This is a genomic window from Methylobacterium sp. J-072, from assembly GCF_022829425.1.
GTDB lineage: Bacteria > Pseudomonadota > Alphaproteobacteria > Rhizobiales > Beijerinckiaceae > Methylobacterium.
This window is the reverse complement of the sequence record NZ_JAKSYK010000174.1, coordinates 1-55602: the sequence shown is the minus strand read 5'-3', so window position 1 is coordinate 55602 and position 55602 is coordinate 1. Positions and strand designations below refer to the sequence as shown.

At 70.7% G+C, this 55602-nt stretch carries 53 protein-coding genes and 1 other RNA gene (1 of these 54 only partly in view); 17 read left to right on the top strand and 37 right to left on the bottom strand.

Annotated features, from left to right (window positions below):
* The 6 genes in view from ftsA to murB are tightly spaced (at most 52 nt apart) and all read right to left on the bottom strand, a layout consistent with a single transcriptional unit that may run on beyond the window.
* On the bottom strand, positions 1-761 hold the 5' portion of the coding sequence (gene ftsA, locus MKK67_RS20175; RefSeq protein WP_243968722.1) for a cell division protein FtsA. It extends 562 nt beyond the left edge of the window; 761 of the gene's 1323 nt are visible here — the first part of the coding sequence; it begins with the start codon at positions 759-761; its stop codon lies off the left edge, out of view.
* A gap of 52 nt (positions 762-813) precedes the next feature.
* Positions 814-1770 carry a cell division protein FtsQ/DivIB gene (locus MKK67_RS20170; protein ID WP_243968720.1) on the bottom strand — a complete coding sequence of 319 codons (957 nt, stop codon included), beginning with the start codon at positions 1768-1770 and terminating at the stop codon, positions 814-816.
* The gene (locus MKK67_RS20165; RefSeq protein WP_243968718.1) at positions 1737-2660 is read right to left on the bottom strand and encodes a D-alanine--D-alanine ligase; all 924 of its coding nucleotides are present in this window, start codon (positions 2658-2660) and stop codon (positions 1737-1739) included. The genes MKK67_RS20170 and MKK67_RS20165 overlap by 34 nt, the downstream gene beginning before the upstream one ends.
* A gap of 35 nt (positions 2661-2695) precedes the next feature.
* On the bottom strand, positions 2696-3052 hold the full coding sequence (locus tag MKK67_RS20160) for a type II toxin-antitoxin system PemK/MazF family toxin (RefSeq protein WP_243968716.1): 357 nt from the start codon (positions 3050-3052) through the stop codon (positions 2696-2698).
* A complete protein-coding gene (locus MKK67_RS20155) occupies positions 3039-3272 on the bottom strand; it encodes an AbrB/MazE/SpoVT family DNA-binding domain-containing protein (protein WP_243968714.1) in 234 nt (77 codons plus the stop codon). The genes MKK67_RS20160 and MKK67_RS20155 overlap by 14 nt, the downstream gene beginning before the upstream one ends.
* Before the next feature lie 30 nt (positions 3273-3302).
* Positions 3303-4235 (bottom strand): UDP-N-acetylmuramate dehydrogenase, encoded by a 933-nt coding sequence (gene murB, locus MKK67_RS20150; protein WP_243968712.1) that lies wholly within the window; start codon positions 4233-4235, stop codon positions 3303-3305.
* A 50-nt stretch (positions 4236-4285) separates the two neighbouring features.
* Between murB and MKK67_RS20145 the strand changes: the two genes are divergently transcribed.
* Together MKK67_RS20145 and MKK67_RS20140 are read left to right on the top strand one after the other, a co-directional pair.
* Positions 4286-4555, top strand: a complete 270-nt coding sequence (locus tag MKK67_RS20145; protein WP_279601731.1) for a type II toxin-antitoxin system RelE/ParE family toxin — start codon at positions 4286-4288, stop codon at positions 4553-4555.
* A 10-nt stretch (positions 4556-4565) separates the two neighbouring features.
* A complete protein-coding gene (locus MKK67_RS20140; protein ID WP_243968707.1) occupies positions 4566-4949 on the top strand; it encodes a helix-turn-helix domain-containing protein in 384 nt (127 codons plus the stop codon).
* A 16-nt stretch (positions 4950-4965) separates the two neighbouring features.
* Here MKK67_RS20140 and murC read toward each other — a convergent pair whose 3' ends face one another.
* The 3 genes from murC to MKK67_RS20125 form a co-directional block, all read right to left on the bottom strand.
* On the bottom strand, positions 4966-6372 hold the full coding sequence (gene murC, locus MKK67_RS20135) for a UDP-N-acetylmuramate--L-alanine ligase (RefSeq protein WP_243968705.1): 1407 nt from the start codon (positions 6370-6372) through the stop codon (positions 4966-4968).
* A 132-nt stretch (positions 6373-6504) separates the two neighbouring features.
* Complete coding sequence (gene murG / locus MKK67_RS20130; protein WP_243968703.1) at positions 6505-7614, bottom strand: undecaprenyldiphospho-muramoylpentapeptide beta-N-acetylglucosaminyltransferase; 1110 nt, start codon at positions 7612-7614, stop codon at positions 6505-6507.
* Positions 7611-8777: an FtsW/RodA/SpoVE family cell cycle protein gene (locus tag MKK67_RS20125; RefSeq protein ID WP_147854205.1), complete on the bottom strand. Its 1167-nt coding sequence runs from the start codon at positions 8775-8777 to the stop codon at positions 7611-7613. Before MKK67_RS20125 ends, murG begins: the two co-directional genes overlap by 4 nt.
* Positions 8778-9063: 286 nt before the next feature.
* Here MKK67_RS20125 and MKK67_RS20120 point away from each other — a divergent pair, with 286 nt between their 5' ends.
* Positions 9064-10539, top strand: a complete 1476-nt coding sequence (locus MKK67_RS20120; protein WP_243968701.1) for a PAS domain-containing methyl-accepting chemotaxis protein — start codon at positions 9064-9066, stop codon at positions 10537-10539.
* 148 nt (positions 10540-10687) lie between these two features.
* Here MKK67_RS20120 and murD read toward each other — a convergent pair whose 3' ends face one another.
* The 10 genes from murD to arsH all read right to left on the bottom strand — a co-directional run bounded on the left by murD (position 10688) and on the right by arsH (position 22042).
* Entirely contained in the window at positions 10688-12052 is a 1365-nt protein-coding gene (gene murD / locus MKK67_RS20115; RefSeq protein ID WP_243968699.1) for a UDP-N-acetylmuramoyl-L-alanine--D-glutamate ligase, read from the bottom strand.
* A 203-nt stretch (positions 12053-12255) separates the two neighbouring features.
* A complete protein-coding gene (mraY, locus tag MKK67_RS20110; protein WP_243968696.1) occupies positions 12256-13341 on the bottom strand; it encodes a phospho-N-acetylmuramoyl-pentapeptide-transferase in 1086 nt (361 codons plus the stop codon).
* A gap of 89 nt (positions 13342-13430) precedes the next feature.
* A complete protein-coding gene (locus tag MKK67_RS20105) occupies positions 13431-14882 on the bottom strand; it encodes a UDP-N-acetylmuramoylalanyl-D-glutamyl-2,6-diaminopimelate--D-alanyl-D-alanine ligase (RefSeq protein ID WP_243968975.1) in 1452 nt (483 codons plus the stop codon).
* Between the two features lie 32 nt (positions 14883-14914).
* Complete coding sequence (locus tag MKK67_RS20100) at positions 14915-16375, bottom strand: UDP-N-acetylmuramoyl-L-alanyl-D-glutamate--2,6-diaminopimelate ligase (RefSeq protein WP_313899030.1); 1461 nt, start codon at positions 16373-16375, stop codon at positions 14915-14917.
* Positions 16372-18312: a peptidoglycan D,D-transpeptidase FtsI family protein gene (locus tag MKK67_RS20095; protein ID WP_243968693.1), complete on the bottom strand. Its 1941-nt coding sequence runs from the start codon at positions 18310-18312 to the stop codon at positions 16372-16374. Before MKK67_RS20095 ends, MKK67_RS20100 begins: the two co-directional genes overlap by 4 nt.
* A 6-nt stretch (positions 18313-18318) precedes the next feature.
* On the bottom strand, positions 18319-18732 hold the full coding sequence (locus tag MKK67_RS20090; RefSeq protein WP_092041622.1) for a hypothetical protein: 414 nt from the start codon (positions 18730-18732) through the stop codon (positions 18319-18321).
* Positions 18729-19796, bottom strand: a complete 1068-nt coding sequence (rsmH, locus tag MKK67_RS20085; RefSeq protein ID WP_243968691.1) for a 16S rRNA (cytosine(1402)-N(4))-methyltransferase RsmH — start codon at positions 19794-19796, stop codon at positions 18729-18731. Before rsmH ends, MKK67_RS20090 begins: the two co-directional genes overlap by 4 nt.
* Before the next feature lie 405 nt (positions 19797-20201).
* An RNA gene (gene rnpB / locus MKK67_RS20080) (RNase P RNA component class A) lies at positions 20202-20600 on the bottom strand.
* A gap of 111 nt (positions 20601-20711) precedes the next feature.
* Positions 20712-21152 carry a VOC family protein gene (locus MKK67_RS20075; RefSeq protein ID WP_243968689.1) on the bottom strand — a complete coding sequence of 147 codons (441 nt, stop codon included), beginning with the start codon at positions 21150-21152 and terminating at the stop codon, positions 20712-20714.
* 143 nt (positions 21153-21295) lie between these two features.
* Positions 21296-22042 (bottom strand): arsenical resistance protein ArsH, encoded by a 747-nt coding sequence (arsH, locus tag MKK67_RS20070; protein WP_243968687.1) that lies wholly within the window; start codon positions 22040-22042, stop codon positions 21296-21298.
* 50 nt (positions 22043-22092) lie between these two features.
* Here arsH and MKK67_RS20065 point away from each other — a divergent pair, with 50 nt between their 5' ends.
* The 7 genes from MKK67_RS20065 (at position 22093) to MKK67_RS20035 (ending at position 30100) form a co-directional block, all read left to right on the top strand.
* Complete coding sequence (locus tag MKK67_RS20065; RefSeq protein WP_243968685.1) at positions 22093-22452, top strand: ArsR/SmtB family transcription factor; 360 nt, start codon at positions 22093-22095, stop codon at positions 22450-22452.
* Positions 22445-22885, top strand: coding sequence for an arsenate reductase (glutaredoxin) (gene arsC, locus MKK67_RS20060; protein ID WP_243968682.1), 441 nt, complete (start codon positions 22445-22447; stop codon positions 22883-22885). The genes MKK67_RS20065 and arsC overlap by 8 nt, the downstream gene beginning before the upstream one ends.
* 56 nt (positions 22886-22941) lie before the next feature.
* A complete protein-coding gene (locus MKK67_RS20055; RefSeq protein ID WP_243968680.1) occupies positions 22942-24156 on the top strand; it encodes an MFS transporter in 1215 nt (404 codons plus the stop codon).
* A 41-nt stretch (positions 24157-24197) separates the two neighbouring features.
* Entirely contained in the window at positions 24198-24473 is a 276-nt protein-coding gene (locus MKK67_RS20050; protein ID WP_243968678.1) for an AbrB/MazE/SpoVT family DNA-binding domain-containing protein, read from the top strand.
* Complete coding sequence (locus tag MKK67_RS20045) at positions 24470-24868, top strand: type II toxin-antitoxin system VapC family toxin (RefSeq protein WP_243968676.1); 399 nt, start codon at positions 24470-24472, stop codon at positions 24866-24868. The genes MKK67_RS20050 and MKK67_RS20045 overlap by 4 nt, the downstream gene beginning before the upstream one ends.
* A gap of 88 nt (positions 24869-24956) precedes the next feature.
* Positions 24957-27578: an aminopeptidase N gene (pepN, locus tag MKK67_RS20040; protein WP_243968674.1), complete on the top strand. Its 2622-nt coding sequence runs from the start codon at positions 24957-24959 to the stop codon at positions 27576-27578.
* A gap of 179 nt (positions 27579-27757) precedes the next feature.
* Complete coding sequence (locus MKK67_RS20035) at positions 27758-30100, top strand: PAS domain-containing sensor histidine kinase (RefSeq protein WP_243968672.1); 2343 nt, start codon at positions 27758-27760, stop codon at positions 30098-30100.
* A gap of 141 nt (positions 30101-30241) precedes the next feature.
* On the opposite strand, the gene MKK67_RS20030 is transcribed toward MKK67_RS20035, so the two are convergent.
* Positions 30242-30631, bottom strand: a complete 390-nt coding sequence (locus MKK67_RS20030) for a type II toxin-antitoxin system VapC family toxin (RefSeq protein WP_243968670.1) — start codon at positions 30629-30631, stop codon at positions 30242-30244.
* Positions 30628-30870, bottom strand: coding sequence for an AbrB/MazE/SpoVT family DNA-binding domain-containing protein (locus MKK67_RS20025; RefSeq protein ID WP_243968668.1), 243 nt, complete (start codon positions 30868-30870; stop codon positions 30628-30630). Before MKK67_RS20025 ends, MKK67_RS20030 begins: the two co-directional genes overlap by 4 nt.
* A gap of 208 nt (positions 30871-31078) precedes the next feature.
* Here MKK67_RS20025 and MKK67_RS20020 point away from each other — a divergent pair, with 208 nt between their 5' ends.
* Complete coding sequence (locus MKK67_RS20020) at positions 31079-31363, top strand: hypothetical protein (RefSeq protein ID WP_243968665.1); 285 nt, start codon at positions 31079-31081, stop codon at positions 31361-31363.
* Positions 31364-31554: 191 nt separating this feature from the next.
* On the opposite strand, the gene MKK67_RS20015 is transcribed toward MKK67_RS20020, so the two are convergent.
* The 4 genes from MKK67_RS20015 to MKK67_RS20000 form a co-directional block, all read right to left on the bottom strand.
* On the bottom strand, positions 31555-32694 hold the full coding sequence (locus tag MKK67_RS20015) for a GNAT family N-acetyltransferase (RefSeq protein WP_243968663.1): 1140 nt from the start codon (positions 32692-32694) through the stop codon (positions 31555-31557).
* The gene (locus tag MKK67_RS20010) at positions 32691-34046 is read right to left on the bottom strand and encodes a lipopolysaccharide biosynthesis protein (protein WP_243968661.1); all 1356 of its coding nucleotides are present in this window, start codon (positions 34044-34046) and stop codon (positions 32691-32693) included. The genes MKK67_RS20015 and MKK67_RS20010 overlap by 4 nt, the downstream gene beginning before the upstream one ends.
* A gap of 158 nt (positions 34047-34204) precedes the next feature.
* Complete coding sequence (locus MKK67_RS20005; protein ID WP_243968659.1) at positions 34205-35080, bottom strand: SGNH/GDSL hydrolase family protein; 876 nt, start codon at positions 35078-35080, stop codon at positions 34205-34207.
* Positions 35041-36138 carry an OpgC family protein gene (locus MKK67_RS20000; protein WP_243968656.1) on the bottom strand — a complete coding sequence of 366 codons (1098 nt, stop codon included), beginning with the start codon at positions 36136-36138 and terminating at the stop codon, positions 35041-35043. The genes MKK67_RS20005 and MKK67_RS20000 overlap by 40 nt, the downstream gene beginning before the upstream one ends.
* 160 nt (positions 36139-36298) lie before the next feature.
* Here MKK67_RS20000 and MKK67_RS19995 point away from each other — a divergent pair, with 160 nt between their 5' ends.
* Positions 36299-36565: a hypothetical protein gene (locus MKK67_RS19995; protein ID WP_243968654.1), complete on the top strand. Its 267-nt coding sequence runs from the start codon at positions 36299-36301 to the stop codon at positions 36563-36565.
* 300 nt (positions 36566-36865) lie between these two features.
* On the opposite strand, the gene MKK67_RS19990 is transcribed toward MKK67_RS19995, so the two are convergent.
* The 6 genes from MKK67_RS19990 to rfbC all read right to left on the bottom strand — a co-directional run bounded on the left by MKK67_RS19990 (position 36866) and on the right by rfbC (position 41408).
* Complete coding sequence (locus MKK67_RS19990; protein ID WP_243968652.1) at positions 36866-37039, bottom strand: hypothetical protein; 174 nt, start codon at positions 37037-37039, stop codon at positions 36866-36868.
* A 220-nt stretch (positions 37040-37259) separates the two neighbouring features.
* Positions 37260-37511 (bottom strand): hypothetical protein, encoded by a 252-nt coding sequence (locus MKK67_RS19985; protein WP_243968650.1) that lies wholly within the window; start codon positions 37509-37511, stop codon positions 37260-37262.
* A 382-nt stretch (positions 37512-37893) separates the two neighbouring features.
* Positions 37894-38784, bottom strand: a complete 891-nt coding sequence (gene rfbA / locus MKK67_RS19980) for a glucose-1-phosphate thymidylyltransferase RfbA (protein ID WP_092041578.1) — start codon at positions 38782-38784, stop codon at positions 37894-37896.
* The gene (gene rfbD / locus MKK67_RS19975) at positions 38781-39686 is read right to left on the bottom strand and encodes a dTDP-4-dehydrorhamnose reductase (RefSeq protein ID WP_243968648.1); all 906 of its coding nucleotides are present in this window, start codon (positions 39684-39686) and stop codon (positions 38781-38783) included. The genes rfbA and rfbD overlap by 4 nt, the downstream gene beginning before the upstream one ends.
* On the bottom strand, positions 39686-40735 hold the full coding sequence (rfbB, locus tag MKK67_RS19970) for a dTDP-glucose 4,6-dehydratase (RefSeq protein ID WP_243968646.1): 1050 nt from the start codon (positions 40733-40735) through the stop codon (positions 39686-39688). Before rfbB ends, rfbD begins: the two co-directional genes overlap by 1 nt.
* 121 nt (positions 40736-40856) lie before the next feature.
* Entirely contained in the window at positions 40857-41408 is a 552-nt protein-coding gene (gene rfbC, locus MKK67_RS19965) for a dTDP-4-dehydrorhamnose 3,5-epimerase (protein ID WP_243968644.1), read from the bottom strand.
* Positions 41409-41598: 190 nt separating this feature from the next.
* Between rfbC and MKK67_RS19960 the strand changes: the two genes are divergently transcribed.
* Positions 41599-42504, top strand: coding sequence for a DUF6925 family protein (locus MKK67_RS19960; RefSeq protein ID WP_243968643.1), 906 nt, complete (start codon positions 41599-41601; stop codon positions 42502-42504).
* Positions 42505-42661: 157 nt separating this feature from the next.
* Here MKK67_RS19960 and MKK67_RS19955 read toward each other — a convergent pair whose 3' ends face one another.
* The 5 genes from MKK67_RS19955 to queE all read right to left on the bottom strand — a co-directional run bounded on the left by MKK67_RS19955 (position 42662) and on the right by queE (position 50564).
* Complete coding sequence (locus MKK67_RS19955; protein ID WP_243968641.1) at positions 42662-46210, bottom strand: tubulin-like doman-containing protein; 3549 nt, start codon at positions 46208-46210, stop codon at positions 42662-42664.
* Positions 46211-46214: 4 nt separating this feature from the next.
* The gene (locus MKK67_RS19950; protein WP_243968639.1) at positions 46215-46703 is read right to left on the bottom strand and encodes a hypothetical protein; all 489 of its coding nucleotides are present in this window, start codon (positions 46701-46703) and stop codon (positions 46215-46217) included.
* The gene (locus MKK67_RS19945; RefSeq protein ID WP_243968637.1) at positions 46700-48262 is read right to left on the bottom strand and encodes a hypothetical protein; all 1563 of its coding nucleotides are present in this window, start codon (positions 48260-48262) and stop codon (positions 46700-46702) included. The genes MKK67_RS19950 and MKK67_RS19945 overlap by 4 nt, the downstream gene beginning before the upstream one ends.
* Positions 48226-49590, bottom strand: coding sequence for a hypothetical protein (locus tag MKK67_RS19940; RefSeq protein WP_243968635.1), 1365 nt, complete (start codon positions 49588-49590; stop codon positions 48226-48228). Before MKK67_RS19940 ends, MKK67_RS19945 begins: the two co-directional genes overlap by 37 nt.
* 341 nt (positions 49591-49931) lie before the next feature.
* Positions 49932-50564, bottom strand: a complete 633-nt coding sequence (gene queE, locus MKK67_RS19935) for a 7-carboxy-7-deazaguanine synthase (protein ID WP_243968633.1) — start codon at positions 50562-50564, stop codon at positions 49932-49934.
* Between the two features lie 255 nt (positions 50565-50819).
* Between queE and MKK67_RS19930 the strand changes: the two genes are divergently transcribed.
* The 4 genes from MKK67_RS19930 to nth all read left to right on the top strand — a co-directional run bounded on the left by MKK67_RS19930 (position 50820) and on the right by nth (position 55065).
* Positions 50820-52313 (top strand): D-alanyl-D-alanine carboxypeptidase family protein, encoded by a 1494-nt coding sequence (locus MKK67_RS19930; protein ID WP_243968630.1) that lies wholly within the window; start codon positions 50820-50822, stop codon positions 52311-52313.
* Between the two features lie 255 nt (positions 52314-52568).
* Positions 52569-53666 carry a CobW family GTP-binding protein gene (locus MKK67_RS19925; RefSeq protein ID WP_243968628.1) on the top strand — a complete coding sequence of 366 codons (1098 nt, stop codon included), beginning with the start codon at positions 52569-52571 and terminating at the stop codon, positions 53664-53666.
* Between the two features lie 103 nt (positions 53667-53769).
* On the top strand, positions 53770-54303 hold the full coding sequence (locus MKK67_RS19920; RefSeq protein ID WP_243968626.1) for a hypothetical protein: 534 nt from the start codon (positions 53770-53772) through the stop codon (positions 54301-54303).
* Positions 54304-54360: 57 nt separating this feature from the next.
* Complete coding sequence (nth, locus tag MKK67_RS19915) at positions 54361-55065, top strand: endonuclease III domain-containing protein (protein WP_243968624.1); 705 nt, start codon at positions 54361-54363, stop codon at positions 55063-55065.
* Between the two features lie 6 nt (positions 55066-55071).
* Here nth and MKK67_RS19910 read toward each other — a convergent pair whose 3' ends face one another.
* A complete protein-coding gene (locus MKK67_RS19910; protein WP_147857130.1) occupies positions 55072-55389 on the bottom strand; it encodes an HPr family phosphocarrier protein in 318 nt (105 codons plus the stop codon).
* Positions 55390-55602 lie beyond the last annotated feature (213 nt).

Sequence of the window (55602 nt, the reverse complement as noted above, 5' to 3'; positions counted from 1 at the left end):
ACCGCGTCCACGTGGACGAGGTGGCCGCCCGAGAACACCCCGACGCTGGTCGTGCCGCCGCCCATGTCGACGACGCACACGCCCATCTCGGCCTCGTCGTCGACCAGGGCCGAGAGCCCGGCGGCGTAGGGCGTGGCGATCACCGCCTCGACCCCGAGGTGGCAATGCTCCACCGCCAGCATGACGTTGCGGGCGGCGGCGAGCTCGCTGGTGACGACGTGCAGATCGACCCCGAGGGCCTCGCCGATCATCCCCGACGGATCGATGACCGCGCCCTGGCCGTCCAGCGCGTAGCCGGTGGGGAGCGCGTGCAGCACGGCCCGGCCGGGGCTGACGCCGTGGGCACTCGCCGTCTCCAGCACCCGCTCGACATCGCTGCCGGTGACGGTGCCGGAGCGGACGTTCACCCGGGCTTGGAAATGCTGCGAGGCGAGCCGGCCGCCGGACATGTTGACGATGACCGACTGGACCTCGACCTTCGCCATCCGCTCGGCAGCGTGCACCGCCTGGCGGATCGCGCCCTCGGCGGCGGCGAGATCGACGATCGCCCCGCCTTTCAGCCCCAGGGAGCGCTGGTGGCCGATGCCGATGATGCGGGCGAGGTGCGTCCGGCCGCGCAGGGTCGAGAGCGCCTCGGCGGGCTGCAGCTCGGCGATGAGGCAGACGACCTTGCTGGTACCGATGTCGAGCACCGAGAGGGTGGTCGAGCGTCGGGCCGAGAGCGGCTTCAGTCGCGGCGTGAGGCCGTGTTGGCTGTGCATTGACACTACCGGACGCAGAAGGCGGGACGGGCGGAGATCGCGGTGAAGGGCATCAGCTGGCCGCGCCCTTCTTCTTCGCCTTCTGGGCTTCCGCGCGGGCGGCGGCGGCCTCCTCGGTCAGGCGCACCACCAGGCGGTCGGGCATGCGCAGGTCCACCGCGATGATGTCCTTCTCGAGCAGGCCGGCCTCGCGCTCGAACCGGACGAGGCGCGCGAGCGCCGCGGCGGGGTCGATCTCGGGCAGCCGCACGTCGACACCGTCGAGCTTGAGCGTCCAGCGGCGGCCGGAGACGTAGGTCCCGGCCTTGATCCGCTCGGAGAGCGGCCCGGCGGCGGCGATCAGGGCGAGATATTCCGGAAGCTTGTTGTTGGCGTCGTCGCCGACGACCAGGGGCAGGCTGGCGTAGCGGTCGTCCCGCATGGCGTCGATCACGGTGCCGTCGGCGGCGATCACGTTGATCTCGCCGTTCTTCTGCCAGAGGGCGGCGGGCTCGCGCTCGACCTGGGTGATCGCGATCTCGTTGGGGTAGATCTTGCGGACCGAGGCCTGGGCGATCAGCGGCACGGCGAGCAGCTTCTCGCGCACCGCGACGACGTCCAGGAACGGAACGGACGAGCGCCAGTCGATCCCGGCGGCAGCCAACACCTCACGCTCGTACATCCGCGAGATGCCCGAGATGGTCACGCGCTCGACGCCGAAGCCGAGGACCCGCGCGGCGATGTCGAGGGGCCGGCCCTGCTCGGTCACGAAGGCCTCGTAGCGTCCGCTCGCCACGAAGCCGGCGAGCGCCACGGCGGCGAGGGACACGGCGACGCCGACAGTGCCGACGCCTCGCGGCAGGCGCCCGGTCAGCTGCTGGCCCTTGCGGGACCGGCGCACCGAGAGGGAGCGGGCGGGAGCGCGTCCGGTGAGCCGATCCAGCGCGGCGCCGAGGAGGCGCGCAGGAAGGCTGCGACCGGCAGCGTCACCGCCGCTCAGCGATTCAGAGAAGCGTCCTCCACCATCCATCGGACGAGCTCACCGAAACCCAGGCCCGCATGGGCCGCCATCTCAGGCACAAGGCTCGTCTGGGTCATGCCGGGTTGCGTGTTGACCTCCAGAACCACGAGCAGACCGGTTCCACCCGGTGTGTCGTCGTAGCGAAGGTCGGCACGGCTGACGCCCCGGCAGCCCAGTGCTTGATGCGCCGTTAACGACAGTTCTTGGACACGCTGGTAAACATTTGGTTTAAGTTCGGCCGGCAGCACGTGCACCGAGCCCCCCGGGGCGTACTTCGCGTCGTAGTCGTACCACTCCCCCGTGGAGGCCTTCACCTCGATCACCCCGAGGGCCTTGTCGCCCATCACCCCGCAGGTGAGCTCGCGACCGGCTATGTAAGGTTCTGCAAGGACTTGCTCGCCGAACTTCCACTCTTCCGAGGCCAGGATCTGAGGCGGGTGCGACCGGCCGTCGCGCACGATGATGACCCCAACCGAGGAGCCTTCGGCGATCGGCTTGACCACGTAGGGCGGCGGCAGCGGGTGGTTTTTTGCGGCCTCGAAGCGGTTAACGATCCGGCCCGCCGGCACGTCGACCCCCGCGGCGTGCATCACGGTCTTCGCCCGCTCCTTGTTCATGGCGAGCGCCGAGGCGAGCACGCCCGAATGGGTGTAGGGGATCTTCAGGATCTCCAAGAGGCCCTGGATCGTGCCGTCCTCGCCGTCCGGGCCGTGCAGGGCGTTGAAGGCCACGTCCGGCCGCAGCTCCGTGAGCACGGAGGCGATATCCGGGCCGACATCGACCCGGGTCACCCGGTACCCCTCCCCTTCGAGCGCCGCGGCGCAGGCCGCGCCGGAACTGAGCGAGACCTCGCGCTCGGCGGAGGTGCCGCCCAGGAGGACGGCGACGTGCTTGGACATGGTGGGCTCCGGGGAAAGCTGGGTCGAGGATCGGGTCACGCGTGGCCGACCATGCCATGGATCGCGGCATAGACCGCCGCCGCCGCGTCGGGATGCAAGGCGCCGAGGCGGCGGAGGATCCGGTTGGGTTCGATGCAGGCGATCTTCAGCGGACGGACCACGGAGGCGACGCCGAGACCGGCCGCTCCAAGCTCAGCGATCGGAATGTCGCCGGCCATGCCGGCGTTTCGGGCGCTCGTGATCATCGCGATCCACACATAGCCGGCCTCTGCGACCGCAGTGCCGGAGACGACGAGGGCGGGACGCCGCTTCTCGGCCAGCCGGTCCGAATAGGGGAACGGCACGACCACGACGGAGGCGGCTGGGAAATCGGAGACGTCAGAGGTCGGCATAGTCTTCGTCGTCGATGGGGCCGCCCCATTCCGTGAACGCCACGAACGGATCCTCCCCTTCCGGCGGAGCCTTGTCGATCTGGATGCCGTCCGGCGTGATCCGGTAGCGCAGTCGATCGCCCGGGCCGATGGCGAGACGCTCGCGCACCTCGGCGGGCAGCACGGTCTGGCTCTTCACGGAAATTTTCGAATAGGCGGTGCGCGCGATTTTTTCCGGCATCGCATAGGCCCCTCCGGCGCGACTTACAGCTTACCGGCTTACCATCGTCGGATCCACGCCGATCCGCCGGATCTCCCAGCGCAGCGCGACCCCGCTGGTCTCCCGAACTCGGCGCCGGACCTCCTCGCCCAGCCCCTCGATGTCGGCGGCGGTGGCGCCGCCGGTGTTGATCAGGAAGTTGCAGTGCATCGGCGAGACCTGGGCGCCGCCCCGGGTCAGGCCCCGGCAGCCAGCGGCGTCGATCAACTGCCAGGCCTTGCCCCCCTCCGGGTTGGCGAAAGTCGAGCCGCCGGTGCGCTCGCGGATCGGCTGCGCGGCCTCGCGGGCGGCGGTGACGCGCTCCATCTCGGCCTCGATCGCGGCGCGGTCGCCGGGCTTTCCGCGGAACAGGGCGCGCGTGAAGATCACGTCCTCGGGCGCATCGGAATGGCGGTAGGAAAAGCCCATCGCGGCGTGGCTGAAGCGGCGCAGCGCGCCGGTCCGGTCGATGCCGTGGGCCTCGACCAGCACATCCGTGGTCTCGCCACCGTGGGCGCCGGCGTTCATCCGCAGGGCGCCGCCGATGGAGCCCGGGATACCCCGATAGAAGGCGAGCCCGTCGAGCCCGGCCTCGGCCGCTGCCTTCGCGAGGCGCATATCCGGCACGGCGGTGCCGACCTGCAGGGTGTCGCCATCGATCGCGATGCCGCCGAACGCCTTGCCGCCGAGGCGGATCACCACGCCCGGCACCCCGCCGTCGCGGACGATCAGGTTCGAGCCGAGGCCGATCACCGTCACCGGCACGTCGGGCTCCAGGACGGCGAGCAGGAGCGCGAGATCCTCCTCGTCGGCCGGGGTGAACAGAACTTCGGCCGGGCCGCCGACCCGGAACCAGGTGAGGTCGGCCAGCGGCTGGTCGGCGAGCAGGCGCCCGCGCAGGGCCGGCGCGGCGGCGCGGATTCGGTCGTGGAGCGATGCGGTCATGCTAAGCTTTGGACCGGATCAACCGGCTCGCTTGAGGGAATCAGGGCGGGATGGGCAGGGATACTGGCAGAAGCCTGGTCTTTACCCGTGCGGCAGCCCGCAGCCTGACTCGGATGCCGAAGGCGACCGAAGACCTGATCCGTCAGAAGCTCCGTCTCTACGCGCAGGATCCTGCGAGCCTCGCCAATAATGTGAAGGCTCTCAAGGGCGCGGGCGACCGGTACCGATTGCGGGTGGGAGATTGGCGCGCGGTCTTCACGATCGAGGCGGATCGGATCATTGTCCACGCCGTCGGCCCGCGCGGCTCGATCTACGGCTAGGATGCTGCCCGTGACCATCGTCAGAACCCGGACGCCCGCCGGCGAGGCCATCGTGATCCTGCCGGAGGCGGAGTTCGAGCGGCTGCGCGAACTGGCGGAGGACACGCTCGACACCCGCGTCATCGATGAGTCGCAGAGCCGCCTGAACGCCGGCGACGAAGAACTCCTCGACGAGTCCGATCTCGATGCGTTGCGCGCGGCCCCGAGCCCCCTGGCGTTCTGGCGCGCCCGGCGGGGGATGACGGTCGCCGCGCTGGCACGCGACGGCGCGGTGCCCGAGGTGCAACTCACCGATCTGGAGACGGGCGCGGGCACGGCCGATCCTGCCGTCTACGAACGGCTCGCACGGGTGCTCGACGTCGCCGTCGAAGACCTCGTGCCGGAATCAGTCTGAGCGACGCCCATCCCCCTCATTTCCCCCGCGCGGCGAGTTCGCCCGGGAGCGCATAGGCCCACTGGGTGATCGTGCCGGCGCCCAGGCACACGACGTAGTCGCTGGGCTTGGCGAGTTCGGCGATGATCCCGGCCAGCTCCTCCGGCCGGTCGAGGGGGCGGGCGTCGCGGTGGCCGCGGGAGCGCAGGCCGGAGACCAGGGCGTCGCGGTCGATCCCTTCGATCGGCGCCTCGCCGGCCGTGTAGACCGGGGCGACGATCACCGTGTCGGCGTCGTTGAAGCAGGTGCAGAAATCGTCGAACAGCGAGGCCAGCCGGGTGTAGCGGTGTGGCTGCACCACCGCGATGACGTTGCCGTCGGTCGAAGCGCGGGCGGCCTTGAGCACCGCCTTGATCTCCACCGGATGGTGTCCGTAATCGTCGAAGATGGCGGCGCCGTTCCACTCGCCGGTGCGGGTGAAGCGGCGCTTGACCCCGCCGAACCCGGCGAGCGCCCGCCGGATCGCGTCGTGCGAGACGCCGAGCTCGTTCGCCACAGCCAAAGCCGCGGTGGCGTTGAGCGCGTTGTGCTTGCCGGGCATCGGCAGGACCAGGTCTTCCATCTCCATGCGGAAGCCCGGGCGCCGGTCGCGGATCATCACGCGGAAGCGGCTCTGGCCGCCCTTCAGGTCCACGTCGAGCAGGCGCACGTCGGCCTGGGGGTTCTCGCCGTAGGTGATGATCCGTCGGTCCTCGATATGCCCGACCATGTCCTGCACCACCGGGTGGTCGGTGCACATCACCGCGAAGCCGTAGAACGGGATGTTGTCGATGAAGCGCCGGAACGCGTCCTTCACCGCCTCGAACGAGCCGAAATGGTCGAGATGCTCGGGGTCGATGTTGGTGACGATGGCGACGTCGGCCGGCAGCTTGAGGAAGGTGCCGTCGGATTCGTCGGCCTCCACCACCATCCAGTCGCCCTCGCCCATGCGGGCGTTGGTGCCGTAGGCGTTGATGATGCCGCCGTTGATCACGGTCGGGTCGAGGCTGCCGGCATCGAGCAGGGTCGCGACGAGCGAGGTCGTCGTGGTCTTGCCGTGGGTGCCCGCGATGGCGACGCAGGACTTGAAGCGCATCAGCTCGGCCAGCATCTCGGCGCGGCGGACCACCGGCAGGCGACGCTCGCGGGCGGCTTGAAGCTCCGGGTTGTCCCGGCGGATCGCGGTCGAGACCACCACCAGGGCGGCCGCGTCGACGTTCTCGGCCTGGTGGCCGACGAAGGTGCGGATCCCTTTCTCGGCCAGCCGGCGGACATTGGCGTTGTCCGAGGCGTCGGAGCCCTGGACCGTGTAGCCGAGGTTGCTCATCACCTCGGCGATGCCGGACATGCCGATGCCGCCGATGCCGATGAAGTGGATGGGGCCGAGCTTGTCGGGCAGCTTCATCTGTTTCGTGCCTTCCGTAACGTCATGGTTTCAAAAGGTCCGCGACCTTTTGCGGGGACAGGGCAGCGCCCTGCCGTCGGGGCTTCGCCGCGACACCCCGCCAAAGGGCTGAGCCCTTTGGAAACCCCAGTGCTAGAAGCGGCTGGCCGTCTGGATGACGACCTCGGCCAGCCGCTCGGCGGCATCGTGAATGCCGGCGCTTCTGGCCGCATCGGCCGCCGCGGTCAATTTTGCCGGCGTCTCGAAGCACGCCACCAGCTCGGCCGCGAGGCGATCCGGCGTGAACGCGGTCTGCTTCAGGGCCAGCGCCGCGCCGATCGCCTCGAGGGTCGCGGCGTTGGCAGCCTGGTCCTGATCGAGGGAGCCGGGCAGCGGCACCAGGATCGAGGGCCGGCCGATCGCGGCGAGTTCCGAGACCGTCGAAGCGCCCGAACGCGAGACCACGAGGTGGCTCGCGGCCATGCGGGCCGGCAGGTCCTTGAAGAACGGCGCCGCCTCGAGCCCGGCGAGCCCGAGGGCGAGGTAGCGGTTCTGCACCGCGGTCAGGTCCTCGGGCCGGACCTGCTGGACGAGGTGCAGGCGGGCGCGCAAAGGAGCGGGCAGGCGCTCGATCGCCTCGGGCACGACCTCACCCATGACCCGGGCGCCCTGGCTGCCGCCGAACACAAGGAGGTGCAGGGCGTCGCCGTCGCCAAGCGTCGGATACGGGATCTTGGCCGCCTCGATCACGGCCGGGCGGAGCGGGTTGCCGGTATGGATGCGCGGCGCGCGCGCTTTGTCGGGCACGCCCCGGACCTCCTTGAAGCCGGTGGCGATGGTGCGCGCGCCGCGCGCCAGGAAGGCGTTGGCTCGGCCCATCACGGCGTTCTGCTCGTGCAGCACCGTCGGCACCCGCAGGATCTGGCCGGCGAGCACCGGCGGCACGGTCGGGTACCCGCCGAAGCCGACGATCGCGGCCGGGTTGATCCGCCGGATCTCCTTGGCGGCGACGCCGAAGCCGCGTCCGAGCGTCAGCACGGCGCTCGCCCGTTTCAGCGGCGAGCGGCCCGAGGGCGTCGCCGAGGCGATCGTGATCACCTCGGAGGCCGGGAACTCGCTCGCAATCGCGTCGACCCTTGCGTCGGTGGCGAGCGCGACCCGGATCCCCCGGGCGCGCAGCGCATGGGCGAGGCTCTCGGCCGGGAACAGGTGGCCGCCGGTGCCGCCCGCGCAGAGCAGGATCGTGGGGGTGAAGACCGTCACCGCATCACCCCGGCGACGGTCGCCGACGCGGTGCCGGGCGGCTTCTGACTGAGCAGGACGGTGCGCGGGCGCTTGCGGGTCAAGGCGACCAGGAAGCCGGTGCCCAGCGCCAGCGAGATCATCGACGAGCCGCCGAAGGAGACGAACGGCAGGGTCATGCCCTTGGCCGGCATCAGCTGGGTGTTCACCGCCATGTTGATGCAGGCCTGGAGCCCGAACAGGGTGGTGAGGCCGGTGATCGCGAGGCGCGAGAAGGTGTCGTCGGTGCGCCGCGCCAGCTTGAGGCCGCGCAGCACGATGAAGGCGAACAGGCCTACGAGGCAGAGGCAGACGATCACGCCGAACTCCTCGCCGGTGACGGAGAAGATGAAGTCGGTATGTGCGTCCGGAAGGTGCCGCTTGGCCACCCCCTCGCCCGGGCCGGTGCCGAACCAGCCGCCCGAGCGGAACGATTCCCGCGACCAGAAATCCTGGAAGCCGCCGCCGGAATCGCGATCGAGGAACTTGTTGAAGCGCTCGCGGACGTGGTGGAAGAACAGGTAGGCCGCGAACACGCCGCCGAGGCCCAGCACGCCGAGCAGCGCCACCCAGATCAGGTGCAGGCCGGCGACGAAGAACAGCGCGCACCACACCATGGTGATCAGCATGGTCTGGCCGAAATCCGGCTGCAGCAGCAGCGGCACGATGGTGACCGGCAGGAGCAGCATCGCCAGGAATCCGCCCGGCATGTCGCGGCGCTGCGCGCCCTCCGAGAACGCCCAGGCGGCGACCACCACGAAGGCCGGTTTGACGAATTCCGACGGCTGCAGGCCGATCGGCCCGAACTGGATCCAGCGATGCGCGCCCTTGATCTCCGGGCCGAACTTGCCGGCCAGCAGGCAGAGCGCGACGCCGCAGATCCAGGTGACCAGCGCCAGCCGCCGGACCCCGCGCAGGGACAGGAACGAGACCGCGCAGATCAGCAGGATGGTCGGCGCCAGGTACAGGGCCTGCCGGTTGAGGAAGTAGAAGGTCGGCAGGCCGATGCGCTCGGCGACCGGCGGGCCGCCGCCCATCAGGAAGACCAGGCCGGCCACCATCAGCGCGAACAGCGCCGCGAGCAGCCCGCGGTCCACCGTCCACCACCAGTCGGTCAGCGGTGTGCGTTCCGCGCGAGAGATCATGCCGGGCACCGAACTCCAGGCCGCGCGGAGTCCGGTCCGCGTGGGTCGGGCCGGATCCTGTGGCGGAATGGTAAACGGAGCCTTATGGCCGGCCGAGGCCCGCGATCCGGCGGCCCCGGCACGCGGCAAGAACTACCGTATTCGCCAAAGCTGTACTTTGGCTGAGGTCATCGAATGTTAATTCCCGCAGTGCAACCCTGAGATGCATTCCCTCCAGGATCGGTAAGCGGCCCGTCGAACGTCCCGCTTTGCCAGGCCCGATCCGCACAGCAGAAGCCGACCCGCCATGTTCGCTGCTCTGAAGGTCCGTGAAGCGCAGGCCAAGCTGGCTGCCCTCGACCGCGTCCAGGGGATGATCGAGTTCGATCTCGATGGGCGTATCCTGTCGGCGAACGGCAATTTCCTCGATGCGGTCGGCTACACCCTGCCGGAGGTGGTCGGACAGCATCACAGCCTGTTCGTCGAGCCGAGCTACCGGGACTCGCCGGACTACCAGGCCTTCTGGGAGCGCCTGCGCGCCGGCGCGTTCGAGTCGGGCCAGTTCCGGCGGGTCGGCCGCGGCGGCCGCCCGATCTGGATCCAGGCCTCCTACAACCCGATGCTCGATGCCCGGGGGCGGCCCTACAAGGTGGTGAAGTTCGCCACCGACATCACCCGGCAGCGCACCGAGGAGGCCGACCGCGCCGGCCAGATCGCGGCGATCCACAAGGTGCAGGCGGTGATCGCCTTCGACCTCGACGGCATGGTGATCGAGGCCAACGACAATTTCCTCGCCGTGATGGGCTACGGCCGCGACGCGGTGGTCGGGCAGCACCACAGCCTGTTCGTCGAGCCCGGCTACCGGGACAGCGAGGCCTACCGGGCGTTCTGGGCCGCGCTCCGGAACGGCACCTATCAGGCCGCCCAGTTCCGCCGCCTCGGCAAGGACGGGCGCGAGGTCTGGATCCAGGCGTCCTACAACCCGATCCTCGACGCCGCCGGCCGGCCCTACAAGGTGGTGAAGTTCGCCACCGACATCACCGAGCAGGTCCGCCTGCTGGCCGACCTTCGGACGCTGATCGACAGCAATTTCGGCGCGATCGAACACGCGGTCCTGCATTCCACTGACGCCGCCCGCCTCGCCGGGACGGCCGCGGATTCGACCTCCGGCAACGTCCAGACCGTGGCGGCGGCCGCCGAGGAACTCGCCGCCTCCGTCGCCGAGATGTCCCAGAGCATCGTCCGCTCCCAGGGCGCTACCGATACCGCCTATGCCTGCGTGCAGGAGGCGGACGGCCACACCAAGCGGCTCGCCGACAGCGCCGCCGCGATGTCCAGCATCGTCGGCCTGATCCAGAGCATCGCCGGGCAGATCAACCTGCTGGCGCTCAACGCCACCATCGAGGCCGCGCGTGCCGGCGCGGCCGGCCGCGGCTTCGCGGTGGTGGCCAGCGAGGTGAAGGCGCTCGCCGACCAGGCGGCCCGCGCCACCGGGCAGATCAACAGCGAGATCGCCAGCGTTCAGCAGGTCTCGCAGGAGGTCGTGGTGGCTTTGGGCTCGATCGGGACCTCGGTCACGGTGATGCGCGAGACCGTGGTCTCCACCGCGGCGGCGATCGAGGAGCAGAGCGCGGTGACCCGCGACCTCGCCGAAAGCATGCAGAGCGCCGCCGGCGCGGTCTCGGCGATCACCGGCAATATCGGGGCGATTGCCCAGGCCGTCGCCGATGTCTCGCAGGCGGTCGCCACCACCCGGGACGCCGCCAAGGTTCTCGCGCGCTGACGGGCTGGTACTGGGATCCCAAAGGGCTCAGCCCTTTGGCGGGGTTCGGGGGCAGAGCCCCTGATGCATCGGGCGAAGCCCGACACCAGGGCTCTGCCCTGGACCCGCAAAAGGTCTCGACCTTTTGAAACCCGGACGATCGACGCCCTCAGGGCAGCGCCTGCACCAGCTCCCGGAACCGGTCGCCGCGAATCTCGAAATTGCGGAACTGGTCGTAGGAGGCGCAGGCCGGCGAGAGCAGCACCACCGGCTCCGGGGCACCCGAGGCGGCGGCGTTCTCGGCGGCCTTGGGGACCGCGATTTCCAGGGTCTCGCACCGGGTATAGGGTACGACGCCTTCGAGCGTCGCCGCGAAGGCGTCCGAGGCTGCACCGATCAGGTAGGCATGGGCGACCCGCTGGAAATACGGCACCAGCGGGAAGATCCCGCCTTCCTTGGCCTTGCCGCCGAGGATCCAGTGGATGTCCCGGAAAGCCGTGAGCGCCTTCTCGGTGGAATCCGCGTTGGTCGCCTTGGAATCGTTGACGAACAGCACGGCGCCGCGGCGCCCGACCTCCTCCATCCGGTGCGGCAGGCCCGGAAAGGACGAGAGGCCGGCCTGGATCGCCTCGCCAGTCAGGCCGAGCGCCCGGGCGACCGCCACCGCCACGGCGGCGTTCTGCCAATTGTGGGCACCGCGCAGCGAGCCGATGCCGTTAACGTCGGCCAAGGCCGTGCCGTCGGGATCGCGGACGATGCCGTCGCGCACCGTCAGGGCGTCGGTGCAGAGCACCTCGCCGGTCGGCACGTGGACGCGCACGAGGTCGCCCGTGCGCCGGTCGGCGATGGCCCGGCTCGGGCCGTCGTCGATGCCGACCACCGCGAGGCCCGATCCGGAGATCAGGCGCTCCTTGATGGCGGCGTATTGCTCCATCGTGCCGTGGCGGTCGAGATGGTCCGGCGTGATGTTCATCAGCACGCCGACCGTGGGGTCGAGGCTGGGGGTCAGGTCGATCTGGAACGACGACATCTCGATCACGTGGACGCGGCCGGCATCCGGCGGCTCCAGCGACAGGATCGCGGTGCCGATATTGCCGCCCATCTGCACGTCGCGCCCGGCCTGGGCCAGCACGTGGGCGATCAGCGCCGTGGTGGTCGACTTGCCGTTGGTGCCGGTGATCGCCACGAACGGCGCCTCGGGGGCCCGCGCCCGGCGCTCCCGGCAGAACAGCTCGATATCGCCGATGATCTCGATCCCGGCCTCGCGGGCCAGCCGGACGGTCCAGTGCGGCTCCGGATGGGTCAGGGGTACGCCGGGGCTGAGCACCAGGGCGATGACGCCGGACCAGTCGGCTTCGCGCAGATCCTGCGTGCCGATCCCCGCATCCTGTGCACGTGCGACGCTCTCGGCGTTGTCGTCCCAGGCAAAGACCTCGGCGCCCCCGGCCTTCAGCGCATTGGCCGTGGCCAGCCCCGAGCCGCCGAGCCCGAACAGGGCGACCTTTTGGCCCGCGAAGACGGTGACGGGTGTCATGCGAAACTCAATTCAACGTGGGAACGCCGCCAATCCCACTCAATCCCCTCATCCTGAGGTGCTGCGCAGCAGCCTCGAAGGAGCCCTCCAGGGATCGCGCGGCCGGCTGGAGGGCTCCTTCGAGGCATCCGCTGCGCGGCTGCGCCTCAGGATGAGGGCCTGAGTGGGATCAACCATCTCGGCCGGGAGGTTAGCACAGTTTCTCAGCGCAGCTTCAGGGTCGCCAGGCCCGCGAGCGCCAGGATCACCGCGATGATCCAGAACCGGATCACGACCTGCGGCTCCTTCCAGCCCTTCTGCTCGAAATGGTGGTGGATCGGCGCCATCCGGAAGACGCGCTTGCCGGTGAGCTTGAACGAGGCGACCTGGATGATCACCGACATCATCTCCAGCACGAACAAGCCGCCGACGATCGCCAGGACGATCTCGTGCTTGGTCGCCACCGCGATGGTGCCGAGCAGGCCGCCCAGCGCCAGGGAGCCGGTGTCGCCCATGAAGATCTGCGCCGGCGGCGCGTTGAACCACAGGAAGCCGAGGCCCGCCCCGATCACCGCGCCGCAGACCACGGCGAGTTCGCCGCTGTCGCGGACGTAGTTCACCTGGAGGTAGCTCGCGGTGAACGAGTTGCCGACGAGATACGCGATGATCCCGAAGGTGCCGCAGGCGATCATCACCGGCACGATCGCCAGGCCGTCGAGGCCGTCGGTCATGTTCACGGAATTGCCGGCGCCGACGATCACGAAGGCCCCGAACAGGGCGTAGAACCAGCCGAGGTTCAGCAGCGCGTCCTTGAAGACCGGGAAGGCGAGCTGGTTCTGGAGCGCGGCGGGCGAGTAGACCGAGATGATCGTGCAGGCCGCGATGGCGATCATCGCTTCCAGCGACAGCCGGAACTTGCCGGAAAAGCCCTTGTGCGACTGCTTCGTCACCTTGAGGTAGTCGTCGTAGAAGCCGATCGCCCCGAAGCCGAGGGTGACGGTCAGGGTCACCCAGACGTAGTGATTGCGCGGGTTGGCCCAGAGCAGGATCGCCACGACGGCGCCCGCCAGGATCATCAGCCCGCCCATGGTCGGCGTGCCGCGCTTGGTCAGCAGATGGGTCTGCGGCCCGTCCTCGCGGATCGGCTGGCCCTTGCCCTGGCGCAGGCGCAGCAGGGAGATGATCCACGGCCCGAACCAGAACACGAACAGGCCCGCCGTGAACAGCGCGCCGCCAGTGCGGAAGGTGATGTAGCGGAAGACGTTGAGCGGCGAGAACGTGCCGCTCAGTTCCGAGAGAAGATACAGCATCCGGGCGCTCGGCCCCTTTGTTCAGGCGCGGGTTTCAGGGGGCGGCACCGATCGTCGCGAACGCTCGGGCGTGCCGATCATGAGGCGGATCACGGGGCGGCGGCCGTTCCGCGCCGCGCCGGGTCGATCGCGTAGCGGGCTTTCAGCACATCGACAATCCGCCCCATGCGGCTGCCGTTCGATCCCTTGACCATCACGGCGTCGCCGGACCGGAGGTTGCGGGTCAGCGGCTCGATCAGGTCGGCGGCGGTGTCGGCGACGCCGCCGCGGCGGCTCACCGGCAGCGCCTCGAACAGGTTGCGCATCAGCGGCCCGGAGGCGAAGACCAGATCGATCCGGGCGGCCTCGATCGCCTCTGCGAGGCCGCGATGCAGGTCGGCGGAGGCCGCGCCGAGTTCCAGCATGTCGCCCAGCACCGCGATGCGGCGGCCGCGCGGGCCGGTCTCGATGCCGGCGAGCGTCGCGATCGCGGCCCGGACCGAGGCCGGGTTGGCGTTGTAGCTCTCGTCGACCAGGTAGGCGGTGCCGCCTTCGATCTCGAGCGCGGTGCGCTCGCCGCGCCCGACCGGCGGACTCAATCCGGCCAGCGACAGGGCCGCCTCGGCGAGATCGGCACCCAGCGCGTGGATGACGGCCATCACGCCGAGGGAGTTCAGGGCTGCGTGCCGCCCGGCGGTGCCGAGCTTGTAGGTGACGGGCTGGCCCATCACCACGGCGTCGACCACCGACAGGTCGGGGCGCAGCACGATTTTTTGCGCCCTCACGTCGGCCTCCGGATGCTCGCCGAAGCTGATGACCCGGCCGGCGCGCGAGGCCCGCGCATGGGCGAGAAGGCGCTCGAAATGCGCGCTGTCGCGGTTGATGATCGCGACGCCACCGGGCTCGAGGCCGGAAAAGATCTCGCCCTTGGCGTCGGCGATCGCCGAGACCGAGGCGAAATGCTCGATATGCACCGGCTCGACCGTGGTGATCAGCGCGATGTCGGGGCGGACCTGGGCGGTGAGCGGCACGATCTCGGCCGGGTGGTTCATGCCGATCTCGAACACGCCGTAGCGGGTGGCTTGCGGCATCCGGGCGAGCGTCAGGGGCACGCCCCAATGGTTGTTGTAGGAGGCCGCCGAGGCATGGGTCTCGCCCTGCGCGGCGAGGACGTGGCGCAGGGCCTCCTTGGTCCCGGTCTTGCCGACCGAGCCGGTCACCGCCACGATCTGGGCGTCGGTGCGCGCCCTTGCGGCTTCGCCGAGACGCGTCATGGCGGTCAGGACCGGGTCGGCGCCCAGTTCCGGGACCGCCAGCAGGGGCCCGTGTGCCGACAGATCGCCGGCGCGGGCCTCGCTCACCACCGCAGCGCCGGCCCCGCGCCCCAGCGCGTCGGCGACGAAATCGTGGCCGTCGCGGGCCTCGCCCCGTATGGCGAAGAACAGGTCGCCCGCCTCGATCGTGCGAGTGTCGATCGAGGCGCCCGTGACCGGGCGGTCCGCGCCGATCAGGCGCCCGCCGGTGGCGGCTTCGAGTGCGTCGCGGGTCCAGAGTGCGGTCATGGTCAGCCCCCGGTCCCCATCCGGCCGCGCCATCAGCGTGCGGCCTCGGCGATCGCAGCACGCAGGACCTCGTGGTCCGAGAACGGCAGGGTGCGATCTCCCACGATCTGGCCGGTTTCATGGCCTTTGCCGGCCACCACCAGCACGTCGCCGGGTCCGAGGCGGCGCACCGCTTCGTGAATTGCGGCCGCTCGGTCGCCGATTTCCTCAGCCGCTGGAGCGGCTTCGAGGATCGCCCGGCGTATCGTCGAAGGATCCTCGGTGCGCGGGTTGTCGTCGGTGACGATCGCGACATCGGCCAGCCGCGCGGCGATCGCCCCCATGAGCGGTCGCTTGCCCCGGTCGCGGTCGCCGCCGCAGCCGAACACGACCACGAGCCGGCCGGACGCGAACGGCCGCAGGGCGGTCAGCACGCTCTCCAGCGCCTCCGGCTTGTGCGCGTAATCGACCAGGCACAGGCCGCCCCGCGCCTCGCCGACCCGCTCCATCCGGCCCGGCACGCCGGTGAGATGGTCGAGGGCCGCGAACACGCCCGCCGGCTCGGCGGCACCGGCCGGTGTCGCGAGCGCCAGGCCGGCCGCCACCAGAGCGTTCGCGACCTGGAAATCGCCGACCAGCGGAAGACGCACCGTCCGGGTCACGCCCGAATGCAGGAGCGTGACGGCCTGGGCGAAGCCCTCGGTCTTCGCCGAGACGAGGCGGATCTCCGTTCCCGCGCGCCCGACCGTGCGAACCGGCCGCCCGGCGCCTTCGGCTGCCGCGATCACCTGATCCGCATAGGCGCCGTCGGCGTTCACGATCACCGGGCAGCCTTCCGGCAGCAACTCCGTGAACAGGCGCAGCTTGGCCGCGAGATATTCCTCGATGCTCGCATGGTAGTCGAGGTGGTCACGGCCGAGATTGGTGAAGCCCGCCGCGGTCAGCCGCACGCCGTCGAGGCGGCGCTGCTCGATCCCGTGGGAAGACGCCTCCATGGCAAGCTCGGTCACCCCCTCCCGGGCGAGGCGCGCCAGGGTCTGGTGCAGCGTCACCGGGTCGGGAGTCGTGAGCGAACCGTATTCCGCGCCACGGCTGGTGACGATCCCGACGGTGCCGAGGCTCGCGGCGTCGCGGCCGAGCCGGGCCAGGATCTGGCGCACGAAATCGGCGACCGAGCTTTTTCCAGCCGTGCCGGTGACCGCGACTACGGCCCCGGGCTGCGCGCCGGCGAGCCGGGCTGCGGCGAGGGCCAAGGCCCGGCGGGCATCCGGAACCGCGATCCAGGCGACAGCCTCGGGCAGGTCGGCCGGGCGATCCCCCTCCCCGGCCACTGCGACGGCGCCGCGTCCGGCGGCCTGGGCGGCAAACAGGCGACCGTCGGCCTGGGTGCCCGGCACGGCGACGAACACGCCGCCCGGCGCGACCTTCCGGCTGTCGGCGGTGAGCGCCGACACCATCAGGTCGGCGGCCGGATCGGCGGCCTCTGGAAAGAGGTTGGCGAGGCGGCTGCTCACGGGCCGCCCAGCTGGTTGACGTGGTAGGCGTTGAGCTTGACCATTTGGGGGAACGGCCGGACCGGCGGCTCGAATTGCGGCGGCAGGCCGAGGATCGGCGCGACCCGCTCGATCACCTTGCCGGTGACGACGCCGGAGTTCCACGCCGCGGTGGCGTAGCCGCCCGATTCCGGCAGGCCCTGCGGCTCGTCCATGATCGTCACGAACAGGTACTTGGGGTCGTTCATCGGCGCCGCCGCCATGAAGGTGGTGAACAAGCGGTTGTGGATGTAGCGCCCGCCGATCACCTTCTCGGCGGTGCCGGTCTTGCCGCCGACGAAGTAGTACGGGACCGCCGCCTTCTTGGCCGAGCCCTCGGCGGCGTTGAGGCGCATGATGTAGCGCATCGCCTCGGAGGTCTGGCCGGAGAGCACGTGCGTGGCGCGCGCCTTGTCGTCGGGGGCTGCCTTCAGGAAGGTCGGGGTGATCAGGTCGCCGCCATTGGCGATCGCCGCCACCGCGGCGGCCGCCTGGATCGGCGCTACCGCGATGCCGTGGCCGAACGCGATGGTGATGGTGTTGATCTCGCTCCAGCGGGACGGGACGATCGGGGCCGCGCTCTCGGGCAGCTCGGTCCGCAGCCGGTCGAGCAGGCCCATCTTCTTCAGGAACGCCTTGTGGCCGGGTACGCCCACGCCCAGAGCCATCTTGGCCGAGCCGATGTTGGAGGAGTGGGTGAACACCTCCGGCATGGTGATGAGCCGGTTGGTGCCGTGATACTCGTGGATCTTCTGCCGGCCCCAATTCAGCACGCCGCCGCGGGTGTCGAAGGTCGAGTTGACGTTGTACTTGCCGGAATCGAGCGCCATGGCCAGCGTCATCGCCTTGAAGGTCGAGCCCATCTCGTAGACGCCGACATTCATGCGGTTGATCCGGTCGGGCGAGAGCGCGTCCTTCGGGTCGTTCGGGTCGAAGTCCGGCATCGAGACCAGGGCGATGACCTCGCCAGTCTTCACGTCGAGGATCATCGAGGCGCCGGCCTTCGCCTTGAAGTGGTCGATGCCCCAGGCCAGTTCGTCGCGCACCGCGAACTGGGCGCGCAGGTCGATGGAGAGCTGCACCGGCTTCAGGTCGGCCTGCTTGTTGACCAGCCCGAAGCTGTTGAGCGCCTGCAGGCCGGTGGAATCGATGTACTTCTCCATGCCGGCGATGCCGACGCCGTCGAGGTTGGTCGCGCCGAGGATGTGGGCGGCGGCGGTGCCGTTCGGGTAGACCCGCTTGTGGTCGGGCAGGAAGCCGATGCCGGGGATGCCGAGCCGGTGGACCTCGGCCTGCTGCTTCGGGGTCAGCTCGCGCTTCACCCAGACGAAGCCGGCGCCCTTCTTGTCCTTGCGCGAGGACAGCTTGGCCCGCAGCTCCGAGGCGTTGAGTTCCGGCAGGACGGCCGTGAGCAGCTCGACCGCCTCGTCCTTGTCGTAGATGTTGCCGGGCTCGGCGAAGACCGAAACGGTGCGGATGTCGGTGGCCAGGATCTCGCCGTTGCGGTCGACGATGTCGGGGCGGAACGCCGTCGAGGAGGCGGCCGCGACCCGGTGCTCCTGGCTGGGCGGATCGCCGAACACGGCCATCATCAGGAGCTTGGCCGAGATCGTCCCGAACACCGCGACGAAGACCAGCCCGACCAGGGCGACGCGCATGTGCGAGCGCTCGATGGCGAGCCGGAACATGCTGCGCACGAACGCCTTGGCGCGGGCGGCGCGCATGTCCGGGTGCAGCGCCCGGGCGGCGGCCTCGAGCGCGGCGGCATCCTGCTCGGACACGGCGTAGTGCACCGCGTCGTGAGCCGGCGCCGCGTGCACCGATGCCTCTTCGGCCAATGCCTCTTGGGCCTGTACGTCATGCTCCGAGATCTGCGCCTCGGCTGCCGCGTCTCGGGTGTGGTCGGCGTCTTCGGACACGGGTGATTACCTCGAAGCGGTATTCGGGGTGCGGGTCGTGGTGACGGTGCGGGTGATCGCACCGGTGGTGCGCGGCTCGGCCGTGCCCTTGTCCTTGGGCGTCGCCGTCGCGGCGAGCAGCCGGCCGATCTCGTCGCCGCGCTCCGGGCGGGCCGGCAGGTCCGACAGGCGGGCCAGGTGGCTGGTGCCGATCGGCTCCAGGGCGAGGTGCTTGTCCACCGCCGCCTGCAGCCGGTCCGGCCTGGTCAGAAGCTGCCACTCGGCGCGCAAAACCGCGATCGCCTGACGCTCCTTGTGGAGCGCGGTCTGCAGCTTCGAGACCTGACCGCCCTGGTAGAGCGTGTCGTACTTGATCGAGTAGGCGTAGATCGCTGAGGCCACGAGGCCGGCGACCGCCAGGAGGTTCAGCAGGCGGATCATCGGCGATGGCCCCCGCGGGCGGCTTCGGGCAGGCTCGCCAGCGCGTGGAGCGCGGCGAGCGGTTCGGGCGTCTCGGATTCGGTGCGCTCCCCAGCCCGAAGCTTGGCCGAACGGGCGCGCGGGTTGCGGGCGATCTCGGCCTCGCCCGGCAGGACCGGACCCTTGGTGACGAGGCGGAAGCTGCGGATCGTCTCGGCCGGGCCGCCCGGAAGGTGGCGCGAGCCTTGGGCGGAACGGCCGCTGCGGGCGGCGAAGAACTGCTTGACGATCCGGTCTTCCAGCGAATGGAACGTCACCACGGCGAGCCGCCCGCCCGGGGCGAGCACCCGCTCGGCGGCGTGGAGCGCACGCACCAACTCGCCGAGCTCGTCGTTGACGGCGATTCGCAGGCCCTGGAACGTCCGGGTCGCCGGATGGATGTGGCTGCCGGGCTCGGCCCAGACCACGCTGGCGACCAGCTCGGCGAGCTGGGCGGTGGTCTCGATCCGGCCGCGGCGGCGGGCCTCGTGGATGGTCCGGGCCACGGCGCGTGAGCGCCGCTCCTCGCCGTAATGGTAGATGATGTCGGCGAGCACGGTCTCGTCGGCCTCGTTGACGATGTCGGCGGCGCTCGGGCCGTCCTTGCCCATGCGCATGTCGAGGGGGCCGTCGTTGCGGAACGAGAAGCCACGCTCCGGCGTGTCGATCTGCATCGACGAGACGCCGATATCGAGCACGATCCGGTCCGCCCGGGCCTCGCCGGCCTCGGTGAGCAGTGCATCGAGATCGCCGAACCGGCCGGGGACGAGGCGCAGGCGTCCGGCGGCCTCGGCGACCAGGGTCTGACCGTTGGCGATCGCCGTAGGATCGCGGTCGATGGCGATCATCCGCAGGGCCGGATCGGCCGCCAGCAGCGCGCGGGTGTAGCCGCCGGCCCCGAAGGTGCCGTCGATGGCCAGGCCACCGTCGAGCTTGAGCGACTCGATGACCTCGTCGAGCAGCACCGGCACGTGAGGCTGGGTGGAGACGGGGCCATCGCAGCGCGCGGCGGCCGCGACCTCCGCCGGGGGGCGGCGCCGAATCATGCGCGCCTCGCCGGGCCGGTGCAGGGACAATCGGGGGTTCGGCGCGATCCGGGAAGTCCGGCGCGGGTGCGGCTCGTGCGTCTCATGGTGCCCTGTGCCGGGCCGCGCGAGCGCGGCGCGCGTGACGGGAACGGCACCGGATGCAGAGCGCGCGAAACGCCGCGCACGGACGGGACCTGCACCTGTGCAGGTTACGCCCGGCGATCCGATACACGCCGTTGACGGGAGGATGCCGGGTATCATGGGCCTCGGAGGATCGTCAACGCGCGAGCCTGGCGCTGGCGAGCCGACCGATCTGACCCCGGTACGGTTAACCGAAGGTTTTTGCCCGGCGCGAATTTTCGGGCTTGGCCGGAGCGGGTCGAAGCTCGGGCGGGCCCACACGGCGGCGCGGGTTCAGGGGGTTGGATCAGCCGGCCTATAAGCCGGGTTCTGTAAGGCCGGAGCGCTCGCGCGCGCCGACGTGGCGGCCATTCCTCTGGGACGGTCGTTGCCGACCGCCTCGAGCAACCAACCCGGGCGACTGGCCTGGAGAGCGGGCCTGTCCTTCTTGCGAAGGGCGCGCCGCCCCTATTCGGTCTTGCTCCCGGTGGGGTTTGCCGTGCCGTCCGCGTTGCCGCGTCCGCGGTGCGCTCTTACCGCACCCTTTCACCCTGACCCCGGACGCATCCGGGGCGGTCTGCTCTCTGTGGCACTGTCCCTGGGGTCGCCCCCGCCGGACGTTATCCGGCACCGTCTCTCCATGGAGCCCGGACTTTCCTCCCCGGATGCTCGCGCATCCGGAGCGGCCGCCCGGCCGGCTGATCCGCGGGCAGATGCGCCCGCAGCGCCGTCCGGGTCAAGGGTGCAGAAGCGCTCGCAGCCGAAGTGGAAGCCGGTTCGGCGTCCGCGAGCGCGTCACGTCGAGCCTTCCGTTTACCAGCTGCCGGTGTTCTCCATCGAAGCCCAGGGCTCTTGGGGCTCCTTGGCGCCGCCCTTCTGCAGGATCTCGATGGAGATCCCGTCCGGCGACTTCACGAAGGCCATGTAGCCGTCGCGGGGCGGACGGTTGATGGTCACGCCCTTGTCCTTCAGCTGCGCGCAGAAGGCGTAGATATCATCGACCTGATAGGCGAGGTGCCCGAAATTGCGCCCGCCCGAATAGGTCTCCGGGTCCCAGTTGTAGGTCAGCTCGACCAGCGGCGACTTGCTCGCCTGCGCCCGCTCGACATCCCCGGGGGCGGCCAGGAAGACCAGGGTGAAGCGGCCCTTCTCGTTCTCGACCCGGCGGACCTCCTTGAGGCCGAACGTGTCGACGTAGAAGGCGAGCGCCCGGTCGAGATCGGCCACCCGGACCATGGTGTGCAGGTATTCCATCAGGCGGCTATCCCTTGGGTTGGGGCGAGGGCCGTCGCGGCGCCCTCGGCAGAAACGGAAACTGAAACCGACATGGCCGGCCGGGCCGGTCGCTGTCCTAGCTAGAGCGCCGGCCCTCGGCCGAGTAGGCCGTCCGGCCCGCCTCAGGGTTTCGCCAGGCCGATATCGGCCGCCACGTCGCGGAGCCGCTCCGGCGCCCGCTCCTTCCGCTCGCTGTAGCGGTCGACGAGATATTCGGCGCGCTCGCGGGTCAGCAGGGTGAACTTCATCAGCTCTTCGCAGACATCGACCACGCGCTCGTAGAGCGGGCCCGGCTTCATCCGGCCCGCCGCGTCGAATTCCTTGTAGGCCATCGGCACCGAGGACTGGTTGGGGATGGTGATCATCCGCATCCAGCGGCCGAGGAGGCGCAGGCTGTTGACCGCGTTGAAGCTCTGCGAGCCGCCCGAGACCTGCATCACCGCGAGCGTGCGCCCCTGGGTTGGGCGCAGGCTGCCCTCGCTCAGCGGCAGCCAGTCGATCTGGCTCTTCATCACGCCGGTGAGGGTGCCGTGCCGCTCGGGCGAGACCCAGACCTGGCCCTCCGACCAGAGCGAGAGCGCGCGCAGCTCCTGCACCTTCGGGTGGTCGGCGGTGGTGTCGTCGGGCAGCGGCAGGCCGTGCGCGTCGTAGATCCGGACCTCGCCGCCCAGGGCTTCGAGGAGGCGCGCCGCCTCGTAGGCGAGGAAGCGGCTGAACGAGCGCTCGCGCAGGGAGCCGTACAGGATCAGGAAGCGCGGCGCGTGCGCGAAGGGCTGCGCGACGTCGAGCTGCGCCGCATCCGGCACCACGAAATGCGGCCGGCTGAGATTCGGGATTCCGTCGGCGAAGGGCTGCTCGGGCTTGTCCACGGGGGCGCTGTCTCGTATATTCAAATGATCGTTTGAATGTTGAAACGAAAATGGACGAACCGCAAGCCCTCGCGGCCTTCATGGCTCTGGGTCAGGAGCACCGGCTGCGGGCGCTCCGGGCGCTGGTGAAGGGCGGGCCGGACGGTATGGCCTCGGGCGCCCTGGCTACCGCCATCGGCGTGTCCGCCTCGACCATCTCCTTCCACCTGAAGGAGCTGCAGCAGGCCGGGCTGATCGGGTCCCGCCGGGCGGGGCGCTCGATCATCTACAGCGTCGCCTACCCGGTCCTATCCGGGCTGGTCGAATTTCTCATGACGGATTGCTGCCAGGGGCACCCGGAGGTCTGCGCGCCGGCGCTCGCCGCCCTGTCGACCTGCGGCCCGAACACGAAAGAGGTGGACCATGCCTGATCACGCCATCGACGTGGTGATCTACCACAACCCGGATTGCGGCACTTCGCGCAACACCCTGGCGATGATCCGCAACGCCGGCATCGAGCCGCACGTGATCGAGTATCTGAAGACCCCGCCGGCGCGGGCGCTGCTCAAGCAGCTCCTGGCCCGGGCCGGCCTGTCGGTGCGCGACGCTCTGCGCGAGAAGGGCACGCCCTACGCCGAGCTCGGCCTTGCCGATCCGGCCCTGAGCGACGACCCGCTGCTCGACGCCATCGCGGCCCACCCGATCCTGCTGAACCGGCCGCTCGTGGTCAGCCCCAGGGGCGTCCGGCTATGCCGGCCCTCCGAGCTGGTGCTCGATCTGCTGCCGCCGCAGCAGGGCGCGTTCATCAAGGAAGACGGCGAGCCGGTGGTGGACGAGATCGGTCGCCGCGTCGGTCTCGCCTGATCGGCGGATGCTCGCACGTGCCTCCCGGCCATCCCCGGCCGGGCCCCGATAAGGCAATGGCCGCCCGGACCCGGCGCTGGCCGGTGATCTCGGCGCTCGGCGTGGTGCAGATCCTCGCCTGGGGCTCCTCCTTCTATATTCCGGCGGTGCTGGCCGAGCCGATCGCCCGGGACACCGGCTGGCCGCTCACCTGGATCGTCGGCGGCCTGTCCCTCGGCCTGCTGGTGGCGGCCTTCGCCTCGCCGCGGGTCGGCGCCGTCATCCAGCGGCGCGGGGGGCGGCCGGTCCTGGCGGTGGCGGCCCTGCTGCTCGCCGCCGGCCTCGCGGTGCTGGGCCTCGCCCCGTCGCTTCCGGTCTTCCTGGCCGGCTGGCTGATCCTCGGCCTCGGCATGGGCTGCGGCCTGTACGATCCCGCCTACGCCACCCTCGGCCGGCTCTACGGGGCCGAGGCGCGCTCCGCGATTACGGCCCTGACGCTGATCGGCGGCTTCGCCAGCACCGTCTGCTGGCCGCTCTCGGCCTTCCTGGTCGCCCATCTCGGCTGGCGGGGGACGTGCTTCGCCTATGCCGGCCTGCATCTGGGGGTGACGCTGCCGCTGGTCCTCGCCCTGATCCCGCCGGCCCCGCCCCGGGCCGTGGCAGAGACCGGTCGGGCGCCCTCGGTCGTGCCCCTGGCGCCGTGGCAGGCGCGGACCTTCCTGCTGATGGCCGGCGTGCTGGTTCTCGGCGGCACCATCATGGCGCTGGTCTCGGTGCATCTGCTGACCCTGCTCCAGGCCCGGGGCGAGACGCTGACCGCCGCGGTAGCCTATGGCGGCCTGATCGGGCCGTCGCAGGTCGGTGCCCGGCTGATCGAGATCGCCAACCGGGGTCGGCACCACCCGCTCTGGACCCTGACCGCCGCCTTCACGCTGGTCGCCCTCGGCCTGCTCTTGCTGGCCTTGCATGGGCCGGTGATCGGCCTGGCCCTCGCGATCTACGGCGCCGGCAACGGCGTCTATTCGATCGCGCGCGGGACCGTGCCCCTGGTCCTGTTCGGACCCGAGCATTACGCCGGGCTGGTCGGTCGTCTGGCCCGGCCCGGTCTGGTGGCCCAGGCCCTGGCGCCCCCGCTCGGCGCCTTCCTGCTGGTCCGGATCGGGCCCGACGCCCTGTGGGGCCTGCTGGCGCTGCTCGCCGTCATCAATCTCGGGCTGATCGGCGGTCTCTGGCGCCTGACGAAAGCCCGTGCAGCGGCAAGCGGCGAGCCGTTACCCGACGCTCGACCATAAGGCACCGCCGCATTACCCTGACACCGACGGGAGATCGCATCATGCCGACACTGACTGTCACGGCGCGGGGCCAAGTCACGTTTCACAAGGAGATCCTGCAGCATCTGGGCATCAAGCCCGGCGGCAAGATCCGGCTCGACCTCCTCCCCGACGGACGGGCGGAGCTGAAGGCCGATCAGGCCGAGGGCTCGTGGCATGACCTGCAGGATTTCCTGAAGGATCGGACGAACGGCGCGCGGCTCACGATCGACGAGCTGAACGAGGCCATCGCCGAAGCGGGTGCGGCGGCCGGGATGCGTGGGCTTGAGCGCCCGTGAAGATCAGCCTCGACACCAATGTCCTCCTGCGTCTGATCGTCGGGGACGACGTGGCGCAGCGGGACAAAGCGGTCGAGACTTTGGAGCGGGCGGAGCTGGTCGCCGTCAGCGTCCATGCGCTCTGCGAGTTCGTCTGGGTGCTGGAGCGGCATTACGGGGTGCGACGACCCGATGTCGCCGCCGCGATTCGGCGCATCCTCGACATGCGCAACGTGGTCGCTAACAGGCCCGCGGTCGAAGCCGGACTGGCCGTGCTCGATGCCGGCGGCGACTTTGCCGACGGCGTGATCGCCTTCGACGGCCGCTGGCTCGGCGGCGAGACCTTCGTCTCCTTCGACAGGAAGGCGGTCGCGCTGATGGAGCGGCACGGCATAGCCGCACGCCTGCCGCCCTGACGCGCCCCGGCTCGGCTCCCGGACCGCGTTGCGCCCGGCCCCGCGAGGGACCAGAACGGGGCCGAACCCGATCCGGAGAGAGAGCCGAATGCGCACCGAGACGCCGCCGCTGATCCGCCTGGAGGAATACCGGCCGAGCGACTACCTGATCGACCGCGTCGATCTCGACATCCGCCTCGACCCGCACGCCACCCGGATCGACGCGACCCTGGCCCTGCGCCCGAACCCGGCGGGAGGCGCGGGCGCGCCGCTCCGTCTCGACGGCGACGATCTCCGGCTGGTCTCGGTCGCCCTCGACGGCGCGGCGCTCGCAGCGGAATCCTACACGGCGACACCCTCGGGCCTCAGCCTGCACGCCCCGCCGCAGCAGCCGTTCACCTTACGCCTCGTCACCGAGGTCGACCCGACCGCCAACACCAAGCTGATGGGCCTCTACCGCTCCAGCGGGGTCTATTGCACCCAGTGCGAGGCCGACGGCTTCCGCCGGATCACCTATTTCCTCGACCGCCCCGACGTCATGGCGGTCTACACCACCCGCATCGAGGCCGACCGGGACGAGGCGCCGGTGCTGCTCGGCAACGGCAATCTCGTCGAGTCCGGTGCCGTCGGCGCGGACCGGCATTTCGCGGTCTGGCACGACCCGCACCCGAAGCCCGCCTACCTGTTCGCCCTGGTCGGCGGCCGGCTCGGCCAGGTCGAGACCCGCTTCACCACGATGGAGGGGCGCGCCGTCACCTGCGCGGTCTATGTCGAGCCCGGCAAGGAGGCCCGCGCCGACTACGCCCTCGATGCCGTGATCCGCTCGATGCGTTGGGACGAGACCGCCTTCGGGCGGCCCTACGACCTCGACGTGTTCAACGTGGTTGCCGTGTCCGACTTCAACATGGGCGCCATGGAGAACAAGGGCCTTAACATCTTCAACGACAAATACGTCCTGGCGAGCCCGGAGACGGCCACCGACGGCGATTACGCCGCGATCGAGGCGATCATCGCCCATGAGTATTTCCACAATTGGTCGGGCAACCGGGTCACCTGCCGGGACTGGTTCCAGCTCTGCCTCAAGGAGGGGCTGACGGTCTTCCGCGACCAGGAATTCTCCTCCGACATGCGCTCCCGGCCGGTCCACCGGATCGCCGAGGTCCGGTCCCTGCGGGCGCGCCAGTTCCCCGAGGATGCCGGCCCCCTGCGCCACCCGGTACGGCCGCGGGCCTATGCCGAGATCAACAACTTCTACACGGCGACCGTCTACGACAAGGGCGCCGAGATCGTCCGGATGCTGCGCACGCTGATCGGCCCGGAGGCGTTCCGGGCCGGCATGGACCGCTACTTCGCCGACAATGACGGCCGCGCCGCCACCGTCGAGGACTTTCTGGCCGCCTTCGCGGCGGTGACCGGGCGCGACCTCTCGGCCTTCGCCCGCTGGTACGAGCGGCCCGGCACGCCGCGGCTGTCCGTCACCATGGCGTACGATCCGGGTGCGGCCCGCTGCACCCTGCGCTTCGCCCAGAGCCTGCCGGGCGAGGCCGGCGAGAACGCGCCGCCCCTGGTGATCCCGGTGGCCCTCGGCCTCGTCGGCGCCGCGGGGCCGCTCACGAACGCCACCTGCCCGGATGTGCGGGACGGGGTCTTCGTCCTCGACCGCGCCGAGGCCGAGATCGTGTTCGAGCAGGTCACCGAGGAGCCGGTGCCCTCGCTGCTGCGCGACTTCTCGGCCCCGGTGCGGCTCGACTTCGACCTCACCGACGCCCAGCGCATGCGGCTGCTCGCGCAGGACAGCGACCCGTTCAATCGCTGGCAGGCGGCGCAGGATGTCGCCCTGCGGCTGATCCTCGATCCCGATCCCGCCCGGGCCGACGCCTTCGCGGAGGCGCTCGGGCGTTTCCTGGACGGCGAGGCACTCTCCGACCCGGCCTTCGCGGCCCTGGTCCTGGCCCTGCCCAGCGAGGGCGAGGCCGCCGACGCCCTGCAAGCGGATGTCGATCCCGATGCGATCCACCGGGCGCGGTTCGACCTGCGGGCACGCCTCGGTCGGGCCCTGCAGCCGCGCCTGGAGCTCCTGGACGCCGCCCTCGCCCCGGCCGACGGCGCGGCCTACAGCCCGGACGCGGCCTCGGCCGGGCGCCGGTCCCTGCGCAACGCCGCCCTCGATCTGATCGCCGCCGGCGATCCCGAGGCCGGCGCCAAGCGCGCCGGGGAGCGCCTGGCGAACGCGACCAACATGACCGACCGGCTGGCGGCGCTCGGCACCCTGGCGCTGATCCCCGGCCAGGCCCGGGAGGATGCCTTCGCGGCCTTCGCGGAGCGCTTCGCCGACGAACCGCTCGTCCTCGACAAGTGGTTCGCCATCCAGGCGCAGATCCCCGAACCCGGCACCCTTGAGCGAATCAACCGCCTCAAGGCTCACCCGGCCTTCACGATGACCAACCCGAATCGGGTGCGCGCGCTGGTCGGAAGTTTCGCATTCGGAAACCCGACTCAGTTCGCGCGGCCCGACGGATCCGGTTTTTCGCTCGTCGCCGACACGGTCGCTTCCCTCGATTCGACCAACCCACAGGTTGCGGCACGGCTCCTGACGGCCTTCGGCTCGTGGCGTCGGCTGGAAAAATTACGGGCCGGCAAAGCCGGCGAAATGCTTAATCGGATCAAGGCGATCCCGGGCCTCTCGCGGGACTCGGCCGACATCGTCGCACGCACCCTTGGAGGCGGCTAAGATATTGAACTTGCGGTAGAAAACGATTCTGTGGCTGAGTCGTAACGCAGGGGTTGCGTCAAGCCCGAATGGTAAAAAATCCGTGGACAAGCGCCCCCCGAAGATGGTTGTATTCAATCAGATTCGGGGGGCGCGAGACGCGGCGAACGGATCGCAACTCCCACGGGTGAGGTTCGGCCATGCCGGAGGCGGCTTCCGCTTCCTTCTCCGCGCGTGCGGAATCGAGTCTCGCCGTTTCCTGGCCGATGCGCGTCCGGGATCCGCGGCTCGGTCTGGTCGAGCGGTGGCTGCGCTACGCCGTGCCGGGCATCCTCGCGGTGTTCCTGGCCTGCCTGGTCGGCCTCGCGGCGCTCCACATCCAAGGGCAGCGGGCCGAGATCCTGGCCGGCGCCAAGGCCGAGGTCGAGGGCTTCGCCCGGCTGGCCGCCCGGGCGATCGTGCCGGCCGGCGGCCGGGCCTCCGACCTGCGCAGCCTGATGCCGGAGAGCGAGCGCCATCCGGGCCGCCGCCTCCTGCTGGTGCGGCCCGATACCCGCATCGCCGCCGCTCACCCGCCCCTTCCCGCCAATACGACGACCCTGGCCCAGGTGCTGGGCGAGAGCGAGCCGCTCTCGGGCCTCGGCGAGCGCGCCGGCGCCATGGCCCTCGACCTGCCCGGCGGCGAGAGCGTGCTCGCCGCCATCCACAGCCTGCCCGACGGCGCCGGACAGGTTGCGGTGCTGCAGCCGATCGAGCCGCTGATGCGCGGCTGGAGCGCCCGAGCCCGCGACCAGATCGTCCTGGTCGCGGCCGCGATCCTGGTGATCGTCGGCGTCGGCCTCGCCTACGGGTTGCAGAGCCGGCAGGCGACCCGCGCCGACCGCGCCCGCGAGCAGATCCGCGGCCGGCTGGAGACGGCCCTGCGCCGCGGCGCCTGCGGGCTCTGGGACTGGGACATCGCCCGCGGCCGGATCTACTGGTCCGATTCCATGTACGCCCTGCTCGGCTACCAGCGGCAGCACGAATATCTCTCCTTCGGGGCGGTGAACGCCCTGGTCCATCCCGACGACGGCGACCTCTACAGCCTCGCCCGCGGCCTCGCCGCCGCCCAGACCTGCGTCGACCACGCCTTCCGGATGCGCGGTGCCGACGGCGCCTATGTCTGGCTGCGCGCCCGGGCCGAGGTCATGCCGGACGCCCACGACGGCGGGCGCCACCTCGTCGGCATCGCCACCGACATCACCGAGCAGCGCGCCCTGGAGGAGACCAACGCGGCCTCCGACATGCGCCTGCGCGACGCCGTCGAGGCGATCTCTGAGGCGTTCGTCCTGTGGGACACCGGCAACCGTCTGGTGCTGTGCAATTCCAAGTTCCGCCACCTCCACGCCCTCAGCCCCGAGGACGCGCAATCCGGCCGGAGCTACACCGACGTGATGGGCCGGGGCGTGCTGCCCCAGGTGCGCCGCGAATCCCCCGAGGCCGGCCTCGCCCTCCCGGGCATGGCATCCCGGACCTTCGAGGCCGAGCTCACCGACGGCCGCTGGCTCCAGATCAGCGAGCGCCGCACCAAGGACGGCGGCTACGTCTCGGTCGGGACCGACATCACCAGCCTGAAGCGCCACCAGGAGCAGCTCCAGGCCTCGGAGCGCGAGCTGATCGAGACCGTCAAGGACCTCAAGCGCTCCCGCCGCACCCTCGAACTCCAGACCCAGCAGCTCGCCGACCTGGCCGAGCGCTATCTCGACCAGAAGGCCGCCGCCGAGGCCGCCAGCCAGGCCAAGTCCGAGTTCCTGGCCAATATGAGCCACGAGCTGCGCACGCCGCTCAACGCGATCATCGGCTTCGCCGACGTGATGGAGAACGCGGTTCTCGGCCCGCTCGGCACCCCGCGCTACACCGAGTATTGCCGCGACATCCGCGAGAGCGGCTCGCACCTGCTCTCGATGATCGACGACATCCTCAACATGGCCCGGCTCGAGGCGCGCCGGGTGCGGCTGAACCCGCGGGCGATCCCGGCCGAGGCCGCCGTGACGTCCGCGCTCGGGCTGGTCGAGGCGGCCGCCCGCGAAAAGGGGATAACCCTCGGTCTCGACGTGCAGCCCGGGATCGACCTGCTGGCCGACCCGAGCGCGATGCAGCAGATCCTGGCCAACCTCGTCCAGAACGCCGTGAAGTTCACGCCGGCCGGGGGCCGCGTCGCGGTCCGCGTCCGGCGGGCGGGGGCCAGCACCCACCTGTTCGTCGAGGATAGCGGCATCGGCATTCCCCGCGCCGACCTCGCCCGGCTCGGCCGGCCGTTCACCCAGGTCGAGGCGCAGATGACCCGCAGCCACAAGGGCTCGGGGCTGGGGCTCGCGATCACCCGCTCGATGGTCGAGCTGCATGGCGGCTCCCTGCGGATCCGCTCCGAGGAAACGGTCGGCACCGTCGTGCTGGTGCGCCTGCCGGCCCCGACCTCCGAGCAGACGGAGCGGCCCGGCCGCACGGTCGGCGCGTCTCGGGAGGCTCTGCGCCTGGGTGCGCGCCGGCCGGTCGCCGCCTGAGATCGTCTCTCACTGTCGCGGATCGAGCCCGCCCGACGGTTTAGGCCCATCCCGGCGAGCGATCATCCGCGCGCTGCATCCGCGAAGGGGAGCCTACAACGGACACAGCCCGATCACGCGTCAAATCCAAGGATTTCCGCCTCAGCGGATCAGCTCGATCGTGACACCGACGGCCCCGGCGATGTCTGGCCAGCGCCGCTCCGCGGTGAGAGCCGGCACCCCTTCACGTTTCGCCAGAGCCAAGCAATATCGGTCCCCGAGCGACAGGCCGCCGTCGAGCGTAACCGCACGTAATAGGCCCGCATCGTAGGACAACGTCGCATCGACGGGAAACAGGCGGATCGGCAGGGGCCGCAGCAGCATCTCGATATCGTGGCGCACAGCGCCAAGCTTGGCGTAGTGGCTGACGACCTCGGCGAGGTTGACGGTCGTCATGACAGAACCGTCGAGCCCAGCCTTGACCTTATCGGCCCCCCGCTCTCCGAGCAGGAGCGCGAGGAGAGCGGAGGCATCGAGGACGAAGCGTGTCATTCGCGCTCGGCCTCGCTGGCGCGGTCGGCCAGGAAGTCCTCGACGGAGGCGCCGACTTTGCCGCCGATCAGCTTGCGGCTCAGGTCCTGCGCGCGTGCCACAACCTGATCCAGCGTCCGGAGCACGATGGCGTCCCCGATATCTTCGACGATGACCTCGCCGCCGTTGCCGAGCCCGTGCCTCTTGCGAAGGTCGGCGGGCAGACTCATCCGCCCATCAGGCATCACCTTGGCTTTCATGGAGCGTCTCCAGCTTCTGCCGTATATGGGTCTTTACGCCGGAAAACGTCCTCCGTGCCAGAGATGCCAGTCTGTGGCGCACGAGGTAAGTTGTGGGAGAAGCGGCTGTCGCCAAGCGACAATGTCCTCCCCCGAGAACGCGCGTCCCCGATCGGCGTTTCCCCTTCAGAGGATCCGCACGGCGGATCGACCTTCGACGAGACGATCCATGCGCTCCAGGACCACCCTCCGCCTTACCCTCGCGGCCCTGCTCGGGCTCTCCGCCGCCCCGGCCTTCGCCCAGAGCGTCGGCTACGCCACCGGCTTCCCCGGCAAGGACCCGGCGGGCGACGAGGAGATCGGCTGGGGCCCGGCCTATCGCCCGGAGACGAGCTTCGCCCAGCCCGGCACGCCGCCGACCCCCGGCCAGATCGCCGGCCGCGCCTACCGGGCCCGGACCGGCCACGGCGTCTACGACCAGGTCCAGGGCGACGGGCCGTACCGCAACCGATAGACACGGATCTGCCGGGAGGCGCCACATCCTCCCCGTCATCTTGAGGCGGCCGCGTCAGCGGACCTCGAAGGAGGCTTCCAGGGATCGCGCGGCCGGCTGGAAGGCTCCTTCGAGGGCGACGCTCCGCGCCGCCACCTCAGGATGAGGGGGGGATCTGGATCCCTGTCGATGACCGTGCGGCCGATCGGTCGTCAGCGCCGCCGCAGTGCCCGCTTGGCCGCGGCGCGGGCCTCGTGCTCGAACCAGGCAAGCCGCAGGCGCCGTTCCAGGGAGAGGCTGCGATGCCCCGGCGGCAGGGCGATGATCTCGGCCACGGGAGTCCGGTCGCGGTAGAGGCTCTCCAGGGCCGAGCCGTCGAGGGTCGCCGAATCGAGTTGTTGCGCAAATCCGGTCTCGTGGCAGGCGCGCACGATCTCCGCCTCCAGCAGCAGGCCGGGGGCGTGGCTTCGTAGATCCTCGTCGTAGGCGGTCTTCAGGAGCGTCGCGGTGCCGCTGCCCACCAGGGCGAGGCTGATCGCGATCGGCCGCCCGTCGACGGTCAAGGCATCCGCCCGGATGCCGATTGGGCCCGGCGCCTCGGCGAACAGAGCGCGGGCGAGCGCGGTCATGTCCGGCCGACAAGCCATCGCGGTGCCGGCCTGCCCCTTCCAGCCCTTCCGCTCGAGGACGAGGAAGTCGGCCACGAGCCCGGCCAGTTCCGGACCGCCCGCGGCGCTGACATGGGCGACCGTGCCGATCTCCGCGAGCCGTCGGGCGCGGCGGCGCAGATCCTTGAACCGGGACCGGTTCGGGTGCCCGGCCAGGAACGCGTCGTGATCGGCCCGGCGCACCATCATCGGCCGCTCGAAGGACGTCACGACGCCGATCGCCCAGCCGCGCGCCCGCATCGCCGCCAGCATGTCCGGGACGGCGCCATCTTCCGTGGGCAGGAGCGGCCAGCGCCAAGCCCGGCCGCCCGCTTCCAGACCGGCGACCAGGGCGTCCACCGCCGCTTCGCGCCCAGGGCCATCGAGCGCCAGCGGCGCGGTGGCAGTCACCAGCGGCGACAGGAACGGCCGCGCCACCCGGCCCCCGAGACCGGTGAGGTCGCGCCGCAGCGTGAAGGGCAGGAGCGCCACGCAAGCGCTTCCGCGGCGGACCACGACGAAGCGCAGGCCCTCGGGCAGCAGCCCGGCCTCCCGGTGCGCTGCGAGGACGTGATGCGTGTAATGCGGATGCGGCGCGGCGGCGGAGGCGAACAGCGCATCCCATGCCGCCGGATCCGGCGCGGGGCCGACGGTGACCGACAGGCCGGCGACCGCGTCGGGCGGCGCGTCAGCGAGAACACTCATCGGATCGCTCCCGCGGACCAGATCGGGGTCGGCAGCCCGTGCAGGCGGCCGGCGGCGCGGGCGAGGAGCCCGGCGCGCGCGATGGTCGCCAGCGCCACTGCCACGGCCGCGCCCAGTGTTCCGAAAAGCGGGATCAGCATCACGCACAGGGCACCCGCGACGATCAGCATGGCGGCGGTGATGCCGGCGCAGAGGCGTTCCCCGCCCAGCATGGTCAGCAGATCCTCGCCCGGCCCGCACAGGCTCGCCGCGACGCTGCCGGCGACCAGCACCGCGAGGATCGGCACGCTGGAGCCGAGCCCGGGGCCGAACATCGCCAGCAGCAGGGGGCTGAGCGCGACGATCGCACCGCCGACCAATGCGGTGGCCCCAGCGGTGAGCCGGGCTTGGCGGCGCACGAGGTCGGCGAGCAAGGGCCGGTCGGCTTGGGCGTGGGCGGCGCTATAGCGCTGGAGCGTCGCCGCGCTGGCGGCGAAGTGCACGAACACCACGAATTGCTGGATCCGGGTCGCGGCGAAATACAGGCCAAGCTCGGCCGGGCTCACCAGGGCGCCGAGCACGATCACGTCGACGAAGGTGAAGCCGGCATTGGCGAGATCGATTCCGGCGATCGGCAGGCTCGTGCCGAGCCAGGTCCGCCATTGGTAGCGCTGTGGCCCGGCCGGAAGATCCACCCGCAGGCGCGCCAGGAGCAGGCCGGCCTGCAGCGCGGTGGCGATCGCGGCCGCGACCAGCATGCAGGCCATCGCGACCTCGGCCCGGGGCGGCGCCCCGAGCAGGACGGCGCCGATCATGCAGGCCATCATCAGGCTCTGGCGCAGCAGGTAGGGCGGCGCGATGGCGAGCCCGACCCAGTTCTGGCTGCGCGCCACCCCCTCGAGATAATCCTGAAGCGCAAAGAGCGGCATCACGCACACGGCGACGGCGATCGGCGCCCGGTAGGCCGGCGCGAACAGGCCGGGCTCCAGCCACAGCAGGGCCGCGCCGAGGCCGGCAACGCTGAGCGCCGCACCGCCGGTAACCAGGGCGCCGGCCCGGAGATAGCCGCGGGCGAGGTCGAGATCGCCCCGCGCCTGATCGCCGGGAACGAACCGGCAGGCGCCCTGCGACAGGCCCAGCGTCAGCGTGTGGCCGAGCATCGCGGTCCAGACCCAGACGGCCGCAAAGACCCCGTAGGCGTCCCAGCCCATCAGCCGGGCGGCCAAAACCTGCGCCGCGTAGGCGAAGCCGGCCGCGCCGACCCGGATGGCGAAGACCGTGAGTGCGGCCCGTGCCGGGCCTTCCCGCAGGGTGTGGAGGCGCTGGCCGGCGGCGGCGAGCTTGCTGAGGGCCGGGAGGGCTGTCGCTGACACCACGCGCTCCGCGCCAGGCTTTGGAGCATCATCCCGAACGGCGGCTGCCAGATCGGAAACAGACGATGGCCCGTCAAACCCGCCGAAACATCGTCCGAGATCCAATATCCGGGGCGATATTCCAGTGACCGCAGGAGAACGGTCTCGGGTTCTTCGGTCTAGCCCGGGGCGCGTTGCGGCTCGGTTAAGGGCGGCGCGGCCGGCGCGATCTTCGGGGCCGGCTCCGCCTCGGTCCGCGCGAGCGAGGTGGCGATGGTCAGCGCGACGTGCTCGGCCATGCAGCGCAGGCCGAGATCGTTGAGCCGGAACTGACGGCCGAGCATGTGCCCCTCGCCCTTGTCGGTACGGCTCGACAGGTAGTGCAGGGCCTCGTAGCGCCGCACCAGCGGCACCTCCTGTTGGGCCGCCACCGTCCTGACCGCGTCGACGATCCGATTGTAATCGACGTCGGCGGCCATGCTGGCGGTGTAGATCGGGTCGACCAGCACCACGTCGATCCCGTGGGAGCGGATCCAGGCTACGGCCTCGCTGAGCGCGCTCGCGAAGGCGTCGGCATCGACCCGGGCGATGGCGTCGTGGGTGCCGACCTGCCAGACGACAAGGTCGGGTTCGGCCTCCGCCACCATGGTGCGCAGGCGCTCGGAGGCCCCGGAGGCGATCTCCCCCGGCAGGCCGCGATGGTCGATGGTCACGTCGGTCTTGGGCAGCGCCTTTTCCAGGGCGGCTTCGAGCTTGGCCGGGTAGGAGGCCGAGGCACCCGGCGCGGCGCTGCCGCCGATCGCCAGGATCTTGAGCGGGCGGTTCTCGCCCAGGGCAGACCGGACCGCACCCAGCTTGGCCATGGTGTAGAGCTGCGCGCCCGGGACCCGGCATTCCTGCGACAGGCTGGGTTGGTCGCCCGTATCCACCGGCTGCTCCGCGGCCGCCGCCGGCTCCAGCGCGGCCAGGATCAGGGCGGCCAGCGCCCAGCGGGTCCCGGAGCGACGGACGCGCGTCACGGCCGAGGCCGCGAGGACTTGTTGCGGGTGCGCCATTCGACGAACCATGCGGTGAACCCCAGACCGACCAGGCCGCTTCCGGCGACCAGCATATCGACCAGCACGCCGCCGCCGGTCTGGAAACGCACGAGCTGCCCGATCAGGCTCAGGATCGAGCCCATCGAGAAGACCGCCAGGGAATTCCGGCCCAGCTGGCTGAGATAACGCCCGACCGCTCCGATTCGGGGAGCCAGAAGTGCGTAGAGCGGCGCAAACGCGAGCAATACCCCCAGGAAATGAAGAAGCCGCGCCGGTGTCAGGTAGGTCTTCTCGAACGTGAACAGCAGCCGCGGCTCCGGCACCATCAGCGGATCCGGGCGGATACCCGTTACGGCGAGCACGATCCCGAGGACGACGATGGCGAGCCCCGCCGGAATCAGTCTCCGCGACCAGCGGCGCAGGGTGTCGGAGCGCAGGTTCCAGCCCTGGAGCACGAAGCCCAGCACCAGCAGCACCTGCCAGCAGAACGGATCGAAGAACCAGTCCCCCTCCCCGGGCCAGGACGGCACGTTCCACTCGAACACGAGGCTGGCGAGATAGAGGCCGCCGGACAGGGCCGCCGACGCGATCAGGCTGACGCGGCCGACCAGCACGAAGATCGGCGCGATGCCGATCAGCACCACGTAGAGCGGCAGGATGTTGAAGAAGCCGAGCTGGTAGGTCATCAGCGCCATGCCGCAGACCGACTGGATCGGGTCCGCGAAGAAGCCGCCGGCATTGTGCCATTCGAGGATCAGCGGGTTGTCGAGCAGCAGCGCCGCGCCGGCGATGAGCGCCAGCGCCAGCAGCATCACGGTGAGCTGCGCCCGGTAGACCTCGACGGTGCGGGCGAGCAGCCGGACCACGCTTTTGCCGGCCGGCTCCGGATTCCCGTCGCGCCCGCGCGTGGCGATGCCGATCGACCAGCCTGCCAAAAACACGAACAGCTCGGCGGCATCCGAGATGCCGTATTGCGAGAAGGTGTAGCGCTCGAAGGTGTTGCCCGGGATGTGGTTGATGAAAATCGTCACCAGGGCGAAGCCGCGCCAGAAGTCGATCGCGTTGGGGTCCCGCATCGTCGCGGCGGCTCCGGGGTTTCGACACGGGATCGGGATTGGGCGGCTCCTGATACGGCGCCGCGCCCGGTCTGCAAAGGCGAACAAAGGGAGAGTTCGTGCGGACGCACGAACCGGGCGGTCACGCTCGCGTTAGGTCGGATCAAGGAGATCCGGACAGATGACCCGCACCATCACGATTCTCGGCCTCTCGGCCCTGCTGCCGATGCTCGCCGCGACGGCCGCCTCGGCGCAGGCCCAGACCGGCACCGGCGGAGGACCGACCTCCACCATCACGGCGCCGCACACCTCGTCGGTCGGCCAGACGATGCCGCCGGCTTCCGGCGCCGGCGCCGCGACCGCGGACGATCGCCGCACCCGCACCCGGGAGCAGATCCAGGACGACAAGATTTCTCAGGGCATCTGCATCGGGTGCAGCCCGAAGTAGCGGGGAGGTCGTCGCCCCGCCTCGACGGCTGGAATATTCCGATCTCGTCGGAGCATAGGGGCCCCTTAAAAACTCCCTCTGCGCCGTCACGTGCAGAGAGAAGCTCTCGGGAGGCGAGCTTTGTGAGCCGTTTCGGGATCAGACGCCCGGACCTTGGCTCACGACGATCGCGTGGGCGTCATTCCCGACTGGAACGGTGACGACATATGCACTGACCTGACCGTTATCGCCGACAGGCGGCCTCATCCGCAATCGGCCGCCGACCCACTCGGCTCGCCGTATTCCATCATGGCGGTCGGTCTATTCACCCGCCACCGGGACGCGCAGAATTTTCGCGACGTTGTAGGTATCGGTCACTTTCTTGGGATCGGTCTTCGCTGATGTGGACCGATTGAGGATCCAGAGGCCGCCGAGCGAGCCAGCCAATATCAAGGCCGGCAGCACGAACAAGACGAAGATATCGACGCCGGTCATGCCTCGTACCTCACAAGGAGCCAACCCCGTCCGAAAAGATGGACCCCGCATGCCGCGGCGAGCCACAGCAGAATGGACGCTGCATATATGGCACCGGCCTCGTGTTGCACCAAGAGTTCGCGCGCCCGCGACGCCGGAGCTATGACGCCGGTGACCGCGACCGCAATGCTGAGATTGTTCAGCCACGTTGCGGTGAGCTTTTCGGCTTCTTGCTTCGCGCTCATTCGGGCAGGCTGCTGAAATCGTATCCCGACATGACTTGGCTCACGACACTCTGAACATCGTCGATGAATTTATGCCTGTCGGGCTGGCTCAGATCGCGTGTCGAACTGAGTACATTTTGAATATGTTCGTTTGTGCTTTTGATATAGTCCTGGGCAGCCTTTCGGCTCCCTTCTTTCATGGCCAAGTTTGCCAGGATGTGGGTCACAAGAATTTTCAGGGCGGCAATTTCCGCTTCTTGCGAAACCATCAATGGGCCCCCTCGGAAACCTTGCGGTGGCCTCGGTCTCGGTGACCCGCAAGCCAGCTTTTCAAGGGGTGCGGAAAAGCAGCTCGCGGGGACGCAAAGGACTCATCCTTCGCCTGCATTTGCCTTGCCTGCACTTGCGCGAAAGCATCCGGCATGCGGACAATCGCTTCCGTCATGCCGGCTTTCGGGCGGCTCCCCAGCCGCTTCGCGCCGTGAATCATCATTGCCGAGTCATAGCGCCGAAAAAAAGCGGCCTGCAATCCGGTCGCAGCTTACCCTCTGACCAGTCGGTCGCACGCGCCTCTCCCTCACCCGCGGTGGGAGGGGATAAGGCGCGTTTCGGGTATCAGCTATCAACCCGGCTCAATGAGGCTGGCCTGGATCACCGCAGCGCGAGTTCGTCCTCGCTCTCGCGGGCCAGCCGCAGCAGGTTCTGGCCGTAATTGGTCTTGGCGAACATCTCGCCGCGGGCGATCAGCTGGTCGCGGGTGATGAAGTTCTGGAGGAAGGCGATCTCTTCCAGGCAGGCCACTTGGAGACCTTGGCGGTTCTGCAGGGTGCGGACGAACTCGCTGGCCTCCAGCAGGCTGTCATGGGTCCCGGTGTCGAGCCAGGCATAGCCGCGCGACATCCGCTCCACGTAGAGCTGGCCGCGCTGGAGATAGGCCTCGTTGACGCTGGTGATCTCCAGCTCGCCCCGGGCCGAGGGCTTCACGGCGGCGGCGATGTCGAGCACTTGGTTGTCGTAGAAGTACAGGCCGGTCACCGCCCAGGTCGATTCCGGGTTCTGCGGCTTCTCGACGATCTTGGTCGGGCGCCCGGTCTTGTCGAGATTGACCACGCCGTAGGCCTGCGGGTTGTCGACGTGGTAGGCGAACACCGTCGCGCCGTCCTTGCGCGCCCGCGCCGCCGCAAGCAGCTCCCTCATGCCGGCGCCGAAGAACAGGTTGTCGCCGAGGATCAGCGCCACGTCGTCGGTGCCGACGAAGTCGCGCCCGATCACGAAGGCCTGGGCGAGACCCTCCGGCCGCGGCTGCACCGCGTAGCTGAACTGCAGGCCGAACTGCTCGCCGGTGCCGAACAGGCGCTTGTAGTTGTCGAGATGCTCCGGCGAGGAGATGATCAGGATCTCGCGGATGCCGGCGAGCATCAGCACCGAGATCGGGTAGTAGATCATCGGCTTGTCGTAGACCGGCAGCAGCTGCTTGTTGATCGACAGCGTCGCCGGGTGCAGCCGCGTGCCGGATCCGCCGGCCAGAACGATGCCCTTCATGGCTTGGAAGCTCCCTCTCGGACCGGCCCCACGAGCCGGTCGAGGATGTCGTCGAGCGCCGCCTGCCAGGGCCGGGGCGCGATGCCGTAGGCCGCCGTCAGGCTGTCGGTGGACAGGCGCGAATTGGCCGGCCGCCGGGCCGGTGTCGGATAGGCGGAGGTCGGGATGCCGGTGACCGGGATCGACCGACCGCCGCGCCGGGCGGCGCCCGCCACGATCGCCTCGGCGAAGCCGTGCCAGGTGGTGGCGCCGGCATTGACGCAATGGAACGTGCCGGTGGGTGCGTCCGGGTCCTCGGCGAGCCGCTGGGCGATCACCGCCAGGGCGGCGGCGAGGTCGGCCGCGGAGGTCGGGCAGCCGTGCTGGTCGTTGACCACCGTCAGGGCGTCGCGCTCGCCGGCCAGCCGCAGCATCGTCTTGACGAAGTTGCCCCGGTGCGGGCTCACCACCCAGGCGGTGCGCACGATCGCGTGGCGCGGGCTGGCACTGCGCACGGCGAGCTCGCCCGCGGCCTTGCTGGCGCCGTAGACGCTCTGCGGGTCGATCGGCTCGTCCGGCGCGTAGGCGCCATCAGGCTTCGTGCCGGCGAAGACGTAATCGGTCGACACGTGCACGAGAGGGATCTTTTTCGCGGCCGTCGCGGCTGCCAGGATCGCCGGGGCGAGGGCGTTGAGGCGCCAGGCCTCGACCACGTCGGACTCAGCCTTGTCGACCGCCGTGTAGGCGGCGGTGTTGATCACGGCCCGATAGTCCCGCGCGTCCAAGGCCCGGGCGACGGCGCCCGCATCGGTGATGTCGAGCTCGGCGCGGCTCGGCGCGTGCACCGACATGCCGGCGGGCCAGGCCAGGGCCTGCAACTCGGTGCCGACCTGGCCGGCGCCGCCGAGGACCAGGATGTCCATCAGCCGGTCAGCCCGAGGCGCTCGCCGGTGTAGCGGCCCTCGCGGATCGGGCGCCACCAGCTCTCGTTGTCGAGATACCAGGCCACGGTCTCCTCCAGCGCCTGCTCGAAGGTCTTCTGCGGCCGCCAGCCGAGTTCGGTCTCGGCCTTGGTGCAATCGATCGCGTAGCGCCGGTCATGGCCCGGCCGGTCGGTGACGAAGCTGATCAGCTGCTCGTGCGGGCCATGCTCCGGCCGCAGCCGGTCGAAGGCCGCGCAGAGCGCCTTCACCACTGCGAGGTTGTTGCGCACGGCCCGGCCGCCGAGCAGGTAGGTGTTGCCGACCCGGCCGCGCTCCAGCACGGCGACGAGGCCCTTGGCGTGATCCTCGACATGGATCCAGTCGCGCTCGTTCAAGCCATCGCCGTAGACCGGCAGCTTCTTGCCCTCGAGGGCATTGAGGATCATCAGCGGGATCAGCTTTTCCGGGAAGTGCCGCGGCCCGTAATTGTTCGAGCAGTTGGTCACCAGCACCGGCAGCCCGTAGGTCTCGTGCCAGGCCCGCGCCAGGTGGTCGGAGGCGGCCTTCGAGGCCGAGTAGGGCGAGCGCGGATCGTAGCGGCTCTCCTCGGTGAAGAACCCCCCCGGGGGCAGCGAGCCGTAGACCTCGTCGGTGGAGACGTGCAGGAACCGGAAGGTCTTCTTCTCCGCCTCCGGCAGGGCTTCGTAATAGCCCCGGGCGCCGTCCAGCATGGTCTGGGTGCCGATGACGTTGGTGCGCACGAACGCACCCGGATCGGTGATCGAGCGGTCGACATGGCTCTCGGCGGCCAGGTGCATCACCGCCTGCGGCTTGAAATCGGCGATGGCGGCCTGCACGGCGGCGCGGTCGCAGATATCGGCCTCAACGAGGCGGTGGCGCGGGTTGTCGGCCAGGGGCGCCAAGGAAATCGGGTTGGCCGCGTAGGTCATCGCGTCGAGGGTGCAGACCTCGTGGCCGAGATCGTTGACGAGATGCAGCACCAGCGCCGAGCCGATGAAGCCGCAGCCTCCGGTCACCAGAATGCGCATGGTGGGTCCCCCTCGGATCGTTCGCGTAAAGACATGGACTGCCGGCAGCTAAAGACCGTCCGGCGTGACGAAAATACGGCCCGGCCGCTTGGCGGCCGGAAACATCGCTTCAGAACGCTGTTCAGAACACCTGGCCGAGCGCGGCGAGCCGGGGCGCGCGGCGGTCCTTGTCGGACAGGATCGCGGCCTCACCGGAGACCGGCCACGGGATGCCGATCTCGGGATCGTCCCAGGCCAAGGCCCGGTCGTGTTCGGGACTGTAATAGGCATCGACCTTGTAGGCGACCATGACGTCGGGGGTCAGGGTGCAGAAGCCGTGGGCGAAGCCGTGCGGGATGTAGAGCTGCTCGCCGTTCTCGGCGTCGAGGGTCACGGCGACGTACTCGCCGAAGGTCGGCGAGCCGCTGCGGATATCCACCGCCACGTCGAGGATCGCGCCCTGGAGCACGCGGATCAGCTTGGCCTGGGCCTGGGGGGCGATCTGGAAATGCAGGCCGCGGATCGTGCCCTGCGGGGCCGAGAACGACTGGTTGTCCTGCACGAACGGCGTGGTGATCCCGGCCCGGGCCATCGTGTCGGCCCGGAACGTCTCGGAGAACCAGCCGCGGCTGTCGCCGAAGCGCTTTAGCTTGATGCGCTTGACGTCCGGAATCTCGGTGTCGATCACGTCCATGCCAGCGCGTCCCTCCCCGCGGATATCTCCGCCCCGGTCGTCCCGGGCATCGCGCCCGCCGCGCCGAGAACGACCTCGATGATCGACCCGCGACTTCCGGTCATTCGCCGGCCGTGTCAAGGCGTGCGACCTGCGGGGATGCGCGCCTGCGCGGTTTTCGCGAGGATCGGTCTTGGGTTATGGGGCGACGATGACGGGCGGATCGGTCGAGTCCCTGCTGCGCGACCACCTCGCCGACCCGGCCAGCGCCTGGAGCCTCGGCGCCTACGGGGCGGTGGCCGCCTTCTCCCGGGACCCGGCCGAGCCGGTCACATTCCGCGATGACGAGCGGATCGGGCTGGCGACCGCGCGGGGCGCGATCATGTTCGCCGCAACGCCGGACTTGGTGCCCTTCGCCTACGAGACCGGCTTCACCGGCGGCTGGAGCCAAGCGGTTGCCCTGTGCTTGCCGGAAGCGGCCTGCGCCATGGGCCGGCGCGCCGTGCTGACCGAGCTCGGGCCGGACGCCGCGGCGGCGCGGGCGCAGGATCGCGGCGCGATCCTGTTCGATCTCGGCCTCGGGCTCCGGGCGGTCGATGCCTGCGTCCGGGTGGCCGATCCCGGCCTGATCGACGATCTGCGGGCCGCCGCCGGCCGGCCGATCTTCGCCCCCGGCAATCCGGTCGGCCCCATCCTGGTCGCGGCGGGCCCCCACCGGGTGTTCCTGGCCCGGTTCGGCCGGATCGAAGTGTACACGCCGATCCCGCCGGAAGGGGGCGCGAGCGCCCCCGGGCCGCACACCCACATCCTGCCAAAGCTCCTGCGCCTCGGCCGGACCCATGCCGCGACCGCGCCGATCCCGCCCGGCCTCGTGCCCTGCGCGGCCCTGCATCCGGCCCACCCCACCAAGGACGCGGCGGGCCGCCGGGCCGGTTTCGACGCCGCCCGCCACGCCGCCTTCGGGCGCCTGCTCGACGCCTGGGGTGATCCGGCGCTCACCGCGCTCCGGCGCATGGTGCTGGCGGGTGGCGAGCCGGATCCAGGCTTGGCGAACGGCCGCTTCGCCCGCTCGGCGATCCGGGCGGCGCGGGCGCAGGTTGTGGCGATGCGTGACTGAGCACCTCTCCCGTCATTGCGAGCGCAGCGAAGCAACCTAGGGCAGCGCCCGATCCCAAGATGTGGCGCGTCCCTGGGTTGCTTCGCTGCGCTCGCAATGACGGTGGTGGCCGGTGTGAACCCTTCGACCAACCAACCCCCGCCAACCGAAAACGCTCTCAGCGAACCGGCGGCGGTGGCGGTGGCGCCAGCAGCGAGGCCAGCGCCGGGTGGTCGCCTGCGGCGATCCAGGCTCCCCCCTGCGGGTGGATCTGGATGGCCGCGCTCAGGGTGCCGGCGCGGGCTTGGGCCACGAGTTCGGCGAGCGAAAACGGGCCTTCCACCGTGTCCCGGTAGACGTAGAAGAGAGCGGCTGGCGACGGTGGCGGTGGGGCGGGCACGGCCGGGTTGGTCAGGCGGAGCAGGGCCTCGGTGGTGAAGGCGGCGGGCTCGATCACGCGCTTGTCCACGGCCCGCAAGGCCGGCGGGTCGGACGGGTCGCGGTTGGCCTCCTCGGCGGGCACGTCGGCGAGGCTGCCGGGGATCGGCTTGGTCCAGGCCTCGATGTGGGCGAGCAGCGTGTCGAACAGCCGGTCCGGATCGCCCGGCAGGCCGCCGGCCTCGACGGCGCCCTGCCGCCAACTGCGGCTCAGCGCGTCGGCCACCGCGTGGCCGATGCCGCCGACCCGGGCCTCGGCGTCGAAATTCACCGTCTCCCGCCGGGGCGCGTAGGCGCGCTTGGCGGTCCAGGCGAACAGGGCCGCCATCGCCAGGTTCTGGACCGGCGACAGGGCCGCCTCGGCCTCGGCGAGCTGGGCCGCGATCGCCGCGCGCTGGACCCGGTCGAACAGCTTGCGCCGCAGGGTCCGCTCCGAGCCGACGCTGCGCCAGTCCCCGGGCTCGAAGGCGAAGCGCCACAGGCCGGTCTCGGGCGCGCGCTGGAGCAGACCGAGGCAGACCGCGCGCAGGAACAGCGACAGGGTCTCGCGCAAAGCATCGGATTCCTCGGCCGAGGGGGCGACCGGGTCCGGGAAGCGCAGATAGTCCTTGTGGTTGTGGAGCGGGATCGCGTCGAGGCGGTCGAGCTCCTGCGCGTAGGCATTGCGCCAGTCGCGCCGCAGGGGGCCGAGCACGTCGAGCGGCACGCCGGACAGCTCGCAGTAGCAGACGATGCGGCCGCGCTGGCTCGATTCCAGGAAGCCGATCTCGCCGGCACCGAGCACCGGCGGCAGGCTCGCCCGCAGGATCGGGCCGAACTCGGCCTGGAAGGCGCGCGAGCCCTCCACCGCCAGGATCGTCTTGAACTGGTCGCCTCCGGGGCTGAAGGCGTCGAACCGCGCGTAGATCCAGGGCATGCAGCGCAGCAGCATCAGCTCCAGGGTCTCGCGCTGTTTGGCGGGTGGCAATTCGCGGAGCGCATCGAGCGCCGAGGGGATGCGGGCGCGGTGCGGCCCGAGCCGGCGCCGGGCCATGTCGCGCACGGCGTTGAGCAGGTCGGCCCGGGTCTCCTCCTCGCGCAGCAGGGCGAAGATCGCCCGCGACCCGCCATAGGCCCGGAACGCCTCGCGGGCCCAGGCGAGCTGCTCGGCGGGGGCGACGGCGATTTTTTCGGGCAGGTCGCCCGAGGGCAGGACCAGGAAGGTGCCGCCCGAGGGCCGCTCGATGGCGTTGCGGATCTCGGCGATGTCGAGGCGCAGCTCGCGCATCAGCCGGCCGACATCCTCGTGGCCCTGGTTCAGGGCGCCGAGCAGGCCGTCGTAGCGGGCGGCGCCGGTCTCCGGGTCGCGCCCGGTCCGGGTGCCGAGCCTGGCCGAGACCCGGCGCAACAGCTCGGCCGCCTCGCGGGCGGCCACCGAGCGGATGCGCAGGACGCAGGAGCCGCGCAGATCCTCCCTTGCTTGTTCCAAATAGCGCTCGGCGTCACGGCGATGGGAGAAGATCAGCCCAGGGCGGACCTGATCGAGCCGGCTGAGCGACGCGGAAAAATGCTCGGCCAGCATCTCGTCGGCGAGCCTCGCGTAGGTGTCGGCGGCGGCGGTGAGGCGGGCCAGCGCGCCGCCATCGGCCTCGATCAGGTCCTTCACGCCCTCGATCAGCGCCCGGGCGTAGTCGAGGCCGCCGCGCTCCTGATCGTCGAGCAGGCGGTAGAGCGCGGCGGGCAGCGCGCCGTCCCGGTCGGACAGCCAGGCCGCCTCGAGCTTGGCGCGCACGTCCAGCACCTCGGCGCCGCGGGGGCCGTAGGCGGCGCCCGAGCCGGTGCGGCCCAGGATGTCGTCGCGCAGGCGCTCCGCCTCCTTGCGCAGGTTCGGCGCCCAATCCCGCGGGCTGGCGATCTCGGCCTTGATCGCGTCCACCGCCTCCTCGACGCCGAGCGCCACCGATTCCTGGATCGACGAGCCGTCCGCCCGCTGCAGCAGCGTGCCGACGAGGTCGTATTCGGAAATCCCGGGCGGGGCCGGCCGCAGCACCTTCGGGAAGGCCTCGAAGGCGGAGAAGCGCAGGGCGAGGCGGTCGGCGGCGAAGCGGTCGCGCTCCTCGACCGTGGGGATGTGGCGCTCGCCCTGGCCCCGGGCGACGCCGAAGAACGCCTCGACCATGCCGAGACCGGCCCGGGCGGCGTGCTCCTCGAATTCGAGGCTGCCGCGGGTGGCGAGCACCGCTTGGCCGAGCGCCGAGTAGTTCAGCGAGAACAGGGCGGCGCGGCCGGCGCGGTCCGGGCTCGGCGGCGCCCATTTGCGCATCTTGTGCTGGGTCTGGTTGACCCCCGTCGAACGTTTGCGGCCGGAGAATTCGGAATTGCCGAAATCCTCGAACAGCACGTCGGCCATCATGTCGTAGAGGTCGCCGATCGCGCCGGTGCGCTGGTCGGCGAGGTTCTGGGTGTCGAACAGGTAGACGTCGCTGAACGGTCGCTCGACCCCGCGGGCGACCCGGGCGTGGTCGCCCCAGCTCTCGACATAGGGCGGCTCGGGATTGCCGCGCATGGCGTATTCGAGCTCGGACAGGGTCGCGACGCCGTTGGCGAAGACCCTGTCCTTGTTGGCGCCGACATAGCCCGAGGGCAGGACCAGGAAGAGGTCGACCGCGTCCGGGCGCTTGGGCGTCTCCAGCGAGGAGATCGCGTAGCCGGCATCGATCACCGCCCCCGAGCCGGTGCCGCCGGCCACCGACGCCACCACGACGACGCGCAGGTCCGTGGAGGTGTCGAGGCCGAGCGCGCGCAGCTGCGCCTCGTTCGAGACGTTGGCCAGCACCGCGCCGGCCTTGGCGGTCAGCCGGTCCTGGAAATTGCGCACCTCATCGAAGAACAGCAGCCGCGCGATGGCCCGGATCTGCCCGGCGCCCTTCGAGGCGTCGATGCGGGACAGGTCCCGGGCGGGAAGCCAGGAATCGATATGCGGGTAGCTGCGCCGCTCGGCCTGGTAGCGGGCGAGGTTGACCGCCTTCTGCAGGGTCTCGCCCTCGCGGAACGCGACCTTGGCCGAGAGCGCGTCGGTGGCCGCCGCCCGGCCGGCCTCGCGGGCCTCCAGGGTGTCGGTGTCGAAATACAGGAAGGACGCGGCCGGGAACTGGTCCAGGGCGCTGATCCGCGTCCCGTTCCAGTCGGCCTGGAGGATCCGGCGGCGCAGGCGCAGCAGCACCTCCATGCCGGTGCCGCCGAGCGCCACGAACACGGTCGGACGCACCTTCAGGAGCGTCTCGGTCTCGGCGGGCCGGGCATCAGCCATGGTCTCAGCGCCTCCGGTCGGGTGCGCGCAGGAACAGCACCAGGGCTGCGCCGAACAGCACGAGGCAGAGGGCGAAGCCGGCCGCCAGCCCGGCCCAGGCCTGCCACAGCCGGCCGACCGTGGCGCTCACCAGGATCGCGGCGGTGAGCATCAGCGCCGAGAACAGCATCCAGCTGGCGCCGTCGGCGGCGTCGAGCGTAGCGCGGCGGTTGATCAGGTGGGCGCGCACCCCCTGGCGGACGAACAGGAACAGCACCGCCAGCACCACCAGGGCCGCGGCGCCGAGCGCGAATTCCGTGGTGGTCGGCCCCCGTTCGAGGGTGCTGAACGGGTTCGCCCCGGTGCTCGTCCCGGAGGATGGCGGCGCGGCCTGGAGCGGATCGGCCTGCGGGCTCGGGTTCTGCGGGGCGGGGATGGTGAAATCCTGCCCCGTTCGGGCCTGGGCGCGCACGAGTCCGGCAGTCCCCACGCGGTCAATGTACAAAACAATCATGCGCCGGGTCCGGGCTCCTGCAGGCGTGTGGCGCGGGCCGGCCCCCAAAGCCCCGCCCGCACCTGCCAGCGGCTGCCGTCGGGGGCGCGCAGGGTCTGGGTGCGGTAGGGCCGCAGGCTGACCCGCTTCGGGACGGTGCCGAGCATCACGGTCTGGACCCGCGCCCGGGCGAGCGCGAGAGCCCCGAATCCGGCGGCGGCGGCCAGCGCCAGGGCGCCGGAGGCGGCGGCGATCAGCGGCCAGGGCGAGAACGCCGCCTCGATCCGCACCGGCAGGCTCACCGCGGCTTCCGAGATGCCGCGATAGTCGCGAAACAGGCCGGGCAACCGGCCCTCCACCGCACGCGCATCCCCAACCGGCCCGCCCATCTGGTCCCCGGACAACAATCCGCTGCCGAAGATCGGCCGCACCCGTTCCAGGAAGGCCGGATCCAGCGCCAGGCGCAAGTCCGCCAGCCGCAGGGTGAGCGTTCCATCCACGGTGCGCCCATCGGAGAACAGGCCGGCGAGGCCGGAGGGCCGCGGGATCGGCGGCAGGGTCAGCACCACGGCGAGCGGGCCGCTCTCGGCCTGGGGCGCCAGGTCGGCGATCTCCGCGGGTGAGACCGCGGCCTGCGCCAGCCCGGCCTCGGTGCCGACTTCGCTCCAGCTCAGGGCCAGCCGCGCGGCGGCGACCCGCTGCGGGTAGAGGCCGTTGCGCAGATGCGCGGTGAGCCGCAGGGCGGTGCCGGCGGTGGCGTCCGCCCCGCTCACCACCAGAACGCCGTTCTCCAGGCCGGCCTGCAACCCGCCGGTGTCGAGCCGGTCGAACCGCAGGGTCAGGCCGCCGGCCAGAACCGGCTTCAGGCTCACGGGCGGATGGCTGAACAGAGCCTTCAGGCCCGGCGCCATCACGGCGGCTTCGAGGGCCCGGCCGCCGGCCGCGCCGTAGCCGATGCCGTAGATGACGAAGCCGCCCTCGGAAAAGTTGCGACCCTTCAAGGGCATCCGCACCGGGTAGGCGACGATCCGGCTGATCGCGTCGGACTCCCGCAGGGCCGCGTAGAAGGCGGCGGTGTTGCGCTCCACCTCGGCGCTGTTGCCCGGGCTGTTCTTGTTGTTGGTGACCATCCAGATCACCCCGTCCCGGCCGCGCAGGCCGGTGCGGATCGCGCCGAGCAGCGCGCCGTTGAAATCGGCATCCGCATAGGCGGCGCTGCCGGCCTTGCGCGGCAGGTCGATCGCCGCGATCGCCGCCCGGATCCGCGCGGCGTCGTAGGCGCCGTCATACAGGATGCGCGGCGAGGGCCGGCCCGGGACCTGCCCGTCCTGGTCGAAGGTCGCCACGGCGATGTCGGCTCCTGGGACCCGGGCCGCCGCCACCAGGGCCTCCACCAGCGGCCGGAACTGCGAGCCCTCGGCGGTGAGGAACGGCTCCATCCAGCCGGAATCCTGCACCAGAAACACCTGTCGCACCGGCGCCTCGGCCCAGGCGCGGCCGCCGAGCAGGAGAAAGAGGGCCAGCACGGCCCGCAGGAGCACGTTCATGCCGCGCGCAGCCGCAGGGCGTGGCAGCGGCATTCCGATCGGCTCCACAGGTAGAGCACGCCGTCGTGCAGCAGCGCCCGGGCGTCGCCGATCCGCGACACCGCGAGACCCACCGGCAGCCGACGCAGGCCGGCCCCGTGGGCGTGGTGGAGGACGTGGCCGGTCACCGGTGCCGGCAGGCTCTCGCCGCGCAAAAAACCGCCGCGGGGGCCGGGGATGTCGAGGGCGAGCAGGATCGTGTCGCGGGCCAGCGCCAGCCGGGGCACCAGCAGGCTGCCGGCATGGGCGCCGAGGTTGAGCACCTCCTCGGCGGCCTGCCACGGCACGTCGAACCGCTCCGCGCCGGAATAGGTGCCGGGCCCGGCCGCGAGATGCGGACCGTCGAGGCGGTTCAGGGCCGGATCCGCAGCCAGCGCGGCGAGGTGATAGCGGCCCTCCATCATGCCGAGCTGGTGGTGCAGGTCGGCGCGGTCGCGCCACGGCGCCTGGGCGATGATCGGCGCGAAGCCCGCGGGCCAGGGGGTGATTCTGGTCTCGTCGCCGAGGGTCCGGCAGGCGACGAACCCGTCCGGGCCGGTCCAGAAACAATCACCGAGGCGGTTGGTCCAGGGGCCGGCAAAATCCGCCTCCGGGGCGGGGTGGCCGAGATCGCGCATGTCGAGGGCGTTCGACTCATCGTCTGTCCGGCAGAGGACGAGGCGCCCGTCCCGCTCGCCGAGGACGAGGAGGTCGCCGCGGCGCCAGCATGGGGCCGACAGGAAACGCAGACCTGGCGCCCGGGCCTCGGCATGGACGAGGCGGCTCCCGAGTTGGGGCAGGATCACGCTGACCAGCGCCTCGGCGGTGGCGTAGGCGATGCCCCGGCGGCCGGCCGTCAGGCCGGAGCCCACCGGATCGGGCGGCAGCCGCCCGAGGCCGACAAATCTTCGGCCATCCCATTCCTCGAACGCGCCCAGATTCTCCTGGAACAGGTAGAGCGCCGCCGGATGTCCGGCCCGGACCAGCGCAGGCACGCCGCTCGGCAGCGGCACCGCGGCGATGTGTGTGGGGTCGATATCGAGGATGTCCGGGGCCGATGCCGGGACCGGCGGGCCCAGGGCGGCGCCAGTCTCGGGCGAGCGGGCGAAGGCAGCCGGGAACGCCCGGCCGTGCTGGTCTCGCCGGATGCCCAGATGGGCGATCCGGGCATCGTCAGCGGGGACTACGATTCCCCCAACCTCGGCCGCGATGGGTCTCCCCCCTGCGAACCGCCAGTGCTGGCGCCCGGGCAGGCTCGTGACGCGCAAGTCCGGATCGATCGGCCAAAAACCCTCCGGGGCGGCGCGGGCGAGCGGCGATGGATCGTCCAGACTCAAGGGCACCGGTCCAGGGGCGGGAAGGCGGCGGGGATCGTTCCCGATTTTTGGCGGGATGGGAAGGGTGTGGGCGACGGTATGGCCCGTTCAGACCAGAACGAAGCGCGGGTCCCCTCTCCCCGCGTGCGGGGAGAGGCCCGCACGGACCTCGTCGTCCGTGCGGGAAGCGCAGGCGCAGCCGGAGCGGCGGTGAGGGGGCGGCTCAGGAAGTGGCTCATCCGGAACCACCCCCTCACCCTCGGCTGCCGCCTTGCTCCGGCGACGACAAGGTTGCCGGAGCCCTCTCCCCGCAAGCGGGGCGAGGGGAGATGCGCCGCTACGCCGGAGCTACGCCGGCCTGTCACCCCTCACGGAATCCCGATCATCTTGTGCGTCTGTAGCGACAGGCGCCAGCGGGCGTCCTGGCGGCAATAGGCGATGGCGGCCTGGGTGCTGGCGCCCTGCTCCGGGCCGTCCATCGGCTGGAGGAAGCGGTGCCGGAAGGCGAGGCCGACGAAATCCGCCGGGTCGGCGTCAGTTTGGGGATAGACCAGCTTCAATTCGTGGCCGCTCGTCTGCGCCAGGGGATTGGCCCCCTTGGGGCTGACGCAGATCCAGTCGATGCCCGGGGGCGCCGGCAGGGTGCCGTTGGTCTCGATGGCGATCTCGAAGCCGTGCCCGTGCACGGCCTCGATCAGGGGCGTGTCGAGCTGGAGCAGCGGCTCGCCGCCGGTGAACACCACGTAGCGGCCCTCCGGCCCGCCGGCCCAGGTCCGGGCAATGGCCTCCGCCAGAGCAGCGGCATCCGCGAAGCGTCCGCCGCCCTCCCCGTCCAGGCCGACGAAATCAGTGTCGCAGAACCGGCAGGCGGCGGCAGCGCGATCCGCCTCGCGGCCGGACCAGAGGTTGCAGCCGGCGAATCGGCAGAACACCGCGGCGCGTCCCGCCTGGGCGCCCTCCCCCTGAAGGGTGTGGAAGATCTCCTTGACCGCGTAAGCCACCGCTGTTCCCGAAACCTCTTCGCCTGATTGCCCCCCCGCACATAAGCGTCGTGCGGCCTGTGGACTACCGACAGGAGAGCTGCGCAGACCCGCGGTTGTGTCCCGCCTTGCTCTTGCCACGGTAGCGACGTTGATGCCGTGATGCAGCACGACGACCGCCCCCGGCGGTCCGGGCTGCGCGAATCCCGGCCGGCCGGCCGGAAGACCGGTGCCTCGCGGCGCCGCCCTGGCGATCCACTGACGAGTCGGGCTCGAATGTCCTCTTCTCTCCTCCGGCGCGTGACCGTCGGATTCGCGGCGTTGACGGGGCTTCTCGGCACGAGCCTCATCGGGATCCAGGCCGCCAGCGCGGTGACCTCGCCGATCCTCGTGGTCGATGTCGATTCCGGCAAGGTGATCTACGCCCAGGCCCCGACCGACCCCTGGTATCCGGCCTCGATCACCAAGCTGATGACCACCTACGTCGCCCTGGACATGGTGCGGCAGGGCAAGGTCTCGCTCGATTCGATGATCACGATCTCGGCGGCGGCGGCGTCCGAGCCGCCCTCCAAGATGGGCTTCAAGCCGGGCACGCAGCTGACCCTCGACAACGCCCTCAAGATCATCATGGTCAAGTCGGCCAACGACATCGCCTACGCGATCGGCGAGAATCTCGGCGGCTCGATCGAGGGCTTCGCCGACTTGATGAACGAGACCGCGCAGCGGATCGGCATGCGCGACAGCCGCTGGACCAACCCCAACGGCCTGCCCGACCCGCGCCAGTGGACCTCGGCCCGCGACATGGCGGTGCTGGCCCGTGCGCTGATCCGCGACTTCCCGGATTCCCACGACCTGTTCTCGATCTCGGCGATCCAGTTCGGCCGCGCCGTCATGGCCAACCACAACGGCCTGCTCGGCCGCTATCCCGGCGCCGACGGGATGAAGACCGGGTTCATCTGCTCGGGCGGCTTCAACGTGGTGGCGACCGCCTCGCGCAACGGCCGCCGGGTCATCACCATCGTGATGGGCCAGCCGAGCCCGCGCGAGCGCGACGTGAAGGCGGCCGACCTGTTCGACTACGCCTTCACCCAGAGCGCCGGCTGGACCAGCCCGACCCTCGACGCGCTGCCGGCCTCGTCCCTCGGTGGGCCGCCGGACATCCGGCCCTACGTCTGCGGCGGCAAGAAGCCCCCGGCGATCGACGACGGCGCCGGCGCGGTCAGCGCCCCCGGCTCGGCGGCTCAGCTGATCGGCGGCTCGGTGGCGAATTCCCCGGCGCTCGCGATGGCCGCCTTCTCCAGCCCGGCCTTGCGCGCCCGGACGCTGCCGCCGCGGGCGCCGCTCCAGCCGATCGCGGTCTGGATCGGCCGCAACCCGGCCGAGGGCCAGCAGATCCTGGAGGCCCAGGAGAACGCCCAGAAGACGGCCGCCGCCAACACCCGGGCCGCCAAGCTCGAAGCCGCCAAGGCCAAGCGCGAGGCCGCGCTGCAAGCAGCCAAGCAGGCCCGCGAGGCCCAGCTGGAACAGGCCAAGACGGCCAACGCCGCGAAGGCTGCGGCCAAGCCGGCCTCCAAGCTCGCAGCGAAGCCGGCCCACGGCCTGCCCCGGAACGCCAGCGCCTACACGTCGGTGGAGACGCCCGGCATGCCGGAAGCCAAGCCCGGCAAGGGTCTCTCGAAGCCCGCCGCCCACAAGGCGCCGGCCAAGCCCGAGGCCAGGAAGGCCGAGGTGAAGAAGCCGCAGGGCAAGAAGGCGGCTGCCGAGGAGTAGCGGCAGGCGGTTTAAGTCGGCATCGAGACAGCGGCCGAATGGATCACCCTGTCATTCCGGGGCGCCGCAGGCGAGCCCGGAATCCAGAGCCGCCGACAATGCAAGACTTTGCTCGACCTGTGTTTCTGGATTCCGGGCTCCGCTTCGCGGCCCCGGAACGACGGGGGAATGCTTGAGCGTTTAGGAGTTCCGCGCGCGTGCGGCCTGCGCAGGAGCGCGTTGCCTCCGACCCCGAAAAACCCCATCTCGACGGTCATGTCCCTGACCGCCTCGCCCGCTCCGGATCCGCGCCGCCCGGAGCCGATCCCGCTCACCGTGCTCACCGGCTTCCTCGGCGCCGGCAAGACCACGCTGCTGAACCGGCTGCTGCGCGATCCCGCGCTCGCCGACACGGTGGTGATCGTCAACGAGTTCGGCGAGATCGGCCTCGACCACCTGCTGATCGAGACCATCGACGAGGACATGGTCCTGCTCGGCGCCGGCTGCCTGTGCTGCACCGTGCGCGGCGACCTGATCGCCACCCTCGAAGACCTGCTGCGCAAGCGCGACAACGGCCGGATCAAGCCGTTCCGCCGGGTGGTGATCGAGACCACCGGGCTGGCCGACCCGGCGCCGATCCTGCACGCGCTGATCTACCACCCCTACCTCGTCCTCCGGTACCGCCTGCAGGCGGTGGTGACGGTGGTGGATGCGGTGACAGGCGCCGCCTCCCTCGACGCCCATCCTGAGGCCGTCCGGCAGGCCGCGGTGGCCGACCGGATCGTCCTGACCAAGGCCGACCTCGCCGACGACACCGCCGGGATCCGGGCGCGCCTCGCCACCCTCAACCCGGCGGCGCCGATCCTGCCTCCGGATGCCCCTGCGGAGGATCTGCTCGGCGGCCTGTTCGGCCTCGACGGCAAGGGCGCCGACGTGCGCGCCTGGCTCGGCGACGAGGCCTTGGCGCAGGAGCACCACCACCACCACAACGACGTGAACCGCCACGACGCGGCGATCCAGGCCGTGTGCCTGACCAGCGCCGCGCCGGTGCCGCGCCCGGCCTTCGAGATGTTCATGGATCTGCTGCGCTCCGGCCACGGCCCGAAGCTCTTGCGGCTCAAGGGCCTCGTGGCGCTCGCCGACGACCCGGAGCACCCGATCGTGGTGCACGGGGTCCAGCACGTGTTCCACGCCCCCCTCACCCTGCCGGCCTGGCCCGACCCCGACCACACCTCACGGCTCGTGCTGATCCTGCGCGACCTCGACCCGGCCTTCGTCCAGCGCCTGTGGGACGCCTTTCTGGGCCGCCCGCGGGTGGACGCGCCCGACGCCGCGGCGCTCACCGACAACCCGCTCGCGATTCCCGGGGGCTGATCCGCCGGGCGGCACCGTCCTTGAAGCCATCGACCCGAACGGCGCCTCCGGGCGCCCCCCGCGTCCCGGATTGGGACGGTTAGTCGAGGGATCGGGACAGGCGATGGCGCGACGCTTCACCGTGATACAGGGCGGCCGTTCCGAGGCGCAGGCGTCCGGGATCGAGGCGCCGGATCGGCCCCGGCCCACACTGGCCTGGAGCCGGGATGCAGGCGCCGAGATCCCCAGGATCCGGCCCTCGGCCGAGGCGCCCGGCCTGACCGACAGCGCCGCCCTGGAGGCGATCGACCGGGCGATCCGCCTGCGCCTCGCCACCCTGAACCGCCCGGTTGGGCCGGTGCGGATACCGGTCCGCGCGGCGCGGCAGCCGGCGGCACCGCGCGCGATCCCGACGGAGAATCGTCTCGGCGTGCGGCCCGAGGGCTGGGCGCTCCCCTCCGCGGTCGTGCCGGTCTTCGAGGACCGCGCGCCCGTCACCGTCGCGCCGTCCGAACCTCCCCGAACCCGGAACACAGGCCGCCTGTCCGCCTGGACCGGCGCACTGCGTCTGGCATTCCTGAGCCGGGTCGATGCGATCGCGGTCGGCCTGCTCAACCTGGGCGGCGGCTCAGTGGCTTGGCGCCGGGCGCGGGGCTGAGCCGGGCCGTCAATCCGCCGCGTGTCGAGCCGGCCGTCCCGGCCCTAGCTGCGCTCCATGGCTCGCGACACACTCCACGGCATCAAGCCCGCTCCACGCCGGGCGAAATCCCGCCCAGCGCCGCAAAGCGGTGACTCCGGCCGGGTCGAGGCCGTGATGGCGCGCCTCGCCGAGGCCGATCCGGACCCGAAGGCGGGGTTCGACGACACCGATCCGTTCCGGCTGCTGGTCACCGTGCTGCTCTCGGCCCAATCCACCGGCCCGACCGTGGCGCGCATTGCCGACGCGCTGTTCGCCCGGGTCAAAGATCCGGCCGGGATGCTGGACCTGGGCGAGGCCGAGATCACCGAGATCATCCGCCCGGTGGGGCTCGGGCCGTCGAAGGCGCGCAACATCGTCAAGCTGTCGGCGGTCCTGATCGAGACCCACGGCGGAGTCGTGCCGCGCAGCTCGGTCGAGATGCGCCGGCTGCCCGGCATCGGCCGCAAGAGCGCCGAGGTGACGGCGAATTTTGCATTCCACGAGCCGGTGATCGCGGTGGACACCCATGTGTTCCGGGTCTCGAACCGGATCCCGCTGGCTTCCGGCGCCACGGTGGACGCGGTGGCCGATGGGCTCGCCGAGGCCGTGCCCGAGCGCTTCAAGGACGGCGCCCATATCTGGCTGTTCCGGCACGGGCGCGACATCTGCACGGCCCGCAAGCCCGCCTGCACACGCTGCCCGGTCTCGGACCTGTGCACGTGGCCCGGCAAGGAAATCTGATCCGGCCTACTCGTCCTCGCCGAAGCGGTTCGCCAGCAGGGCCTCGATGCCGTCGAGGCAGGTCTGCGCATCCGGGCCGACCGCCGTGACGGCGATGCGGGTGCCCATCGCGGCGCCCAGGGTCAGCAGGCCCATGATCGAGCGCCCGCCCACGGTCTCCCCGGCCCGGGTGACGGTCACCACGGCGTCGTAGCGTTCCACGGTCTGCACGAACTTCGCGGAGGCGCGGGCGTGGAGACCGCGCCGGTTGATGATCGGCAGCATCCGCAGGAAGCCACCCTCCGGCACCTCGGGATCGTCGTCCGTCTCGAAAAGCTCGTCCATCGCCCTTCGTGGTTCCCGCCCGAATGTCGGCTGGTCGCGCCGCTTGCTTCGACACCTAAGCAGACTTGTCCCGGCGGGCCAACGGATCTTCGGCCGAGCTCTTTGAGCCGGCGCGAGTTTTGAAGGTGGAATTGCGCGTTGGCGTGGCGGAGTGCGCCCCGATCATTGGTCGAACCGGTCTGTGCGCATCCCCCTCCCCTCTGCGGGGGAGGG

Bases quoted from the DNA above. Each gene is read 5' to 3' on its own strand.
- MKK67_RS20170 (WP_243968720.1), bottom strand. From the start codon at position 1,770: ATGGATGGTGGAGGACGCTTCTCTGAATCGCTGAGCGGCGGTGACGCT.
- MKK67_RS20165 (WP_243968718.1), bottom strand. From the start codon at position 2,660: ATGTCCAAGCACGTCGCCGTCCTCCTGGGCGGCACCTCCGCCGAGCGC.
- MKK67_RS20160 (WP_243968716.1), bottom strand. From the start codon at position 3,052: ATGCCGACCTCTGACGTCTCCGATTTCCCAGCCGCCTCCGTCGTGGTC.
- MKK67_RS20155 (WP_243968714.1), bottom strand. From the start codon at position 3,272: ATGCCGGAAAAAATCGCGCGCACCGCCTATTCGAAAATTTCCGTGAAG.
- murB (WP_243968712.1), bottom strand. From the start codon at position 4,235: ATGACCGCATCGCTCCACGACCGAATCCGCGCCGCCGCGCCGGCCCTG.
- MKK67_RS20145 (WP_279601731.1), top strand. From the start codon at position 4,286: ATGGGCAGGGATACTGGCAGAAGCCTGGTCTTTACCCGTGCGGCAGCC.
- murC (WP_243968705.1), bottom strand. From the start codon at position 6,372: ATGAAGCTGCCCGACAAGCTCGGCCCCATCCACTTCATCGGCATCGGC.
- MKK67_RS20125 (WP_147854205.1), bottom strand. From the start codon at position 8,777: ATGATCTCTCGCGCGGAACGCACACCGCTGACCGACTGGTGGTGGACG.
- MKK67_RS20120 (WP_243968701.1), top strand. From the start codon at position 9,064: ATGTTCGCTGCTCTGAAGGTCCGTGAAGCGCAGGCCAAGCTGGCTGCC.
- murD (WP_243968699.1), bottom strand. From the start codon at position 12,052: ATGACACCCGTCACCGTCTTCGCGGGCCAAAAGGTCGCCCTGTTCGGG.
- mraY (WP_243968696.1), bottom strand. From the start codon at position 13,341: ATGCTGTATCTTCTCTCGGAACTGAGCGGCACGTTCTCGCCGCTCAAC.
- MKK67_RS20105 (WP_243968975.1), bottom strand. From the start codon at position 14,882: ATGACCGCACTCTGGACCCGCGACGCACTCGAAGCCGCCACCGGCGGG.
- MKK67_RS20090 (WP_092041622.1), bottom strand. From the start codon at position 18,732: ATGATCCGCCTGCTGAACCTCCTGGCGGTCGCCGGCCTCGTGGCCTCA.
- rsmH (WP_243968691.1), bottom strand. From the start codon at position 19,796: ATGATTCGGCGCCGCCCCCCGGCGGAGGTCGCGGCCGCCGCGCGCTGC.
- MKK67_RS20075 (WP_243968689.1), bottom strand. From the start codon at position 21,152: ATGGAATACCTGCACACCATGGTCCGGGTGGCCGATCTCGACCGGGCG.
- MKK67_RS20065 (WP_243968685.1), top strand. From the start codon at position 22,093: ATGGACGAACCGCAAGCCCTCGCGGCCTTCATGGCTCTGGGTCAGGAG.
- arsC (WP_243968682.1), top strand. From the start codon at position 22,445: ATGCCTGATCACGCCATCGACGTGGTGATCTACCACAACCCGGATTGC.
- MKK67_RS20055 (WP_243968680.1), top strand. From the start codon at position 22,942: ATGGCCGCCCGGACCCGGCGCTGGCCGGTGATCTCGGCGCTCGGCGTG.
- MKK67_RS20050 (WP_243968678.1), top strand. From the start codon at position 24,198: ATGCCGACACTGACTGTCACGGCGCGGGGCCAAGTCACGTTTCACAAG.
- pepN (WP_243968674.1), top strand. From the start codon at position 24,957: ATGCGCACCGAGACGCCGCCGCTGATCCGCCTGGAGGAATACCGGCCG.
- MKK67_RS20035 (WP_243968672.1), top strand. From the start codon at position 27,758: ATGCCGGAGGCGGCTTCCGCTTCCTTCTCCGCGCGTGCGGAATCGAGT.
- MKK67_RS20030 (WP_243968670.1), bottom strand. From the start codon at position 30,631: ATGACACGCTTCGTCCTCGATGCCTCCGCTCTCCTCGCGCTCCTGCTC.
- MKK67_RS20025 (WP_243968668.1), bottom strand. From the start codon at position 30,870: ATGAAAGCCAAGGTGATGCCTGATGGGCGGATGAGTCTGCCCGCCGAC.
- MKK67_RS20020 (WP_243968665.1), top strand. From the start codon at position 31,079: ATGCGCTCCAGGACCACCCTCCGCCTTACCCTCGCGGCCCTGCTCGGG.
- MKK67_RS20015 (WP_243968663.1), bottom strand. From the start codon at position 32,694: ATGAGTGTTCTCGCTGACGCGCCGCCCGACGCGGTCGCCGGCCTGTCG.
- MKK67_RS20005 (WP_243968659.1), bottom strand. From the start codon at position 35,080: ATGGCGCACCCGCAACAAGTCCTCGCGGCCTCGGCCGTGACGCGCGTC.
- MKK67_RS20000 (WP_243968656.1), bottom strand. From the start codon at position 36,138: ATGCGGGACCCCAACGCGATCGACTTCTGGCGCGGCTTCGCCCTGGTG.
- MKK67_RS19995 (WP_243968654.1), top strand. From the start codon at position 36,299: ATGACCCGCACCATCACGATTCTCGGCCTCTCGGCCCTGCTGCCGATG.
- MKK67_RS19990 (WP_243968652.1), bottom strand. From the start codon at position 37,039: ATGACCGGCGTCGATATCTTCGTCTTGTTCGTGCTGCCGGCCTTGATA.
- MKK67_RS19985 (WP_243968650.1), bottom strand. From the start codon at position 37,511: ATGGTTTCGCAAGAAGCGGAAATTGCCGCCCTGAAAATTCTTGTGACC.
- rfbA (WP_092041578.1), bottom strand. From the start codon at position 38,784: ATGAAGGGCATCGTTCTGGCCGGCGGATCCGGCACGCGGCTGCACCCG.
- rfbD (WP_243968648.1), bottom strand. From the start codon at position 39,686: ATGGACATCCTGGTCCTCGGCGGCGCCGGCCAGGTCGGCACCGAGTTG.
- rfbB (WP_243968646.1), bottom strand. From the start codon at position 40,735: ATGCGCATTCTGGTGACCGGAGGCTGCGGCTTCATCGGCTCGGCGCTG.
- rfbC (WP_243968644.1), bottom strand. From the start codon at position 41,408: ATGGACGTGATCGACACCGAGATTCCGGACGTCAAGCGCATCAAGCTA.
- MKK67_RS19960 (WP_243968643.1), top strand. From the start codon at position 41,599: ATGACGGGCGGATCGGTCGAGTCCCTGCTGCGCGACCACCTCGCCGAC.
- MKK67_RS19955 (WP_243968641.1), bottom strand. From the start codon at position 46,210: ATGGCTGATGCCCGGCCCGCCGAGACCGAGACGCTCCTGAAGGTGCGT.
- MKK67_RS19950 (WP_243968639.1), bottom strand. From the start codon at position 46,703: ATGATTGTTTTGTACATTGACCGCGTGGGGACTGCCGGACTCGTGCGC.
- MKK67_RS19945 (WP_243968637.1), bottom strand. From the start codon at position 48,262: ATGCCGCTGCCACGCCCTGCGGCTGCGCGCGGCATGAACGTGCTCCTG.
- MKK67_RS19930 (WP_243968630.1), top strand. From the start codon at position 50,820: ATGTCCTCTTCTCTCCTCCGGCGCGTGACCGTCGGATTCGCGGCGTTG.
- MKK67_RS19925 (WP_243968628.1), top strand. From the start codon at position 52,569: ATGTCCCTGACCGCCTCGCCCGCTCCGGATCCGCGCCGCCCGGAGCCG.
- MKK67_RS19920 (WP_243968626.1), top strand. From the start codon at position 53,770: ATGGCGCGACGCTTCACCGTGATACAGGGCGGCCGTTCCGAGGCGCAG.
- nth (WP_243968624.1), top strand. From the start codon at position 54,361: ATGGCTCGCGACACACTCCACGGCATCAAGCCCGCTCCACGCCGGGCG.
- MKK67_RS19910 (WP_147857130.1), bottom strand. From the start codon at position 55,389: ATGGACGAGCTTTTCGAGACGGACGACGATCCCGAGGTGCCGGAGGGT.